The sequence below is a fragment of the Leucobacter sp. OH1287 genome (assembly GCF_003859945.1).
Taxonomy (GTDB): Bacteria; Actinomycetota; Actinomycetes; order Actinomycetales; family Microbacteriaceae; genus Canibacter.
In genome coordinates, this window is sequence record NZ_RQYM01000001.1 from 1 (window position 1) to 57,671 (window position 57,671).

General features: G+C 59.3%; 47 protein-coding genes and 1 pseudogene (1 of these 48 running past the window's edge). 31 read left to right on the forward strand and 17 right to left on the reverse strand.

Annotated features, from left to right (window positions below):
• From EII30_RS00005 to EII30_RS00015, 3 genes and pseudogenes are all read right to left on the reverse strand, one after another.
• Positions 1-675: pseudogene (locus EII30_RS00005) on the reverse strand (hypothetical protein); the annotation flags it as partial.
• 146 nt (positions 676-821) lie between these two features.
• A complete protein-coding gene (locus EII30_RS00010; protein ID WP_124885288.1) occupies positions 822-1,232 on the reverse strand; it encodes a hypothetical protein in 411 nt (136 codons plus the stop codon).
• Positions 1,225-2,529: a DNA repair protein gene (locus EII30_RS00015; RefSeq protein ID WP_124885289.1), complete on the reverse strand. Its 1,305-nt coding sequence runs from the start codon at positions 2,527-2,529 to the stop codon at positions 1,225-1,227. Before EII30_RS00015 ends, EII30_RS00010 begins: the two co-directional genes overlap by 8 nt.
• Before the next feature lie 233 nt (positions 2,530-2,762).
• On the opposite strand from EII30_RS00015, the gene EII30_RS00020 reads away from it, so the two are divergent.
• Entirely contained in the window at positions 2,763-3,323 is a 561-nt protein-coding gene (locus tag EII30_RS00020; protein ID WP_124885290.1) for a methylated-DNA--[protein]-cysteine S-methyltransferase, read from the forward strand.
• 22 nt (positions 3,324-3,345) lie between these two features.
• Here the strand turns inward: EII30_RS00020 and EII30_RS00025 are convergent, their stop codons facing one another.
• Positions 3,346-5,124, reverse strand: coding sequence for a bifunctional ADP-dependent NAD(P)H-hydrate dehydratase/NAD(P)H-hydrate epimerase (locus EII30_RS00025; protein WP_124885291.1), 1,779 nt, complete (start codon positions 5,122-5,124; stop codon positions 3,346-3,348).
• 119 nt (positions 5,125-5,243) lie between these two features.
• Here EII30_RS00025 and EII30_RS00030 point away from each other — a divergent pair, with 119 nt between their 5' ends.
• Positions 5,244-6,050, forward strand: coding sequence for a nitrilase-related carbon-nitrogen hydrolase (locus tag EII30_RS00030; RefSeq protein WP_124885292.1), 807 nt, complete (start codon positions 5,244-5,246; stop codon positions 6,048-6,050).
• 49 nt (positions 6,051-6,099) lie between these two features.
• Here the strand turns inward: EII30_RS00030 and EII30_RS00035 are convergent, their stop codons facing one another.
• From EII30_RS00035 to EII30_RS00065, 8 genes are all read right to left on the reverse strand, one after another.
• Positions 6,100-6,426 (reverse strand): cupin domain-containing protein, encoded by a 327-nt coding sequence (locus EII30_RS00035; RefSeq protein ID WP_124885293.1) that lies wholly within the window; start codon positions 6,424-6,426, stop codon positions 6,100-6,102.
• Between the two features lie 26 nt (positions 6,427-6,452).
• Positions 6,453-7,310 carry a class I SAM-dependent methyltransferase gene (locus EII30_RS00040; RefSeq protein WP_124885294.1) on the reverse strand — a complete coding sequence of 286 codons (858 nt, stop codon included), beginning with the start codon at positions 7,308-7,310 and terminating at the stop codon, positions 6,453-6,455.
• Positions 7,311-7,406: 96 nt separating this feature from the next.
• Positions 7,407-8,252: a hypothetical protein gene (locus EII30_RS00045; RefSeq protein WP_124885295.1), complete on the reverse strand. Its 846-nt coding sequence runs from the start codon at positions 8,250-8,252 to the stop codon at positions 7,407-7,409.
• Between the two features lie 6 nt (positions 8,253-8,258).
• A complete protein-coding gene (locus EII30_RS00050) occupies positions 8,259-9,038 on the reverse strand; it encodes a response regulator transcription factor (protein ID WP_124885296.1) in 780 nt (259 codons plus the stop codon).
• Positions 9,026-10,405: a sensor histidine kinase gene (locus EII30_RS00055; protein ID WP_233569212.1), complete on the reverse strand. Its 1,380-nt coding sequence runs from the start codon at positions 10,403-10,405 to the stop codon at positions 9,026-9,028. The genes EII30_RS00050 and EII30_RS00055 overlap by 13 nt, the downstream gene beginning before the upstream one ends.
• A 250-nt stretch (positions 10,406-10,655) precedes the next feature.
• Entirely contained in the window at positions 10,656-11,495 is an 840-nt protein-coding gene (locus tag EII30_RS00060) for an alpha/beta hydrolase (protein ID WP_158608617.1), read from the reverse strand.
• Positions 11,492-11,812 (reverse strand): hypothetical protein, encoded by a 321-nt coding sequence (locus tag EII30_RS08835; protein WP_158608618.1) that lies wholly within the window; start codon positions 11,810-11,812, stop codon positions 11,492-11,494. The genes EII30_RS00060 and EII30_RS08835 overlap by 4 nt, the downstream gene beginning before the upstream one ends.
• 195 nt (positions 11,813-12,007) lie before the next feature.
• Positions 12,008-13,243, reverse strand: a complete 1,236-nt coding sequence (locus tag EII30_RS00065; protein WP_158608619.1) for an alpha/beta fold hydrolase — start codon at positions 13,241-13,243, stop codon at positions 12,008-12,010.
• A gap of 157 nt (positions 13,244-13,400) precedes the next feature.
• On the opposite strand from EII30_RS00065, the gene EII30_RS00070 reads away from it, so the two are divergent.
• Together EII30_RS00070 and EII30_RS00075 are read left to right on the forward strand one after the other, a co-directional pair.
• On the forward strand, positions 13,401-16,118 hold the full coding sequence (locus EII30_RS00070) for an ABC transporter ATP-binding protein/permease (RefSeq protein WP_124885299.1): 2,718 nt from the start codon (positions 13,401-13,403) through the stop codon (positions 16,116-16,118).
• Positions 16,119-17,942 carry an ABC transporter ATP-binding protein gene (locus tag EII30_RS00075; RefSeq protein ID WP_124885300.1) on the forward strand — a complete coding sequence of 608 codons (1,824 nt, stop codon included), beginning with the start codon at positions 16,119-16,121 and terminating at the stop codon, positions 17,940-17,942. It begins immediately after the preceding gene.
• Between the two features lies 1 nt (position 17,943).
• On the opposite strand, the gene EII30_RS00080 is transcribed toward EII30_RS00075, so the two are convergent.
• Positions 17,944-19,389 (reverse strand): APC family permease, encoded by a 1,446-nt coding sequence (locus tag EII30_RS00080; RefSeq protein ID WP_370266744.1) that lies wholly within the window; start codon positions 19,387-19,389, stop codon positions 17,944-17,946.
• A gap of 199 nt (positions 19,390-19,588) precedes the next feature.
• Between EII30_RS00080 and EII30_RS00085 the strand changes: the two genes are divergently transcribed.
• On the forward strand, positions 19,589-21,370 hold the full coding sequence (locus tag EII30_RS00085) for an amidohydrolase (RefSeq protein WP_124885302.1): 1,782 nt from the start codon (positions 19,589-19,591) through the stop codon (positions 21,368-21,370).
• Positions 21,371-21,376: 6 nt separating this feature from the next.
• Here the strand turns inward: EII30_RS00085 and pdxY are convergent, their stop codons facing one another.
• Positions 21,377-22,228 carry a pyridoxal kinase PdxY gene (gene pdxY, locus EII30_RS00090; protein ID WP_124885303.1) on the reverse strand — a complete coding sequence of 284 codons (852 nt, stop codon included), beginning with the start codon at positions 22,226-22,228 and terminating at the stop codon, positions 21,377-21,379.
• Between the two features lie 49 nt (positions 22,229-22,277).
• Positions 22,278-23,210: a LysR substrate-binding domain-containing protein gene (locus tag EII30_RS00095; RefSeq protein ID WP_124885304.1), complete on the reverse strand. Its 933-nt coding sequence runs from the start codon at positions 23,208-23,210 to the stop codon at positions 22,278-22,280.
• Positions 23,211-23,380: 170 nt separating this feature from the next.
• Here EII30_RS00095 and EII30_RS00100 point away from each other — a divergent pair, with 170 nt between their 5' ends.
• Together EII30_RS00100 and EII30_RS00105 are read left to right on the forward strand one after the other, a co-directional pair.
• Positions 23,381-26,968 (forward strand): proline dehydrogenase family protein, encoded by a 3,588-nt coding sequence (locus EII30_RS00100; RefSeq protein WP_124885305.1) that lies wholly within the window; start codon positions 23,381-23,383, stop codon positions 26,966-26,968.
• Positions 26,969-27,138: 170 nt separating this feature from the next.
• Positions 27,139-27,396: a hypothetical protein gene (locus EII30_RS00105; RefSeq protein WP_124885306.1), complete on the forward strand. Its 258-nt coding sequence runs from the start codon at positions 27,139-27,141 to the stop codon at positions 27,394-27,396.
• Between the two features lie 99 nt (positions 27,397-27,495).
• Here the strand turns inward: EII30_RS00105 and nhaA are convergent, their stop codons facing one another.
• Positions 27,496-28,845, reverse strand: coding sequence for a Na+/H+ antiporter NhaA (nhaA, locus tag EII30_RS00110; RefSeq protein ID WP_124885307.1), 1,350 nt, complete (start codon positions 28,843-28,845; stop codon positions 27,496-27,498).
• Between the two features lie 18 nt (positions 28,846-28,863).
• Positions 28,864-29,103, reverse strand: a complete 240-nt coding sequence (locus tag EII30_RS00115; RefSeq protein ID WP_124885308.1) for a hypothetical protein — start codon at positions 29,101-29,103, stop codon at positions 28,864-28,866.
• Positions 29,104-29,334: 231 nt separating this feature from the next.
• Between EII30_RS00115 and ilvD the strand changes: the two genes are divergently transcribed.
• From ilvD to recA, 24 genes are all read left to right on the forward strand, one after another.
• Entirely contained in the window at positions 29,335-31,029 is a 1,695-nt protein-coding gene (ilvD, locus tag EII30_RS00120; protein WP_124885309.1) for a dihydroxy-acid dehydratase, read from the forward strand.
• A gap of 24 nt (positions 31,030-31,053) precedes the next feature.
• Positions 31,054-32,826: an acetolactate synthase large subunit gene (locus EII30_RS00125; protein WP_124885310.1), complete on the forward strand. Its 1,773-nt coding sequence runs from the start codon at positions 31,054-31,056 to the stop codon at positions 32,824-32,826.
• A gap of 2 nt (positions 32,827-32,828) precedes the next feature.
• Positions 32,829-33,335 carry an acetolactate synthase small subunit gene (gene ilvN, locus EII30_RS00130; protein WP_124885311.1) on the forward strand — a complete coding sequence of 169 codons (507 nt, stop codon included), beginning with the start codon at positions 32,829-32,831 and terminating at the stop codon, positions 33,333-33,335.
• Positions 33,336-33,433: 98 nt separating this feature from the next.
• Entirely contained in the window at positions 33,434-34,459 is a 1,026-nt protein-coding gene (ilvC, locus tag EII30_RS00135) for a ketol-acid reductoisomerase (RefSeq protein WP_124885312.1), read from the forward strand.
• A gap of 199 nt (positions 34,460-34,658) precedes the next feature.
• Positions 34,659-35,150: a hypothetical protein gene (locus EII30_RS00140; RefSeq protein ID WP_124885313.1), complete on the forward strand. Its 492-nt coding sequence runs from the start codon at positions 34,659-34,661 to the stop codon at positions 35,148-35,150.
• 17 nt (positions 35,151-35,167) lie between these two features.
• Positions 35,168-35,503 (forward strand): hypothetical protein, encoded by a 336-nt coding sequence (locus tag EII30_RS00145; RefSeq protein WP_124885314.1) that lies wholly within the window; start codon positions 35,168-35,170, stop codon positions 35,501-35,503.
• 65 nt (positions 35,504-35,568) lie between these two features.
• Positions 35,569-37,161 (forward strand): phosphoglycerate dehydrogenase, encoded by a 1,593-nt coding sequence (gene serA, locus EII30_RS00150; RefSeq protein ID WP_124885315.1) that lies wholly within the window; start codon positions 35,569-35,571, stop codon positions 37,159-37,161.
• Between the two features lie 293 nt (positions 37,162-37,454).
• Positions 37,455-39,716 (forward strand): polyribonucleotide nucleotidyltransferase, encoded by a 2,262-nt coding sequence (locus EII30_RS00155; RefSeq protein WP_124885316.1) that lies wholly within the window; start codon positions 37,455-37,457, stop codon positions 39,714-39,716.
• A 158-nt stretch (positions 39,717-39,874) separates the two neighbouring features.
• A complete protein-coding gene (locus EII30_RS00160) occupies positions 39,875-41,221 on the forward strand; it encodes a pitrilysin family protein (RefSeq protein ID WP_124885317.1) in 1,347 nt (448 codons plus the stop codon).
• Between the two features lie 113 nt (positions 41,222-41,334).
• The gene (gene dapB / locus EII30_RS00165) at positions 41,335-42,066 is read left to right on the forward strand and encodes a 4-hydroxy-tetrahydrodipicolinate reductase (protein ID WP_124885318.1); all 732 of its coding nucleotides are present in this window, start codon (positions 41,335-41,337) and stop codon (positions 42,064-42,066) included.
• Complete coding sequence (locus EII30_RS00170) at positions 42,063-42,533, forward strand: hypothetical protein (RefSeq protein ID WP_124885319.1); 471 nt, start codon at positions 42,063-42,065, stop codon at positions 42,531-42,533. Before dapB ends, EII30_RS00170 begins: the two co-directional genes overlap by 4 nt.
• Positions 42,534-42,755: 222 nt before the next feature.
• Positions 42,756-44,330, forward strand: coding sequence for an APC family permease (locus EII30_RS00175; protein WP_124885320.1), 1,575 nt, complete (start codon positions 42,756-42,758; stop codon positions 44,328-44,330).
• 125 nt (positions 44,331-44,455) lie between these two features.
• Entirely contained in the window at positions 44,456-45,262 is an 807-nt protein-coding gene (locus EII30_RS00180) for a thymidylate synthase (RefSeq protein ID WP_124885321.1), read from the forward strand.
• Between the two features lie 12 nt (positions 45,263-45,274).
• Complete coding sequence (locus tag EII30_RS00185; protein ID WP_124885322.1) at positions 45,275-45,832, forward strand: dihydrofolate reductase; 558 nt, start codon at positions 45,275-45,277, stop codon at positions 45,830-45,832.
• Positions 45,833-45,857: 25 nt separating this feature from the next.
• Entirely contained in the window at positions 45,858-46,835 is a 978-nt protein-coding gene (gene dapA / locus EII30_RS00190) for a 4-hydroxy-tetrahydrodipicolinate synthase (protein ID WP_124885467.1), read from the forward strand.
• 82 nt (positions 46,836-46,917) lie between these two features.
• Positions 46,918-48,594, forward strand: coding sequence for a ribonuclease J (locus EII30_RS00195; RefSeq protein WP_255409807.1), 1,677 nt, complete (start codon positions 46,918-46,920; stop codon positions 48,592-48,594).
• Between the two features lie 5 nt (positions 48,595-48,599).
• Entirely contained in the window at positions 48,600-50,207 is a 1,608-nt protein-coding gene (gene murJ / locus EII30_RS00200; protein WP_124885323.1) for a murein biosynthesis integral membrane protein MurJ, read from the forward strand.
• 8 nt (positions 50,208-50,215) lie between these two features.
• Positions 50,216-51,250 (forward strand): peptidoglycan bridge formation glycyltransferase FemA/FemB family protein, encoded by a 1,035-nt coding sequence (locus tag EII30_RS00205; protein ID WP_124885324.1) that lies wholly within the window; start codon positions 50,216-50,218, stop codon positions 51,248-51,250.
• Positions 51,251-51,335: 85 nt separating this feature from the next.
• Complete coding sequence (locus EII30_RS00210; protein ID WP_233569213.1) at positions 51,336-54,458, forward strand: DNA translocase FtsK; 3,123 nt, start codon at positions 51,336-51,338, stop codon at positions 54,456-54,458.
• 10 nt (positions 54,459-54,468) lie between these two features.
• Entirely contained in the window at positions 54,469-55,047 is a 579-nt protein-coding gene (pgsA, locus tag EII30_RS00215) for a CDP-diacylglycerol--glycerol-3-phosphate 3-phosphatidyltransferase (RefSeq protein WP_124885325.1), read from the forward strand.
• The gene (locus EII30_RS00220) at positions 55,031-55,633 is read left to right on the forward strand and encodes a CinA family protein (RefSeq protein WP_370266754.1); all 603 of its coding nucleotides are present in this window, start codon (positions 55,031-55,033) and stop codon (positions 55,631-55,633) included. Before pgsA ends, EII30_RS00220 begins: the two co-directional genes overlap by 17 nt.
• A gap of 169 nt (positions 55,634-55,802) precedes the next feature.
• Entirely contained in the window at positions 55,803-56,129 is a 327-nt protein-coding gene (locus EII30_RS00225; RefSeq protein ID WP_124885326.1) for a helix-turn-helix domain-containing protein, read from the forward strand.
• Positions 56,130-56,201: 72 nt separating this feature from the next.
• Positions 56,202-56,423 (forward strand): DUF3046 domain-containing protein, encoded by a 222-nt coding sequence (locus tag EII30_RS00230; RefSeq protein WP_124885327.1) that lies wholly within the window; start codon positions 56,202-56,204, stop codon positions 56,421-56,423.
• Positions 56,424-56,781: 358 nt separating this feature from the next.
• A protein-coding gene (gene recA / locus EII30_RS00235) for a recombinase RecA (protein WP_124885470.1) crosses the window boundary here: on the forward strand, positions 56,782-57,671 show its 5' portion. The gene runs 190 nt beyond the window's last position; 890 of the gene's 1,080 nt are visible here — the first part of the coding sequence; its start codon is at positions 56,782-56,784; the stop codon falls past the right edge of the window.

A 57,671-nucleotide genomic window follows, 5' to 3' on the forward strand; every position in this document is an offset into this window, starting at 1 on the left:
TGTTAGGAGGTTGTTTACTGCCTTGTTGTTTACACACGCTGCTGCTGTCAGCTCGAAGCTTGGAGCAGCTGGTGCTGGCTCGTAGGTTGGGGCAGCTGGGGTGCCGGTGCCGCCGGTGCTGCCACTGCCGGTGTCACCGGTTCCTGTGCCAGGGTTTGCAGGTTCTGTCGGAGTCGGAGTTGGTGTTGGCTCAGCTGGCTTGGTGCAGTCCAGTGACTTCGGATCTACCAGCTCAAACTTCTCTTTCTCCCCAAGCTTTACAGCTTTGGTTAGTGCTTCGCCAAGAACTAATTTAACCGTTGTCTGGTTGCTCTTGTATTTGTTGTCTTTATCGCGGTAGTAAGGCTGCAGTGAGTAGTCGCCTGGGTACTCAACGGAGCTGCCGCCGAGGCTTTCGGCTGTGAGGGTGCCTGCGTAGAGTTTATTGCGCTCAGCAGTGTTGAGCTGTTTCAGGGCACTGTCGCCTTTGTAGAGCACGAAGCGGTAGTTGGCTGTGTCGATACCTTCAGGGCCGACAAACTTTAGCGTGTTTGCCTTGGTTGTGCAGTTCGCCTTCTCAAGCACCACCAGCGGTGTCGCAGGCAGATCTGTTGCCTGTGCGCTGGTCACCGCAGCGGCTGAGAAACCAAGAGCAAGCGTCAGCGCAGTTAGCGCCGTTGCCAGTTTCTTTAGCATGGTTATCTTCCTTAAGTGAGATAGGGGGGGGGATCCGAAAGAGACGCAGATCAGTTAAGAGCTTAGCAAAGCATTACCATAAAATCAAAAGTCTATACATAGATAATATATATCTAAGGACCTGTTTCAGTGGGTGGTAACGCTGCCTAATTTTTCAGTATGATCGCGGTTATTTGCTCAAAAGCTAGCGTCATATTTTTTAGCCGCAAAATTTTCGCTGCGAGATCAACCCAGAGCACAGTATCGACTGTTTGCCGGTGACTATCTGCCTCAAAAAACTGCACCAAAACAGTATCGCCGCGCCTTAGCGTGCTGACGCGGTGCGAGAGAATAACCGCTTCAGCGGGGGTTAATTCGCACTGCTTCTCAGGGATCACCTCTTTTAGGTGAGCTGTCTCGCTGAAACCCTTGAGCGCCGCAAACGGTAGGAACTGTCGCGCCCGGTTCGGGTGAGGCCGCGCGTGGTGCTCGCCGCGCCTGGCGACTCGCAAACTAAGCTCCTTGCGGCGGATCCGCTGATATGCTGTCTCGCTACTGTGCGCTGTGCTGCTATGCACGGTGCCCTCCAATCTGCTGGTTGCGTTCTCGGCCGGTTGCGTCGGGGTGCATACTCAGTGCCTGAAAAACCGCGTTGGCTCCGAAGCGATTTTTGATGCCGCCGATGGTTTTCTGGATCAGCTGCTCCCGTTCAAGCGCCTCAACATCGTCCAACAGGGTTAGCGTTGTGTGGCTCGCTGGCAGCAAGCCATTCAGTGAGATGCTCAGTTTGCGTATCGGGGTATTCGGATCCGTCGTTTCATCATAGAGATCAAGCACCGCGGCAGTGAGCTGCGCTGCGGAGGATGTGCTGCCGGGCAGCTTCCGGCTGCCGCCGCTGCGTTTTCTTGGTGTGGTCGGGCCGTAGTCTAGTTCGGCGCTGCCGTTTTTCGCGTAGCTGACACCGAGGCTCACGCCGCTGCAAACCTGATCTCGCATCACCAGCTCCAGTGCGCTGCTCGCGATCATCTCGCGCAACACAATCCTGGCTGCGCTGAAACTGTAGTTGCGTGGCAGCACCTGCCCGTTGGACAGCGAGTGGGTTAGCGGCCGATAGTTGTGAATATCCGCTATCTGGCAGGGCTCTTGACCCCAGGCGTGGTCGATCAGATACTCGGAGTTCACTCCGAACTCACGCCGCAGCGTCGCGGGATCCAGCGCTGCAACACCGGCGAGATCGAGCACCCCGTATTTTTCTAGGCGGCGAGCAACCCCGGATCCGATCTGCCAAACATCGGTTATTGGGCGGTGGAACCAAATCTGTTCTTTGAAACTCTCCTCGTCTAAAATTCCGATGCCATCTGCGGACCGCTTCGCCATAATATCGAGCGCAACCTTCGCAAGAAACAGGTTTGTGCCAATCCCAACGGTCGCGCTGATGCCTGTGCGCCTAAGCACCTCACCGGTTAGTTTCTTGGCCAGTGAGAGAGCGTCTGTTTGATAGAGCCGCAAATAGCTGGTTGCGTCAATAAAGCACTCGTCGATTGAGTAGAGGTGGATGTCAGAGGGTGCGATGTGTTCAAGATAGATGCCGTAGATTTCAGCAGATACTTCTATGTAGCGTCTCATCCGCGGGGGAGCGGTAATAAATCCGAAGCGCTTGGGGATGTCTCTTAGTCGGCAGCGGGTCTTTACCCCGAGCCGTTTGAGCGGTGGTGTTATGGCGAGGCAGATCGACCCGGGGCCGCGGGTTGGATCCGCGACCGCGAGGTTTACCCTGAGTGGATCCAGCCCCCTGTCTACGCTCTCAACGCTCGCAAAAAAGGAGCGCAGGTCGATGCAGTAAAAAGTGCGGGATTCTCTGTTTCGGGTTGCCATAACACCTCCCCAGCCTGTATGCTCGAATAAATGTTCTATAAATATATGGGGGCTCGCAGTAAAAATCAAGTCGGTGGCGTGTTTGGTTAAGCTTGGTTTATTAGGCTTAGAGAGTAAAAGAGTTTGTTGTCTAGACTGTTTTCTGGGGCGATTGGTTTGGCGTTGGTTACAGCAGATTTACGCGACACCGCAGCGAGACAATCCCGTATATTTCACAACCAGGGAGGTCAGTTATGGTTACAACAGCAGATTACGAATCGCCGCTCGGGCGGATGCTCTTGGCGGCCGAGGCAGGGGAGCTGACGGGTGTCTGGTTTACCGGGCAGCAGCGTTTCGGTGCAGGTTTACCCGAGGCTGTTCTAGACAGTGTTGAGTCGGGTGGTTCGGGTTCAAACGATAACGGTTCACGGTCGAAAGACGGTGACGCAGAAAACAGTGCGGTGCTGGAGCGGGCATCTCGCTGGCTGGATATCTATTTCAGCGGCCAACAGCCTGATTTTATACCCCCGCTGCGACTGCGAGGAACAGAGTTTCAAAACCGAGTGTGGCAGATTCTGCGTGAGATTCCGTGGGGTCAGACCATGACCTACGGTGAGATTGCGGCGCTGCTTGAAAAACGTGCCGAGGGTTCCAGGGTTGCCGCGCAGGCGGTTGGCGGTGCTGTCGGTAGAAATGCTTTCACGCTGATGATTCCCTGCCACCGAGTGCTCGGGGCAGGCGATAAGATAACCGGTTACGCGGGAGGCGTAGACAAGAAGCTCGCACTGCTGCAACTGGAGGGGATAAACCTCTAGCGCAGTAGCTGTTTAACAGGGCTTAGCTGTGACTATCTGCTATCGCTGCCGGAATAGTTCGGGCAATATCGGACGCGGTAATCGGCGCAGCACCATAGGGTGTTTGTGCGGCAAGCCAGGCCGCCCTAGCGTGCACACTAACACCGGCCGCTACCGTCAGCTGCGGGTAAGGAGTTGTGTTTTGTGGGAAGAACACAGTCCCGGATACGTCAGCACCTGCGTCCTTAGCGAGCAACGCACCGAGCAGTCCGGCAAGCACATCACCGGATCCTGCAGTAGCAGCCCAGGAGTGACCCGCGTCAACACTCGTAACCTCACCCAGAGGAGAACAAACCAGCGTTTTCCGTCCCTTCAAAAGGACTGATGCGCCAAGCTGTTTCGCGAGTGAGCGGATTGCCGAAACCCGATCAGCTAACAGGTCAAAGCCGTGGGCATGGACGTCCTCATCAGGGTTGCTCTGTGTCAGGGCGCTCTCTACGAGGGAGTTCCCGTCAGCGGCAATGTCAGCAGCAAGGTCAGCAGAAACAGCAGCGTTAACCCGGTTAAACTCACCATCGTGCGGGGTTAAAAGGGTGACCGCGGCGCGTTGACGCAGCAGCTGTCGGAGATTCGTAGAGCCCGCGAGCAGAGTCAGTCCGTCAGCGTCAATCAGGAGTGGTCGCTCGCCACGCAAAAGCGCTGCCAGGGCTGCCTCTGATTCTGGTGTGACACCAACGCCCGGGCCAAACACCCACGCGGCAACCTGATCGGAAGTCTGCAACAGTGTTTCCGGGTCTGCTTTATCGTTAACGATCAACTCCGGCACAGCCCGCACAACCTCGGCGGCGCACTCACCAAAGTAGCGCACCAGCGACGGCGTGGTTTTAGCCGCGGCAAGCGACGATAAAACCGCCGCACCAGGGTATTTTCCACTCCCTGCAACAACACCAACAACACCGCCAGAGTATTTATGGTCGGTTGGTTTAGGTTCAAAACTCTGCAAAACATGTCGAGCAACCCTCGACAGCGGATCCTCCCAGGAGGTGTGATCAACAGCAACAAAACAATCAACACTATTAAGGAGCAGCGCAGCGCTTTCGTCAGCTGTCGCCGCTGAATCAGGGGCAGAGCGTGAGAGCGTCTCGGCAACAACAGCCTCAAAGAGTGACTCGCCGGCGGGGCCGTAGATATCGGCGAGCACAGTCTCACCACAGTCCGGGCTAACCGCGTGCGCCGTCCGCAGCGCACCAAAAGTGACCGTGTAATCAGCGCTAACATGGGCGGCAAGTTTCTGCCCGCTAGCGAGCGTGTGCGAGGAAGGAGCAGCGCCGGTGCTTGCGCAGACGCCGGTGGGGAGATCCACCGCGACAACCGCGGAAGCCTGGCCTGCAAGCCGAGCCCAGTCGGTGGCATCTTTCAGACTCAGTGGACTACTGCCGAGACCCTGAATAGCGTCCACCAGAATAAACCCGTCACCGGAAGACAGCGTCTCAGCCAGGGCATCCCTGATGTGCACGGCGCAGCCAGCCTGCCTGGCAGCCTGCGCGGCAGACTCGTGCAGTTTACCGCTCGGATGCCAGCAAATCGCCGAAACGCTGTAACCACTCTCAGCGAGATAGCCGCCAGCGTAGAGCCCGTCACCGCCGTTCCCGCCACCGCCAGCGACAACCACGACCCGTTGGCAACTATGTTTTTCAGCGACACAGCGGATCGCACTCGCGAGGTGTTTAGCAGCCTGCTGCATTAGCTGGTCGGGCGCGCCTGCTGCGATCATCGGGTTTTCTGCCGCGCGAATAATTGCTGGATCTACCGCGATAGTCATACCCTAATTATCTCGCAGAACCCCGGAAGGATCCTACAGAGTAGGCCGTGAGAGCGCCTGATTAGCCAAAACTCGTAAGTGTTAGAGTTGATAAACAGTCAAGAAAACAAGGAGCAGCCGTGATTGATATCAGAATCCTGCAGCTTGCAAGCCCCGACGGGGAGAGTGTCTCTGACCGCCTGGATCGAGCAAAACAGTTGCTCAGCGAACAGGCCGGCGCAGACCTGGTGGTGCTACCGGAGCTCTGGGCGACCGGCTTCTTCAACTTCGACAGTTACGAGAGCGACGCGGACGAGTGGGGCAGTGAACTAATCAAACTCGGCTGTGCAGCGGCCGCAGAGCTCAACAGCTTTGTGCACCTCGGCAGCATCGTCGAAAAAGACAGTGCGGGACAACTACGAAACAGTGCACTGCTGTTTAACCGTGCAGGACAGCTGGTTAAACGCTACAGCAAGGTGCACCCTTTCGGGTACGATTCGGGGGAGCGAGATTTGGTTGTTGGCGGATCCGCCCTCCCCGTGACAGCGCTAGATGACGCACGAGGCACCCGCGTAGGATCCGCAATCTGCTATGATCTGCGTTTTGCGGGGCTGTGGGACGAGCTGCGCCGACGCGGAGCCGAAATAATTGTGCTGCCGGCGGCGTGGCCAGCGTCCAGAGGAGAAGCGCGCGAGGTGCTGCTGCGTGCACGCGCCATTGAACAGCAGGCGTTTGTTGTGGCAGCGGCCTGCGCAGGAGCTCACGGTGGGGTGGAAATGAGCGGTCAGAGCATGATAGTTGGGCCGGACGGCAGCGTTATCGCCAGTGCAGACGGGAACACAGAACAGGTGGTTCGCGCGACTATCGACCCGGAGCAGGTGGAACTGCTGCGGCAGGAGTTCCCGGTTTATGGGGACCGGCTCGACGACTATCGCGTACTGCGTTAGTCGATCAGATGCGGTGCTTACAGGAACACCGTTAAACAGCGGTCTCTTACTAGCCGGTCAGCATAAACAGCAGCATCTTACTGGGGCTGAGCGCCCTAACCGCGTGCGGTAGGCGGGCAGTAAAGTGCACAAAACCACCCGGCTCCAGCGTCACCTCCCGACCGTCAGCGGTCACCAAAATACTGCCCTCCAGCGCCTGAATAATTACCGGGTGGGCGGCCGTGTGTTCAGCCAATCCCGCGTCGGTGTCGAACGCGAACAGTACAGTGTTTACACCCTCGCCGCGAAAAGCAGACTGCGCAACCCGGTCGCCGGGCTTGATCTCGACGGTGCTCGCGAGATCCGCAAAATCGCTCATACCACTTGGATTAAACATCGCTAACCTCGATTCACTGCTAAAAACTACTGTTCAGGGGAGGATTGCGAGTCACTGCCAGCTTGCTGTTCCGAACCCGACAGCTCGGGCACCCGGGCAACCAGGGCGACACCGGCAAGATTATCGCGGTACTCGTTAAAGGTTTTACGCATCGTCAGCACGCGCCTGCGCAAATCCCGATCCCGCAAAACATTACGCAGAATCCGTAAAACACCGAGCGGCCCCTCATCCCGCAGGTTCCGGCCGGGAGACAGCAGCGCCATCGGGGCGGTGCCAACCCACTCGACGGTGAAACCGGCGCCGGTCAAAAGATCACGCCACTCCGCTACGGTTAGCGGCCGAGCATTAACCCGGATCACCCTGGCGAGGGTTTTGCGCAGTGAGTCAGCGGATCCGCGATCAATATTATCGGGGGTGAGAGCGAGCTCGTGGATCGCGTACCTGCCGCCGGGACGCAGCACCCGAAACGCCTCAGCAACAATCGCCTGCTTAGCCTTCTCGCCCTGCATCGTCAGCATCGCCTCGCCAATAACAACATCAGCGCTTTCGGGATTAAGCCCTGTGTCCTGTGCGTCACGGTGCAGAACCGTTGCCTTAAATGGCCGGTCAGAGACGATAGAGGTGACGCGATCCGCTGCGGCGCTGTCCCGCTCAATACCGGTGTATGAGGTGATATCGGAGTCGATAATAATCGCGGCGGTGCGGCCCAGGCCGGGCGCGAACTCAACCACGTCAGCGCCCGCGAGACGGGCTCTGTCGAGCAGACGCTTCGTGAGTTTCAGCCCGCCCGGGCGTAAAACCCGTTTGCCGGCGCGCGCCAAAACCCAGTGGCCAGCCGCCTGTTCAACCGGCCTGTCAGACTGTGGAAGAGGTTGTTTAGCCATAATTCCACTCTACTCGCCGAGACCGAAAAAGGTAAGGGGACGGGTGAAAACAGCAAGGGCGCCCCGGCAAAACCTGGGCACCCTGAGCGTTTACTGTTAGCGGACCACGTTATACAGTTTCACCCCGCCAATGGACACGTTTACGGTGATCTTACCCACGTCACCGTCCACGCTGTCGCGCAGATCGTTGGTGACGGAGCCAACCCCGGTGTCAATGTCTGTTTGATAGTTGCCTTCCGGCAGCCCCAAATTGAGCTCGCCCGTCTGCACATCAGCGACAACATTGGTCGGGGTTTTACCCGTGAAATCTCCGCGCATAGCACCCGAGCCAACCCTAATGTCGGCGGTTTCAACATCCTGCAGTCGCATATCAATCTCGCCGGCACCGATTTGCGCGTCAACGTTTGCTGCCGCGCCCCTAACCTTCACAACACCCGTTTCAATGTGGGTTTCAAGCTGCTTAAAGTTTCCGGTTGCGTTGATAACCCCGGCACCCGCGTGGAGCACCGCGTCAAGACTCGCGGGTGTGTTGTTGTCGCAGTGCTTCGCGGGGATTGTCAGCTCAACAGGCCACGGGGAAGAAAACGGTCCGCTAAACGAGAGAGGCTCTACATCGTGGGTGAGATAGAGTGTGTCACCGCGCTGTTTAAGTGATGACTCAGTCAGCACCCGCTTCTGGGTGAGCACGAAATCGTCCGCCGAGTCACTGTCCGGATCTGCGCAATCGATAATCACATCGTAAACAGACACATCAACGTTCAGTTTCTTCACCCCCTCACCTGAGACGGTTACGTCCGGGTAGTCTTGCAGCCTGTTTTTGCTGCTGTTAAACGCTTGGAGCGCAAACAGAGCCAACAGTAAAATCGCGAGCACCGCACCGCACACCGCCAAGACTATAACCAGAGGTTTACGGTTTTTTTGTCCCGCTGTTGTCGTGTTCATGTTGTCTCACCTTTCCTGTGAAATATGCGCAAGCGCCGCAAGCACACGGCGGTTACTGCTCTGGTCATGGTCGATTTCGAGCTTCAAAAAGATAGCGCTGATGTGTTTTTCAATGCTGGCGTTCGAGAGGAACAGTGCGTTCGCGATCGCCTGGTTCGAATACCCCTCAGCGATCAGTCCCAAAACCTGTTTCTCGCGCTCGGTCAGCGCCGCAAACTTTCGGTTGGCCGCCTGCCGCACCAGCAGCTGCGCAACCACCTCCGGGTCAAACATATTGGTGCCGGCTGCGATCCGCTCAAGCGCGGTGAGGAACTCGGCAACATCCGTGACCCGATCCTTCAACAGGTAGCCAATCGCGGCCGGCTGCTGTGCGGGGTTTTTGGGGTTGGTGGATCCGGCCTGCCCGCCAGCTCCGGCAGCCCCACCAGCTGCGGCAGCTCCGCTGGCTCCGGCGCTGTGTACGGATCCACCCCGCCCGCCGCCACCGTTGCTGGTGCCGGCGAGCAGCTCGCCCGCGTAACGTTCCTCGACGTGCTGCGAGAGCACCAGGATCGCAATCTCGGGACGCTGTTTGTGCAGTGCCACGGCCGCCCGGATCCCCTCATCAAGATAGTTGGGAGGCAGTCGGACGTCGAGAATGCACAGCTCCGGATCCGTTTCGGCAACCGTTTGAAACAGCTCGCTCGCATCGGGCAGTGCCGCAACAATCTCGTGACCGGCGTCCTGCAGCAGTCGCACAAGCCCCTCGCGCAGCAGCACCGAGTCCTCGCAGATTAGGATTCGCACGGGATTCTCACCTCCAAAATAGTTGGCCCGCCAGCCGGGCTGGTCAGTCGGGCAGTCCCGCCGGCCGCGATCGCGCGCTGTGAGATGCCGTCGATCCCGCCGCCCGGGTTGTTTTGGGCTCCGCCCACGCCGTTGTCAATAACCGCGGCGACAATCATCTGTGCGGATCCGCCCGCTTCGGTACCCGGCCCGGTTGCTGCCGTATGCTGCGAACCGGCAGAGCTGGTCTCAGCCGACTCAACCGTAACGCTCACCGAGCAGGCGGTTGCCCGCGAGTGTTTCGCCACGTTCGTCAGCGCCTCCGCAACAATAAAGTAGACAGCCGCCTCCAGTTCACCGCGGCGCTGCGCGGGCAGAGAATTAAGCGCGGTCAGCTGCGTATTCAAGCGCACCGGGATGTGACTGTTTGACGCCAGCGCTGAGAGAGCAGCGTCGAGCCCGCGGTCGGTTAGCACAGCGGCGTGGATCCCTCTCGCCAACTGCCGCAGCTCCGTGATCGCCGTTTTCACCGAGGTGTGGGCGTCGTTGATCAGCTCGCTCGCCGCCGCCGGGTCACTGTTAAGTTTCTGTTTCGCAAGACCCAGATTCATGCCGATAGACACTAGCCGCGGTTGAACACCGTCGTGCAGGTCGCGTTCAATGCGGGTGCGTTCAACGCTCGCCGCCCGCACCGCGCCGCTGTGCTGCTCTTTACTCGACGCAATCGCGGCGGTTAGTGAGGCGCGGCTAGGTGTTGTAAACAGTTTCGTGGTCACCCAAACGCTGGCAAACACGAGCGCCGGAGCAAGCAGCAGCAGGAACAGTGCGAAAAGCGCGGTTGTAATCGCCAGCAGCGCAGAACCGTTGGTCGCGGTTATTTCATCTATCGCCCGAACGACGGCTAAAATACCGAACTGCAGTGACGCAACCATGAAAAGCCCAAACAGTGTGTTCAACAGAAAACTGCTGAGAGCTCGCCACATTTGCGGTTCAACAAACTGCTGCAGTTTACTCTTGGGGTAACTGATCAGCCGCGAGCGTCTAATGGATCCGTCAGCCACCGTGACCGGCTGCACCGGGTTAATCTTAGAAACCTGCAGATCATAGAGGGACGCTGCGCGGTACTGTTCAAACCTCGCAACCCTGAGCATCAGCGCTGTTAGCAGTGAGAAGATAATATACCCGGCTCCGAGCAGCAGTGCTGATAGCAGCGAGAGGATGAAAAAACCGACCCCGAGACCCGTAAGCAGCAGGCTGAGGAAGAAAAGGGTTATGAAAATCCCGAGGGTGAGTGTTCCAAAAAGCCAGTAGCAGAACAAATGCAAAGCGGTTAGCAGCAGTTTGGCTGCCGTAAATTGCTTTGTTGACTGGTTTATTTTTGCGGTCATAAGTTAATGCTATAGCTTACGCCGTTAAGCCTGAAGGCTGCTTACCCTACTGTATTTTCGGGTTTTCCCTACCTCCGGTGCGGTGCGGATCCGCCGCCATAACCGCCGCCGCATGTCTCACCACATCGTTCACATGTCCTGACACATCGTTCACATGTCTCACCACATCGTTCACAAAACAGCGGGGGTCCCAGCGAAACCGCTGGAACCCCCTTAGCTGTTAGCGACTGTTTAGCCGCTTATTAGCCGTTTAGCAACTGCGACGCTTGCGGGCAAGCGCGAGTGTTGCAGCGCCGGCGAGCATCACAACGGTTGCCACAAACAGCCCAGCTGTTGCGTCAGAACCGGTCCTTGCGAGGCTTGCTTTGGTCTGCTGCTTAGCTGTTGCAGACTTGTTGTCGTCTGCCTTATCGGCTGGCGGCACCGGCACCTTTGCGCCGTCGTCACTGCCCGTGCCAGGAGCGGCCGGTACGGTGATGGTCAGAACACCGGCAGCACGCACCTGCGGATCGTTTTGCTTCAGATCCGCTGGCAGCAGATTGAACGGCACATCGCCGGCCGCAGCTCCCGCAGGAACCTTCACCCGGAACACCGCGGTGCCCTCAACGGTTGAGGTGATGGCGCTCGCAGCCTGCTGGGTTGCCGGATCCACCAGCTCGTAACCTGCTGGCAGCTCGAGGGTGTACTGGGTGTTGCGAACCAGGCCGGTAGCAGCCACGTCCACTGTGTCACCGGCGTTAACCGCCTTCGACTCAACGGTTGTTACTGGGCGGAATGAGTCCACCCGGCACTGGTTACCGGTGATCACGTTGGAGTAGATATCCTTCGTCTCAACCCCGGCCTCACCGGTAATATCCGTTGGCACTACCAGGTCAACGTAGTAGCGGTTGGTGATCAGCTCGGTGCAGTCACCGGTTCCAGGGTAGTAGGAGGTGTGAACGTTACCCGCAACGGTCAGCACGGTTGTGCCGGTCGCGGCCGCTCCCACAATACCGTCCTGGTAAGGGGTTGCTGGATCGTAGGTGGTTGAGATGTAGAGAATGTTCGGCATCGCCTTCAAGGTCTGACCCTGTGGCAGGGTGCCCTTCACCTTGTAGTAGTGGCACCAGTCGTATGTTGGCTCGAGGCCACGCTGGGTGCCGTCTGGGTTCTTACCCTGGTCAGTGAAAGGTGCGACCTTGAAGTACTCGGCAGCTTTTTTACAGCAGCATCCTGATCGAATGGCTCAGAGGTGCCATTATCGGTGCACGAGATTGTCTGGAACGCTGAATCAGAGAAGGTGTACTTTCCTGCGCTGTCGCGTGAGTAGTAGTTGTCGGCGAGGGCCATAATGCCGTTACCGGTGTTGTTGTCACGCAGCTCAGCCAGTGCGTCATTCAGCTGTGGCCAGAAGAAGTCAGCGTACATCGCGAGGATTGTGCCGGTGTTAACGTCCGAGAAACTGACCGCGCGCGGGGTTGCCTCGGTTGTTGATTAGGTTGTTCCACCCCAGGCTTTCTGGGCGATCTTTTGGTATTCAGCGAGCAGGGTTGGCACGTCGTTTGAGTTGCCGAGCGCACACGGTTTACCGTTGAAGCCCTCAGCGGAACTCTGCTTCAGGAACTACTCGAAGGTGGACTGGAAGCCCTGGAGCTGAGACAGCTCACTGGACATTCCGCTGCCGGTATTGGCGGTGTACTGCTCGTACTTCTTTGCTTCTTCCTCGTTGTTCTCCAGCGGGTTTACCACGCCATCAAGCACGAGCGCCCTGATATTGTCTGGGAACTTCAGCGCGTACTGGTAGCCGATTGAGGTTCCGTATGAGAAGCCGAGATAGTTAAGTTTTGGATCACCGACTGCAGCGCGGGCGATGTCCAGGTCTCGCACAACATTCTCGGTGCCAACGTTTGCGATAAAGTTTTCGCCGTTAACGCCGAAGGCGACGCCGGTGTTCTTGTAGCACTCGTCGGTGTTGTGCTTCAGAATTTGATTCTGCTTGTCGGCGCTCAGGCCGTCAGAACCTTCACGCTGTGCGTCGAAGGCCGCAGATGACTTGCATCGGATCATCGGCAGTGAGCTCGAAACACCGCGCGGATCGAATCCGATGATGTCGAACTTGTCGCGTACCTCACCACCTGCACGGCTCATTCCCGCTGCGATTGAGACACCAGATCCGCCCGGTCCGCCCGGATCAACAAAGATAGTGCCGATCTTCTCTGCCTGGTTTTTAGCAGGAACCTTCAAAAGCGCGATTGCGGCGGTTGGGCCGCTCGGGTTCTTGTAGTCGATTGGGACGATCAGATAACCACACTCGACACCAGCACGATCGTACTTATTGCTGCCCTCAGGATCAAAATCTTTACAGGATCCCCAGGCGATTGACTGCTGGTAGAAATCTGCAAGGCCGTCAACCTGTGCTCCAGCAGCCGGGCCGCCAGCGGTTGGGCGGCCAATCTTGTAGCTGCCATCACCGGTTTTGAAGAGGTCAGCAGACGCTGGAATCAGGTAGTTTGCGGGATCCGCCGGCTGGCTACCAAAATCTAGCGGATCCGGCACATCTGCGGTTTTCACCGGCCCAGCAGGAAGCTGCGGGGCTGGCTCGGTTTGGTTTTGCTCGTTGGTCACCTGCTTCAGCAACTGCTCGGTTGCCTCAGCAAAATCTGGGTCATCGGGGGAATAAACCAGTGGTTCCTGGGACGGACCCAGTTGGTGTTCCGCAAGCACCTCAGACAGCTGCGATTGCTTATCTGTCTCGTCAGTGTTTGCGAGCGCCGCTGTTGCGGTGAGGGAGGAGAATGTTACGGAAAGCGCAGCGGTTGCGCCGATAAACGCGGCCGCTTTGCGTTTGCCTTGCCTCATATAGATGCCCTTCGTCTTTGAATTTGTAGTGGCGACGGTTTTGCCACCGCATCTACTATCTAACCACATTTTCTCTAGACAGTGATAACACCTTTTTGGTACGCTTTTCGCAGCTTTAGCTTTAAGTACAAGCCTTATTCAATGCGAGGTGGTATGAATGTCAAAGGGGTTTCAAGGGGCGGTCTTAAAAACGCTCGGTGCAAAGGAGCACACAATAACCGTCACCTCGCTCGAAAAGCGCGCACCGCACTTCTTGCGTGTTTGGTTTCAGGCTGATGGACTGTTAACCGAGGAACCCGCAACCCCCGGTGACTGGTTGCGTGTCTGGTTTCCGGATCCTGACGGGGGAGCGAAACAGTTTCAGCGCGGCTACACAATAATTGAGGCGGATAACAGCGCAGACACTTTTGCGCTCGACTTTGTGCTGCACACCCCGCTCGGTCCCGCATCATACTGGGCGGCGAACGCGGCTGCGGGGATGCAGCTGACGGCGATGCGCTACGGCGGTCACCCCTTCGCGCTGCAGGATCCGCCACCGGCCGGTTATTTACTGCTCGGCGATCTCGCTGCCCACCCCGCTATCTGCTCGCTTGCGGAGGCGATCCCTGGCAGCTCACCGGTTGTTATTTTCCTTGAAAAACACAATCAGGCGGATACGCTTTTGCCGCTGCCGGAGGGTGAGAATATCACTGCTCACTGGGTTGAGTCACTGCCGGACGGGCAGGCGCTCGCACAGGCGATTAGCGGCGGAGACTGGGCTGACTGGTATGTTTGGGTGACCGCGGAGACAGTCGCAACTAGGCGCGCAAAAACCCTGCTGATGCAAAACTTTGAGTTTAACCGCAGCAGCCTGCACGCGCAGGCTTACTGGGTGCGGGGGCGCGCGATGGGCAAGTCGCGGACGCTCGCCGCCGCCAACGAGTCGCTCGCCGCCGCCAACGAGTCGCTCACGCAGGCAGCGACGGAGCAGTCGGCACCGGATCAGGCGACGCCGGAGTTTGATTCGCGAGAGCAGAGCTTGCAGCGGCCAAAATCCCCGCGGCTCATGGCCCCGCAGTCCGAGACCCCGCAGTCAGAGACCTCGCAGTCCGAGACCCAGCGGCCCATGGATCCGCAAGCCGCGACCTCGGAACCCACGACCCCACAGCGGGTTTTGCGCCCCGCCCGCACCGCGCTGATCTGCGGCGGCATCGCGCAGGGGCTTTTAACGCTCGCCGGGATTGTGCCGTTTATTCTGTTTGCTGAGGTCGCGCGGCTGCTGCTCGACGGTGCGCCGCCCGCGCAGTTCATCACAACCGGGATTGTGGCGCTCGCGGTGCTCGGCGCGAGCAGCTTTGGAACCGCGCTGCTGCTGTTTGCGATGCACCTCTACGATGCTGGATTTGCCGCGCAACTGCGCACCCGGCTGGTGCGCAAGCTCGGCAGAACCCCGCTCGGTTGGTTTGCGGATCAGCAGTCAATCGGCGTGAAAAAACTCGTTGCCGACGATGTTAACGCGCTGCACTACCTGGTGACGCACGCGGTTTTGGATCTTGTTGCCGCCATCACCGCCCCGCTCGCGGCGCTTGTTTACCTGTTTACGGTGTCGTGGCAGTTGGCGCTTGTGCTGCTGCTGCCGATTGTCGTGTTCATTTTCGTGATGGCGCGGATCAGCGCCCGTGACCGGCAGAAGATTATGCTCGCGCAGCGCTACCAGAGCCTCACCGCGGCGCAGACGCAGACGCTTATCGCCAACGCCGAGCAGGCGAAAATCTTCGGCACAGACGCGATCGTAGACCTGCCAAAAACCCTTAACCGAGTCGGTGAGTTTATTGAGGACTGGCAGCTAACAACCGGTCCCGCAAAAATAATGGCGGTTATGATTAACCGTCCAATCACGGTGCTCGCGATTATTCTGCTCGCCTCCTGGCTGTTTTTAAGCGCGGGGTGGATCACCCCAGGGGCGGTGCTGCCGTTTTTGGTTTTGGGCACATCCTGCGGTGCAGGGCTGTTGGCGATTAGCGCCGGCACCAGTGCTTTAGTTGCCGGGATAAAAGCGCGAGACTCGCTTGAGCTGTTCCTCGGAATACCGGAGCTTGCGCCGCCAACGGGCAGAAGCGCAGCCGCCGGACATATCCGCTTTGCCGGTGTCGGTTTCGACTACGGCAACGGCCGCCGCGTGCTTAACAACTTTAACCTGACACTAAAACCTGGAACTGTTACCGCACTCGTTGGTCCGTCGGGAGCGGGAAAATCGACCGTTGCGGCCTTGCTTGCGAGGCTGTGGGATCCACAGCAGGGCGCGATCAGTATTGATGGCACTGATATTCGTGAGCTTTCCGCCGCTGAACTCTACAGTAGGGTGTCGGTGCTGCTGCAGGATGTGCAACTTGTTGAGGGCACAATCGCCGAGAATATTGCGCTGACAAAACCGGACGCTACCCCCGCCGAGATTAAAGCGGCGGCGCAGGCAGCCCAGATCGACGAAACCATTATGTCGCTGCCCGACAACTATCAGAGTACGGTTAACGACGCGCGGCTCTCGGGCGGTGAGCGGCAGCGGATCGGGATAGCCAGGGCGCTGCTTGCTGACACACCGATTGTGGTGCTGGACGAGGCAACCGCCGCAGCTGACCCGGACTCGGAGTGGGCGATCCGCCAAACCCTGAAACAGTTGCTGGCCGGTAAAACTGTGCTGATGATAGCGCACCGTCTGCACACTGTTCGGCACGCGGACGAGATACTGGTGCTCGCTGACGGCGAGATTATTGAGCGTGGCACACACGAGCAGCTCACCGCCGCACAGGGTAAATATTTTGGGCTGGTTAACGCGGAGCTTGCGGCGATCGGCGGTAGCGGCACTGCCGCCAGGGTGGATCACGGGGGTGAAGGCTAGATGTTAAAGGCAATCTATCAACTGGGTGCGGCCGAGGGTGGCTCGGGAACACGCCGCTTCTGGGGCTATCTGCTCCTCGCAACCCTCTCCGCGATTTTGCAGGCGGTTGCGGTGCTGCTGCTGTTCCCGCTGCTGGCGGCGCTGTTCACCGCAGACTATGCCGCTGCCGGGCTTTGGGTTCTCGCACTGGTTGGGGTTATTGCCCTGGTCTGGAGCGCCGATGTTGTGTGCGCGAGGTTCGGTTTGCGTCTCGGCATCGCGGTGATGTGGGCGATCTACCGGAAAACCCCGGAGGCGATTTTACGGCTGGAGTCATCCGCGTTCACCCCGGAGCGCATCGCCCAGCTGCGCTCGCTCGTCGCAAACCACGCGGTGTCTGCAACCTCGGGCATTATTTTGCTCGTCACCCCGGTTATTACCGCGACCGTTTTCACCGTCTCGCTCGGGATCGGTCTGCTCTGGGTTTATGTTCCCGAGGCGATTGTGACGCTGTTGTGTGGGCTTTTCACCGCCTTGGCGCTGTGGGCGAGCGCGAGATTAGAGAGCCGAGCCGCCGCGGTATACCAAAAAACCACCGAGGCGCTGGACAACAGGCTATTCGAGTTCGCTAAAAACCAGCCGTCACTGCGCACAGCTAAAGCCGCTGACGCGGGCGCACGGTTCGTGACCGCAGAGATTCAAAACACGCGCGGGCGGATCTTGAAACTGCTGCTCTGGCAGATCCCCGGCGAACTGCTGTTCAGCGTTGTGCTGCAGCTTGTGCTGCTCGGGTTCGCCGCAACCGCGATCACCGGATACCTCGGCGGTGGCCTCAGCGGTGTTGCCGCCGCAACCCTGGTTTTGGTGCTGCTGCGGGTGATTGAGCAGGTTAACGCGGTTGCGACGGCGAGCACGGGGCTCGCGATGATTAAGGAGACGCTGCGGGAGCTACAGCGGCTGGACATGCCCGCCACAGGTGCGCCCGTGAAAACCGCGCTGACCGAAACCGGCCATGCCGAAAGCGGATCCGCTGCCGTGCCCACCGAAAGCGGATCCGCTGCCGTGCCCACCGAAACCGGGCTCGGCGACAGCCTCGGCACGGTCGAACTGCGCGACATCTCATACACCTACCCGAGCGGTGCCGGTGTCAGCGACATCAACCTGACGCTGCAGCCCGGCACCGTCACCGTTATCGTTGGGCGCTCAGGCTCCGGCAAAACCACGCTGCTTCGCGCCATCGCCGGGTTGCTCACGCCCGCAGCGGGGGCGGTGTGGGCTCGCGGATCCACCGGGGAAGCTGGCCAGCAAACGGTCGCGGCCGAGACGCTGCGTGAGCACAGCAGCGTTGTGTTCCAGCAGACACAGCTGCCCGGCGGCACCCTCCGAGATACTATCACCGCGATTAACCCGAATCTCACCGGGGAAGAGCTGGACGAGATCGCCAGAAACGCGCAGCTTGACGGCCTACTCGCGAAACTGCCGCAGGGCTGGAACACCCCGGTTGGGGAGTTCGGCGGGATGCTCTCCGGCGGTGAACGTCAGCGGGTCGCGATTGCGCGGGCGCTCGCCAAGAACAGCGAGCTGCTGCTGATTGACGAGGCAACGTCCGCGCTCGATAACTCAAACGAGGCGGCGATTGTTGCGATGCTGGGGCGGATCCGTGCACAGCACACAACCGTAATCGTTACACACCGCCCGGCAATTCTCGGGGTTGCGGATCAGATCGTGGTGCTGGAGCGGGGCCGGATCGCTGAAATCGGCCGCCCCGCCGAACTGGAACGACGGGGCGGCAGATACAGCAGAATGCTCTTTGAGTGGCAGCAAAACTCCCGCTGGCAGCTGTGATTTAGCGGGCGTCGCGGAACGGGTAGTCCTCACCAACCTGGTCGATGTACCCGGTGCTTGGGCCAGCGGCTGCTGCGGCGTTATCGCTCGGATCCGCCTCGCTGAAGTCCATCTTCGGTGCCCTGCGGGTGAAACCGCGGGTAACAATCGCGAGGATCACAACACCAGCCGCCAGCCAGATCAGACCGACAACGAGCGTGTTGAGGCTCAGCGACGTCCACAGCCACGCGGTTGCGAGGGTGCCGATAATCGGGAACACCAGGTAGCGCAGCGCGCTCCTAAAATCGGTGACCGCGTGATCCCGGCGGAACGCGAAGGTGCGCAGCACAGCGAGGTTAACGATTGTGAACGCGGTTAGCGCGCCGAAGCTGATGACGTTAATCACCTCGGCGATCGGCAGGAAAATACCGCAGAGGGTCAGCACGGTGACCGTGGTTGTGGCGACAACCGGGGTACCGCGTTTCTTCCAGACACGGGCGAGTGGTTTCGGCAGCAGACCGTCCCTGCCCATCGCGAAGAGGATCCGCGAAACACCGACCTGACCGGTCATACCGGAGCCGATGCAACCTGCAACGTAGACGGCGACGAAGAAGTTCATCAGCAGTTCACCACCGGTTGTCTGCATCAAAAGGGTGCTCGCGGTGTCAAGCTCGGAGGTGCTCATTGCCGCCCAGTCTGGCTGGATCGCGAGGCTTCCTGCCCAGGAGACGAGGGTGAAGAGCAGACCACCGACGAGCGTTGTGATCAGGATTGCGCGTGGAATATTGCGTCTTGCGTCCTTTGTTTCCTCCGCGAGGGTTGAGACGGCGTCGAAGCCGAGGAAGGACAGCGCGAGCACAGCGGATCCAGCAAAAATACCGGTCCAGCCACTATCGCCAACTGTGAACGGCTCGAACAGGCCGGGGCCGCCACTGCTGCGCAGCCAGGTATTAAATGACAGCACAACAAACACCAGCGCGAGCAGCACACCGAGCGCGATAATCAGCACGTTGACGCGGCTAACCAGTGTCACCCCGAAAATATTGAGCAGGAACACGAGCGCGATTGCCGCGAGCGTGAAAATCCAGAACGGCACACCGGTGACGGACTCCAGGTATGCGCCGAGCAGCATAAAGTTGATCAGCGGCAGGAAGAGGTAGTCGAGCAGCGTCGCCCAGCCGGTGAGGAAACCGATCCCACCGCCGAATGCCTGCTGAGAATAGGTGTAGGCTGAGCCTGCGACCGGGAACTTTCGTGCCATCGTGCCGTAGCTGAGGGCGGTGAACGCCATTGTGATTGTGGTTATCACATAGGCGAGCGGCAGGCGGTTATCTGTTTCGGCGCTGACATAGCCGTAGGTTGTAAACACGGTCACGATTGTCATGTATGTAACGCCAAACAGCACCAGTTGCGGTAGCCCGAGTGAGCGTTTCAGAGCGGGTTGATTAGCTGTGCTCAACTTTGTCACCTTCTAATTCAAAACATCAAAAACCACACTGCCGGTTACGACAGCATGTGTAATAAACTAGCATTGATTCAAACCAAAACGCGAAAAAAACTTAGGCTCTGGGTGATTCCCCATAATTCCCGTGGAGCGTTTATTTTCGGCGGAGAAGTGCGGGTCATCACCATAAAGCGAGAAAGAGCATCGAAACCTAGGAGTGGAAATGGCAGAGACAGCCGCCAAAGTAGATTTGCTGATTAAAAACGCTGTTGTGTGGGACGGCACCGCACTCACCGGGGACAGCACCGTCGCGGTCGGTGACGGCAAAATCTTGGCGGTTGGTGGATCCGCCCTTGCCGCCGAATATCTAAGCGGCGATGTCACGGTAATCGACGCCGCGGGAGGGCTAATCACCCCGGGTTTTGCGGACGCGCACAACCACAATGCATTCGGCGGTATTGAACGTAACGCCTGTGACCTGACCGACTGCTCGAACGCCGCTGAGGCGCTCGCGAAGATTGCCGCCTACGCGGACGCGAACCCGGATGTTGAGTGGATTGTTGGCGGTGGCTGGCGGATGCCGTGGTTTGATGGCGGCACACCGCTGCGTGGCCAGCTCGACGAGATCGTGCCTGACCGGCCGGTTTACCTTTTGAACGCTGATCACCACGGCGCCTGGGCGAACACCAGGGCGCTTGAGATTGCCAGGATTACGGCGGAGACCCCGGATCCGCTAGACGGCCGAATCGAGCGGGAGACTGACGGTTACCCGGCGGGCACACTGCAGGAGGGTGCGACCGCGTACATTACACCGGTGCTGCCTGAGTACACCGCTGAGGTGATCCGCGCGGGCATTCTGGCCGGTGAAAAATACCTGTTTGAGTGTGGTGTTACCGCCTGGCAGGAGGCTATCCTCGGCGACTACGGCGGATACCCGGATGTCACCCCGGTTTACAGTGAGATGGCTGACAGGGGTGAGCTGACCGGCCGGGCAACCGGGGCACTGTGGGTTTCACGCGACTTCGACCAGATGAGCATCGCCGAGTATGTTGCCGACCTGAAAGCGCGCCGCAGCCGTTACGCGCGCGATAACTTCCAGCTCGACCACATCAAGATTATGGTCGACGGTGTGCAGGAGAACGGCACCGCGGCGCTCAGCGACCCGTACCTGGAGCTCGCGACCGGCGGAGACGGCGCGGCCGGTGCGGGGGAGACCGGGGGAGCCGGTGCGGGGGAGACCGGGGGAGCCGGTGCGGTCGAGGCCGGCGGTGCCAGCGCGGCCGGTAAATCGGGCGGATCCCACGACTGCGAGTGCGCGCCAAACACCGGACTTGCATACTTCAGCCGGGAAGACCTGATCGAGCTGGTGCCGCTTTTGAACGAGGCGGGTTTTGATGCGCACTTCCACGCGATCGGTGACCGCGCTGTGAAATACGCGCTTGACGCGCTCGCCGCCGTTCCCGCTGAGCTGCGCGATAAGCGCCAAAACCACATCGCCCACCTGCACGTTGTCGACCCGGTCGATATTCCACGCTTTAGCGAGCTCGGTGTGCGCGCCAACATTCAGAGCCTCTGGGCTTGCCAGGATGAGATGATGCGGGAGCTGACCTTCCCGACGCTCGGCAGTGAGCGGATCCGCTGGCAATACCCGTTTGGCGCGCTCGCTGAGGCTGGTGCAACCCTCGTTAGTGGATCCGACTGGCCGGTTTCAACCCCGGATCCGTGGCAGGCGATCCACGTCGCGGTAAACCGCACCGAGCCGGGAGAAGAGCCCGGTGAGCCGCTTAACCCTGAGCAGGCACTGACGCTAGAGCAGGCGTTGCGTGCCTACACTCACGAGTCAGCGAAACTGCTGCGGGTTAGCGGCGGCAGAATTGCTGTGGGGGAGCAGGCAGACCTCGCTCTGGCCGACACCAACCCCTTTGCCAACCCCGCCGAGAAACTGTGGCAGACAAAGAATGTGCTGACCGTTGTTAACGGCAGGGTGGTTTACCGGGCCGCCTAGCTCGGACTAGCTGATCCGCTTCGCCTCGAAGCGCTGCTTCGGAGCAACGTAAGCCTCCTGCGACTCAACGAGCAGCAGCTCACGTTTCTCGGCCGCGAAGGTGTTTGAGAGCAGCTCAAAAACGCTCGCGGTTGTTAGCTCCAGTGCCTCTTTTAATGACTTACCGGACGCAAAGTGTGACGAGAACAGTGCCGCGGTAACATCGCCTGAACCGCTTAGCTTGCCAGGCAGGCGCGGGGTGCGGATCAGGTACGCCTCATCACCGGATACTGCGAGCATCTCAATGGTGTCTGCTGGTGCTTCCGGTAGCAGCACACTGGTGACGAGCACGGTTTTTGGGCCGATCTCTTGCAGTTTCTTCACCGAGTCAAGCAGTGATGGTAGATCCTTTGGTTCGGTGTTGGTGAGGAAACCAAGCTCGAACTGGTTTGGGGTTGCGATATCGGCGTGCTGAATAACCCGGTCGCGGATCAGCTCCTGCACCTCCGGTGATACAAAGCAGCCGGAGAGGGCATTACCCAGTACCGGGTCGCAAGCGTAGAGTGCATTCGGGTTGTGTTTCTTGGTCTCAGCGACGGCCGCGAGAATAGCATCGCCTATGCTGGATCCGCCCTGGTAGCCGGAGAGCACCAGCTCGGTGTCATTAAGGCCGCCGCGCTCGGCGATCCCGGTGACAATTTCACGTACATCATCGCCGCTCATCAGAGGTCCGCGCCACGCGCCGTATCCAGTGTGGTTTGAGAAGCAGACGGTGTAGACCGGCATCACCTCGTGGCCGAGGCGTTGCAGGGGGAACACCGCTGCCGAGTTTCCAACGTGACCGTACGCTACTGCTGATTGGATAGATAAAATACGCATAGCTCAATTCTTGCACACCGCTCTTAACCGCCGCTAAACTCTCAAACTTTTAGGCGATCAAGTCGGTGTGGATCGCGAGTTCTGCTGCTTCGGCTGCGAGCACCTGGCGTAGCGCCCGCAGCGCCGGGTTTGCTCGGCTGGCAATGCGCGCTGCGGTAAACACGGTGCGGTGAGGTTGATCAGGTAACGGTAGTAAACGCACCCGCTGTGTCTGATTGCCGAGGTGCACAAGACCCGGCAGCAGGGACACCGCGTTACCGGAGGCGACCAGTTGCAGGTGTGCCTGCAGATCGGCGGTCACAAACCTGACATCCGGTTCGAACCCTGCAACCCGGCACGCCTGCTCCGCCCAGTGGCGGCTCGCGGCCCCGCGTGGCTCCATAACCCAGGGCAGCTCGGCTGTGTCGCTCAGTTGTTTTACTCGCTGAAGTTCCGCTGAGCTGTTGTCTTTTGCGGGCAGCGCCAGGTGGATCCGGTCGTGCAGCAGCGGTTTCCGGTCCAGTCCGCTAAAGTGCTCGGGCGCGTGACCGGGATACTGTTCGGCGATCACCAGGTCGAAGCCGCGTAGCCAGGTCTCGCGCATACCCGTCTCCGGCTCATACTGCATAATCTCAACCCTCACCTCGGGGTGCTGCTCACGCATCTTCTGGATCGCGCGGGGGATTAGCGACAGCATCGCCGTTTGAAACGAGGCAACCCGCAAGGTTCCGGTGAGGTGTGACTGCAGGCCGTTAACCGCGTGCTCCGCGTGCTCAATCGCCGCCAGGATTGTTTCGGTTTGCGCAACCAGCTCCAGTGCCGCGCCGCTCAGCTCCAGGCGGCGGCCGGATCTGGTAAACAGTGGCGTCCCAAGCTCCCGCTCTAGCAGTGTGAGCTGCTGCGAAACAGCCGATGAGCTGAAGTTTAGCGCCTTCGCAACGGCGCTGACGGTGCCCCGTCGTTCCAGCTCCCAGAGCAGTTTCAGTCTGCGCACATCAAGCATTTTTAACCCGCCGATTTAGTGGTGTTTTCAGGGGATTCTTGCAAACCCGCCAACAGTTAAGGAATACTTAATATTATCGCAAAGAAACACGCCATTTACTTAACTAATGCGGCTGTCTTAATCTTGCAATTATTAAGGAAGAGAACAACACTAAAAATTAAGGTGGATAAATGAGCGACAACAAGAACACCGCCGCCAGGCAGGTGCGTCCACAGGAGCTTGCCGAGGAGGCAGTAACACTCGTTCGCAAGTGGCTGCAGGAGGCAAGCGAGCATCCAGCGGATCCGGCAGCACAGCGCCTTGCCGGTGTGCTGCGCGACCCAAACGGCCTCGACTTCACGGTGGGCTTTGTTGACGGTGTTGTGCGCCCCGAGGACCAGGGCGCTGCGGCAAAGAAACTGAAAGAGCTAACCGCGATCACACCGAAGTTCCTGCCCGCCCATCTGCGCGGCGCGATCAACCTTGGCGGCACCCTCGCACAGCCACTGTCGGGTATTGTTGTGCCGGCTGCCCGCAAGGTGCTGCGCCAGATGGTGAGCCACCTGATTATTGACGCAACCGATGAGAAGCTGGGAGCTGCGATCCGCCACATTAAACAGGACGGTGTGCGGCTCAACATCAACCTGCTCGGTGAGGCGATCCTCGGCCAGGCAGAGGCTGAGCGGCGACTGGCGGGCACCCACAAACTGCTTGCCCGCGACGACGTCGACTATGTTTCAATCAAGGTTTCTGCGACCGTTGCGCCTCACAACCACTGGGCTTTTGACGAGGCTGTTGCCCATATTGAGGATCAGCTGGTGCCGCTGTTTCAGCGCGCCAATGAGGCAACTCCAAAGAAGTTCATTAACCTCGACATGGAGGAGTACAAGGATCTCGACCTGACACTCGCCGTGTTCAAGCGGATCCTGGAGCGCCCAGAGTTTAAGAACCTGGAGGCTGGAATCGTGCTGCAGGCGTACCTGCCTGACGCGCTCGGTGCCATGATCGACCTGCAAGAGTGGGCGGCGGATCGCGTTGCTGGCGGCGGTGCTCCGATCAAGGTGCGAATTGTGAAGGGCGCAAACCTGCCGATGGAGATCGTCGACGGCGCGATCCACGGCTGGGATGTTGCAACCTGGGACAGCAAACAGCAGTCAGACACCAGCTACAAGGCGGTTATTGACTACGCGTTAACCCCGGAGCGCACCAAGAACGTGCGCATCGGCGTTGCCGGTCACAACCTGTTCGATGTTGCCCTCGCGTGGCTGCTCGCAAAAGCGCGCGGTGCAAAGGATGGCATCGAGTTTGAGATGCTGCTCGGTATGGCAACCGGTCAGGCAGCCGCGGTTCGCCGCGAGGTTGGATCCCTGCTGCTCTACACCCCGGTTGTGCACCCGCAGGAGTTCGATGTTGCGATCGCCTACCTGATCCGCCGCCTCGAAGAGGGTGCAAGCCAGGAGAACTTCATGTCTGCGGTGTTTGAACTGCACGACAACGAGGGACTGTTTGCCCGGGAGAAGCAGCGCTTCCTTGACTCACTCGCCGACCTGGAGAAAATCACCGCGGACGGTGACCCGGCAAACTACAGCGTGCCAAAGCCGAAGCGGCAGCAGGATCGCCGCAACTACGACAGCGCCGGGGCAGCAGCCCGGGTGGCTGAGCGGGTTGCCGCGGGCGCGAAGGGTGAGTTCGATAACGTGCCAGACACCGACCCGGATCTGCCGGGCAACCGTGTCTGGGGCCGTGAGATCGCAAATAAGATGGTTAAGTCAGAGCTCGGCAAGAAGCTCGTTGCTGACTCACTAATCACCGACAAAAAGCAGCTGCAGGCGGCAATCGCGAAGGGCGTGACCGCGGCAGACACCTGGCAGTCACTGACCGCTGACGCGCGCGCCGAGATTCTGATGCGAGCCGGTGAAAAACTTGAGGAGCGCCGCGCTGAACTGCTTGAGGTGATGGGCTCCGAGTGCGGTAAAACCCTCGACCAGGGTGACCCGGAGATCTCTGAGGCGATCGACTTCGCCAACTACTACGCGATGCTCGGCCAGCAGCTTGAGCAGGTTTCCGGTGCAGAGTTTAAACCGAGCAAACTGATCGCGGTTATTCCGCCGTGGAACTTCCCGGTGGCGATCCCGGCCGGTGGCGTGTTTGCGGCGCTGGCATCCGGATCCGCCGTGATTATTAAAGCGGCAAGCAACGCCGCCCGCTCAGCAGCTGTGCTGGTTGAAGCAATGTGGGATGCGGGTGTGCCGCAGGATGTGCTGCAGTTTGTGCAGTTCAAGAATCGTGAGCTCGGCAGCGAACTGGTTGCCGATAAGCGGGTTGAGCGGGTGATCCTCACCGGCGCCTACGAGACCGCGGTGAAGTTCAGGGAGATCCGCCAGGACCTGCCAGTGCTCGCAGAAACCTCCGGTAAGAACGCAATTATTGTGACACCGAACGCGGATCTCGACCTCGCCGCCAAGGACGTTGCGCTGTCAGCATTCGGCCACGCCGGCCAGAAGTGCTCCGCAGCCTCGCTGGTGATCCTGGTCGGATCGGTGGCAAAGTCTGCTCGCTTCCGCAACCAGCTGCTCGACGCGGTTCGCTCACTGCGCGTTGGCACACCGGAGTCACTGGAAACCCAGGTTGGCCCGATTATTACCGCACCGAGCGGTAAACTGCTGCGCGGCCTGACAACCCTCGGCCCTGGCGAGAGCTGGCTGATCGAGCCAAAACCGCTAAACAACGGCAGCCCGCTCGCAAAAGACAGCGCCGGTGAGGTGAAACTGTGGCAGCCGGGTGTGCGCGACGGCGTAAAACGCGGCTCCGAATACCACCTGACCGAGTACTTCGGCCCAATCCTCGGCATTATGACCGCTGACAGCCTGACCGAGGCAATCGCGATCGTCAACGACATCGACTACGGTCTAACCAGCGGCCTCCACTCACTCGACCGGGCAGAGCTCGCCGAGTGGCTCGAAACCGTGCAGGCTGGTAACCTCTACGTCAACCGCGGCACAACCGGCGCGATTGTCCGCCGCCAGTCATTCGGTGGCTGGAAGAAATCCGCGGTCGGCGCCGGCACCAAAGCCGGTGGTCCAAACTACCTGTACGCTCTGGGCGAGTGGATCGACGCACCAACCGCCAAAGGCAAGGGCGACGAGGTTGGCTCCCCGGTAGCTGCAGCCGCGGGCATCACCAAGCTTGCCGAGCGCGCTGGCGTTGGCAGTGACGAACTGCTGTGGCTGCGCGACGCGCTAGCGACCGACGAGGCTGCTATCCGCGAGGAGTTCGGGATCGCCCGTGACGCCTCCCAGCTGCAGGTTGAGCGCAACATCCTGCGCTACCTGCCAGAGAGCGTGATTGTGCGCGTAGCCGACGACGCGAAACCGGTGCACGCCTTCCGCGTTGTTGCCGCGGCGCTCGCCGCCGGTGCGAAACCGATCCTCAGTGTCGGCGCTGCAGTGCCAGCGGGCGTGGTGGATCAGATCCGCACCCTCGGTTTGCGCGTCACCGTCGAGGATTCCCCGGCGTGGCAGTCACGCCTGCAGAAGCTCGCCGCCGAAACCGGCCCGAACGCCAGCTACCGTGTGCGCGTTGTTGCCGGTGACTCACACGAGCAGGAGGTTGCGGACGTGTTTGCGGCAACCGGCGGTAAACCAGATATCGCTGTTTACGGCGGCCCGGTAGTGACCGCTGGACGGGTTGAGATTCTGCCGCACCTGCGCGAGCAGGCGGTATCAATCACCGCACACCGCTTCGGAACCTTAAACGGTATCTCGGACGGGCTGATCTAGCGGTCGGTGAAACGCCTTCTGGGGCGGGGTCGAAAGCGTTTACGCTCGGCCCCGCCCCTTTGCGTTGCGCAACCGTTTACGCTCTGCCTAGCCACATGCTGTTTGGGCACATAGTTTTTGCTACTATCGGTTATTAAGAGCTCTAAAGCAACATCCAGGAGGTGTTCCAAATGACTCTGAAAACCGACTATTTCGTGTTCAACCGCCAAAGCCCCGGCATCTCGGCGGTCTGTCTGGCACTTGCGGCGGGCGCGCTGCTGCTGATCCTGCTCGGCTCACTGCTTGTCAGCACCATCTGGATGTGGAGCTGGGTGCTTGGCGTGGTGCTGTTAGGGCTGAGTGCCTGGAAGCGGATCTGGGGGCTGTTTGCTCTCGGGGTCTTGCTGTTTATCTTCCCGGGCGTTGTTATCCTGCTCCAGGGAATCTAGCCAGTCACTGGTTGCCACAACAGTAAGTGGGCCACAGCTTTTTTAGCTGTGACCCACTCCCGTATTGCTAGCTGATAGTTAGCAGCTTGCAGATTTAGGCTAGACCGTGTCGATTGACTCGGTGAACACCCGGTGACCGTCACGGCGACGCTTCGGTTCAAACAGCAGCACGGATCCAATCAGCACCGCAATCAGCGAGCCGCTCATCACCGCGAGAGAGGCGGTGTCGCGATCCGCCCCCTGGAATGTTAGCTCGGTAATCAGCAGTGAAACGGTGAAGCCGACGCCCGCGAGCGCTGCCATGCCAATGATCTGCTTCCACTTCACGGACGGGTCAATGCTCGCGTTGGTGAAGCGGGTGACAAGCCAGGTGGTCAGGGTGATGCCGATCGGTTTACCGAGCACAAGACCGGCGATAACACCGTAGGCGATCGGGTCGAACGGGAAGTTTGAGTCGCCGCCAACGGCAACGCCCGCGGAGAAGAACGCAAACACCGGCACAGCAAACCCGCTGGAGAGCGGCTGGAAACGGAACGCAAACGACTCGGCGACGTTGATGCGGCCCTTGCCGATTGCGTGCAGGTGCTCCTTACCGGGCATTTTTGCCTTAACCGGGACGGTGAACGCGAGCAGCACACCGGCGATGGTTGCGTGGATCCCAGACTCCAGGAACAGCGCCCAGGCAACAAAGCCGATCGGCAGCAGAATAACCCAGGCAGACCAGGCTTTTTTCGCGAAGAACGCCGGGAATTTTTGCGCGAGGAAACCAAACAGCGCAATCGGGATCAGCGACAGCAAAAGCGCGGTGAAGTTAACGCTTGTGGTGTAGAACAGCGCAATAATCGTGATCGCAATCAGGTCATCAACAACCGCGAGGGTGAGCAAAAACATCCTGATGGCGGGGTGGATCCTCGGCGCCACAAGGCCAAGAATCGCCACCGCGAAAGCAATATCTGTTGCGGTGGGGATCGCCCAGCCGTGGGAGGCTGAGGTGCCGGCGTTGAACCCGAAATAGATCAGTGCGGGGATTGCAACGCCGCCGAATGCGGCAGCAACCGGCACTATCGCGGTGCTCAGTTTGCTCAGTTCGCCCTTCACAAACTCGTGTTTCAGTTCCAGACCGACGACGAAGAAGAAGATCGCGAGCAGCCCGTCAGCTGCCCAGTGGCCGAGATCGAGGTTTAGGTGCAAACCGAAAATATCGGTTCCGAGCTTGGTTTCTCGCAGCGCAAAGAAGTTCTCGGCGAGCGGGGAGTTAGCGAGGATGAAGCCCAGCAGCGCGGCCGCGATGATAATAAAACCACCGATCAGCTCTCGACGCAGGAACCTGCTAACGCGTGAAATCTCGCGGCGACTGGCGAGCCTAAAGATTCTCCGGGTGCGCGGGCGCTGACTGCGTGCCCGTGGATGATGACCGGTGGTTGAGGGAGTTGGGTTGTTGCTGTTCATGTGCTCGCTGTTTCGATCCTAGGATTTTTTAGTGCGCTTTGCTTTTTTATCGAACTCTTTTTTCTGAGCGATAAACTCTTTATCCTCGTCCGCGAGCTTCACAGAGGCGATGGTTAAAACAACGCCGGCGAGCCAAACACCCCAAACAACATAGCGGCGCCAATCCTTTGGCATGTTCTTGGTCTGCTTTGAAACACCGATTGCTCCAGCCAGTGAACTCAAAATACCGAAGTTGGTGATGTACTTTCCGATTCTCAAAGTTCGCCTCTTTCGTGTAAAGTTGTAACGTTACCCTGTTAAGCCTACAAGCTCGCCCCCAGGGTAGGTCAAATATTCTGTGTGCGTCATCCGCCAACCGAATATCGGCACAGCAACCAGCTAGCGCCATTTAGATGTTGAATAATAACGAGCAAGGGTGACTTACGCGATCCGCTTTAGGCGCGGCATTGCGCGGATCCCCTGCGTGTTTTGCACGGTAGAATGAAAGATATGTCTGAAATAGATATCAAGCCACGCAGTCGCGACGTAACCGATGGAATTGAGCGCGCCGCCGCCCGCGGTATGCTGCGCGCCGTCGGTATGGGAGACGAAGACTGGGATAAACCTCAGATCGGTATTGCGAGCTCTTGGAACGAGATCACCCCCTGTAACCTCAGCCTTGACCGGCTCGCGCAGGGAGTGAAAGAGGGTGTGCACTCCGGCGGTGGTTATCCGCTGCAGTTTGGCACTATTTCTGTTTCTGACGGTATTTCAATGGGTCACGAGGGAATGCACTTCTCGCTCGTGTCTCGCGAGGTTATCGCCGACTCGGTTGAGACCGTTGTGATGGCTGAGCGGCTCGACGGCACCGTTGTGCTCGCCGGCTGCGACAAGTCACTGCCGGGAATGCTGATGTCGGCTGCGCGACTTAACCTGTCGTCTGTTTTCTTGTACGCCGGTTCAATCGCGCCGGGCTGGGTGAAACTCAGCGACGGCACCGAAAAAACCGTCACCATTATTGACGCCTTTGAGGCGGTTGGCGCGTGTAAGGCTGGCACGCTCAGCGAAGAAGACCTGAAGCGGGTTGAGTGCGCAATCGCCCCCGGTGAGGGTGCCTGCGGTGGTATGTACACAGCAAACACGATGGCGTGCATCGCCGAGGCTCTCGGCATGAGCCTGCCCGGATCCGCTGCGCCACCGAGCGCGGATCGCCGCCGCGACTACTACGCTCACCGCTCCGGTGAGGCAGTTGTTGAGCTGCTGCGCCGCGGCATCACCGCCCGCGATATTATGACCAAGGAGGCGTTCGAGAACGCGATCGCGGTTGCGATGGTGCTTGGTGGATCCACCAACGCGGTTCTGCACCTGCTCGCCATCGCGCGCGAGGCAGAGGTGGATCTGACACTCGACGACTTCAACCGGATCGGCGCGAAGGTGCCGCACCTGGCAGACATGAAACCGTTCGGTCAGTATGTTGCGCAGGACTTCGACCGTGTCGGTGGAATGCCGGTGATTATGAAGGCGCTGCTCGACCGTGGACTGCTCAACGGCGACGTGATGACCGTCACCGGTAAAACCATGCGTGAAAACCTGGAGGAGCTCGCCCCGGCCGCAATCGACGGCACCGTTGTGCGTGACTTCGACAACCCGCTGCACGCCAACGGCGGTTTGACAATTCTGAAGGGCAGCCTCGCACCGGAGGGCGCTGTTGTGAAAACAGCCGGTTTCACACTCGACAAGTTCACCGGTCCCGCCCGCGTGTTTGACCGTGAGCGTGCCGCGATGGACGCGCTGACCGAGGGGAAGATTACGCACGGCGATGTTGTTGTGATCCGCTACGAGGGTCCGAAGGGTGGCCCCGGTATGCGTGAGATGCTCGCGATCACCGCGGCGATTAAGGGCGCGGGCCTCGGTAAGGACGTGCTGCTTTTAACCGACGGCAGGTTCTCGGGCGGCACAACCGGTTTGTGCATCGGTCACGTTGCCCCGGAGGCGGTTGATGAGGGCCCGATCGCGTTTGTGCAGGAGGGTGACCTGATCCGCGTCGATATCGAGAATAAAACGCTTGATCTGCTGGTGGATCCGGAGGAGATCGCCGCCCGGAAGGCGGTTTGGGAGCCTCTGCCACCGCGCTACACCAAGGGTGTGCTCGCGAAATACTCGAAGCTGGTGCGGTCAGCATCAGAAGGCGCAGTAACCGGCTAGTCTCACACACAAGAAGGAACCAACATGACAACAGATACCTCTGCGCCACGGCGTATGACGGGTGCTGAGGCTGTTCTGCACAGCCTTGACGCGCTCGGTGTGAAGAATGTTTTTGGGTTGCCAGGTGGCGCGGTGCTGCCGCTGTATGATGAGCTGGCGACAACAGACGCAAAGGTTAGACACATTCTGGTGCGGCACGAGCAGGGTGCCGGGCACGCAGCCGAGGGCTACGCAGCAGCCTCGGGCGAGGTTGGTGTGTGTATCGCAACCTCCGGCCCGGGAGCAACCAACCTGGTGACCGCAATCGCTGACGCCTACATGGATTCGGTGCCGCTGATCGCCATCACCGGCCAGGTGTTTTCTACGCTGATCGGCACAGACGCCTTCCAGGAGGCGGATATTGCGGGCATCACAATGCCGATCACCAAGCACTCATTCCTGGTGAAAACCGCCGAGGATGTGCCGCACGCGATCGCCGCAGCCCACCACCTGGCAACAACCGGCCGCCCCGGCCCGGTGCTGGTTGACATCACCAAGGACGCCCAGCAGGGTGAAATCGACTTCAAGTGGGAGCCGGAGGTTAACCTCCCCGGCTACCGCCCGAACCTGAAACCGAACAGCAAACAGGTGCAGGCAGCCGCTGAGCTGATCTGCCAGGCTGAACGTCCGGTGCTCTATGTTGGCGGCGGTGTTAACCGCGCCCGCGCCTCACAGGAGCTGTTGCAGCTCGCCGAACTGACCGGCATCCCGGTTGTGACAACCCTGATGGCGCGCGGTGTGTTCCCAGACTCACACAAACAACACCTCGGCATGCCCGGTATGCACGGTTCTGTTCCAGCTGTTTTGGCGCTGCAAGAGGCGGATCTGTTGATCGCCCTCGGAACCCGCTTCGACGATCGAGTAACCGGCAAAGCAGAGTTCTTCGCCCCCGACGCGAAGGTTATTCACGCCGACATCGACCCGGCAGAGATCTCCAAGATCCGCTTCGCAGATGTACCAATCGTCGGTGATGCCCGCGAGGTTATTTCAGACCTGATTGTGGCGGTTAGCACCCAGCAGCGCGATGGTGGATCCGCCAGCATCGCCGCCTGGTGGCAGCGCCTCAACGTCTTGCTCACCAAGTATCCGCTCGGATACACCCCAACCTCTGACGGCCTGCTTGCTCCGCAGCACGTGATCAGCCGCATCGGCGAGCTGACCGGGCCGGAGGGAATCTTCGTTGCGGGTGTTGGACAGCACCAGATGTGGTCGTCACAGTTCATCAAGTATGAGCGGCCAAACTCCTGGCTGAACTCTGGCGGCGCGGGCACAATGGGCTACTCGGTGCCGGCGGCGATGGGCGCGAAGGTTGCCCAGCCGGAGCGGCAGGTGTGGGCGATTGACGGTGACGGCTGCTTCCAGATGACCAACCAGGAGCTTGCAACCTGCAGGCTCAACAACATTCCGATCAAGGTTGCGGTGATTAACAACTCCTCACTCGGTATGGTGCGGCAGTGGCAGACCCTGTTCTACGACGAGCGCTACTCGTACACGAACCTGGAGACCGGCCACGACACGGTTAATGTGCCCGATTTTGTGAAGCTCGCTGAAGCCTACGACTGCCTGGCGATCCGGGTTGAGCGGGAGGATCAGGTTGATGACGCGATTAAACTCGCGCTTGAAACCAACGACCGCCCGGTTGTGATTGATTTTGTGGTTAGCGCCGACGCGATGGTGTGGCCGATGGTGCCGCAGGGTGTCTCCAACAGTGAGGTGCAGTACGCGCGTGAAAACAGCCCAGAGTGGGAGGAAGAATAACGATGTCAAGGCACGTTTTAAGTCTCTTAGTTGAGGACAAACCCGGTATTCTCACCAGGGTTGCCGGCCTGTTTGCGAGGCGCGGCTTCAACATTGACTCACTCGCGGTGGGGCCAACCGAGGTTGAGGGTTTCTCACGCATCACAGTTGTTGCGGACCAGGATCCGCTGATTTTAGAGCAGCTCACCAAGCAGCTCAACAAGCTGGTTAACGTTGTCAAGATTGTTGAGCTTGAAAAAGCGCAGTCGGTGCAGCGCGAGCACATGCTAATCAAAGTGCGTGTTGATAACCACAGCAGATCTCATGTGCTGGAGGCAGTGAACCTGTTCCGCGCGCATGTGGTTGATGTATCAAGCGAGGCGCTGGTTATTGAAATAACCGGTGACAGCGGTAAAGTAAACGCTTTCCTGCGGATGCTTGAACCCTACGGCGTGAAAGAAATCGCGCAGTCCGGGCTGATCGCCATCGGCAGGGGTCCAAAATCTATTACGGAGCGGTCAATTAAATAATTTCTGCCGCAAAATCAGGTAGAGCGTTTAAAATTTAACCAAGACGAATACGACTTTAAGCTGCGCCCAGCGGCATGAACACTAGAAGGGGGCCTTAGATGGCTGAAATGTTTTACGATGACGATGCGGACCTGAGCCTGATCCAGGGCAAGAAGGTTGCGATCGTTGGATACGGTTCACAGGGCCACGCGCACGCAATGAACCTGCGCGACTCAGGCGTTGAGGTAGTGATTGCCCTGCGCCCTGACTCAAAGTCTGTTGCAAAAGCAAAAGAGGCAGGTTTTGAGGTTAAAACCGTAGCCGAGGCAACCCAGTGGGCTGACCTGATTATGATCCTCGCACCGGATCAGCACCAGCGCAGCATCTACGCTGACGAGATCAAACCACACCTGACCGCCGGTAAAACCCTCGCGTTCGCGCACGGTTTCAACATTCGCTTCGGTTACATTGAGGCGCCAGAGGGCGTTGACGTGATCCTCATCGCACCAAAGGCTCCCGGCCACACTGTGCGTCGCGAGTTCGAGGCAGGCCGTGGTATCCCAGATATTATCGCCGTTGAGCGTGACGCTTCAGGCCAGGCATGGGATGTTGCAAAGTCATACGCTAAAGCAATCGGTGGCACCCGCGCCGGTGTTATTAAAACCACCTTCACCGAGGAGACCGAAACTGACCTGTTCGGTGAGCAGGCAGTGCTCTGCGGCGGTGTTTCACAGCTCGTCCAGTACGGTTTTGAAACCCTCACCGAGGCAGGCTACCAGCCAGAGATCGCATACTTTGAGGTGCTGCACGAGCTGAAGTTGATCGTCGACCTGATGTGGGAGGGCGGCATCGCTAAACAGCGCTGGTCAGTATCAGACACTGCTGAGTACGGTGACTATGTTTCCGGTCCGCGCGTTATCGATCCGCGCGTAAAAGAGAACATGGCTCAGGTGCTCGCAGACATTCAGAGCGGCGCGTTTGCTAAGCGCTTCATCGACGACCAGGACGCTGGCGCTCCAGAGTTCAAGTCACTGCGTGAAAAGGGTGAGGCTCACCCAATCGAGAAAACCGGTGTTGAGCTGCGTAAACTGTTCGCTTGGCAGCAGCAGGACAGCGACTACACTGACGGTTCAGCAGCTCGCTAAACCGCGCAGCCTAGACCGTCGCTAGCGCGATAACACCAACGGTCGGGGTCACACGCGAACAGGTTCGTGTGCGGCCCCGATTTGGTTTAGGCTAGAGGTGTTTAGGCATACAGCCCGCTGTGGCAGTGGATGCCGCCGTAATCTGGCTTAAACCCGCACAGCACAGAAATTTTCGAAAACGACCAGATACCAGGTGCAGATGTCAAACCCAGAAGAACCGCAAGGAAACGGTTGGGAGATTGTTGAGCACGAGCCATACCCGACAGAAACCGGCGGGCGCGCAGGTGTGCGACGCCGGGCCGCAGAGGCAGCAGCGAATCAGAGAGCCGATCACGCTGCCGATCACGCTGTTGAGGGGGAGGCTGCGGCTGCCCCGCGGGAGCGGATCTCGGCGTTTGCGGTTTCACTGCTCGGACTCTTCGGGGGTATCTATCTGCTCTACAGCTGGGGCTGGTTTATGGTTGCGACCGCCTATGCGCAGCTGAACGCGCTAACCGCGGCTCCGAGCGGAGTTATCGGGGTCATGCTGCAGACCGTTCTGCACTGGCTGGCTCCCGCGGCGCCGGGCGCCTGGTTTATTCTGGTGCTGTTGCTCTGCAAGAAAACGGAGACGCTGAAGATGGTGCTCGGGCTGCTGCTCGGCACGCTGATTCTGATGCCGCTGCCACTGTTTTTGACGACGATATCGTAACCGGCAGGGGATAAAAAATGGAACAAAAGACTCTGTCACAGCAAATCTCTGAGTGGACGATTATCGTCCTCTCGCTGGTGCTATACTGCTACGCCACAATCACCGGCGTTGGCAACCTGATCGGGCTAAACCGGATCGCCGACAGCCTCGGCAGCTCAGTCTCGCCGCTCGGCTGGTTACTGCTGCTGGTGCGGGTGCTGCTGCCGGCGACCGTGCTGTTTGCGGTTTTGCTGCTCACCAGGAAAAAACGGCGGGTGCGCTGGGCAGCTATTTTCGCCGGAATAACCTTCGTAGCGGTGATTTTAATGCAGCTGAACTATCTGATCGGCGAGGGTGTTTACTTCAACGGTTAAAAGTTCTTAAAAACCCCGCGTTTCAGGGGGTAAACTAGAGAGGTCGGTCTTTGAAAGGAAAATTCGTGACTTCTTCAACAGTTGTAATCGCTGAACAACTCTCACCCGCCACAGTTGCAGCGCTGGGGCCAGACTTTAACATCGTTAACGTTGACGGAACCGACCGTGCCGCACTGCGTGAGGCGCTGTCGCAGGCAGACGCGATTCTGGTGCGATCCGCCACCCAGGTTGATGCTGAGGCGATTAGTTGGGCACCGCAGTTGAAGGTTATTGCACGAGCCGGAGTTGGTCTCGACAACGTCGACATTAACGCCGCAACCCAGGCGGGCGTAATGGTTGTGAACGCGCCAACCTCGAACGTGATTAGCGCGGCAGAGCTGACCGTTGCACACATCCTCGGCATTGCCCGCAGGCTGCAGCCGGCACACGCCTCGCTGTCAGCTGGCAAGTGGCAGCGCAGCTCCTTCACCGGTGTTGAGCTCTACGAAAAAACCGTTGGCATTATCGGTCTCGGCAGAATCGGTGGGCTCGTTGCCGAGCGGCTGCGCGCCTTCGGCGTTGAGCTGCTCGCATACGACCCCTACGTTACCGCTGCCCGCGCACAGCAGCTCGGTGCGAAGCTGGTTGAGCTTGACGAGCTGGTGAGGAAATCAGACTTTATTACAATCCACATGCCGCGCACCCCTGAAACGCTCGGCATGATCGGCGCAGAACAGCTGCGCGAGATGAAACCAACCAGCTACGTTGTTAACGTTGCCCGTGGTGGACTGATCGACGAGGAGGCGCTCGCCTCCGCACTGGACAGCGGCGAGATCGCCGGTGCCGCGCTTGACGTGTTCACCAGCGAGCCACCGGTTGACAACCCGCTGGTCGGTCACGAGAAGGTTTACCTGACACCGCACCTCGGTGCCTCAACCCTTGAGGCGCAGGAGAAAGCCGGTGTGTCCGTTGCCAAGTCCGTGCGACTGGCGCTCGCCGGTGAGCTTGTGCCTGACGCGGTTAACGTTGCCGGCGGTGTTATCGACGAGTATGTGCGTCCGGGCCTGCCGCTGACCGAGAAGCTGGGTCAGGTGTTTGCAGCGCTTGCTGGATCCGCCATCACCGCCCTCGACATCAGTGTTAACGGCGAGCTTGCTGAGCACCGCGCTGATGTGCTGCGTTTGGCCGCGCTGAAGGGTGTGCTCGCGAACATCGTTAGCGAACCGGTTTCTTACGTTAACGCGCCACTGCTCGCTGAGCAGCGCGGCATTGAGGTGAACTTTGTTGTGTCACCGGAGAGCGAGGAGTACCGCAACCTGATTAGCCTGTCCGGCACAACCTCTGACGGGCAGCAGTTCTCTGTTGCCGGAACCCTCACCGGTCCGAAACAGCAGGAGAAGATCGTCGGCATTAACGGCTACGATCTGGAGCTGCCGTTCACCGATCACCTGCTGGTGTTCAGCTACGAGGATCGCCCTGGCGTGGTCGCAACCTACGGTGTGATCCTTGGGGCGTCAGGGATCAACATTAAGGGTATGCAGATTGCCAGCAACGAGAAACAGGGCAAGGCGCTGTCGGTGCTCGCGGTTGATGCGCCGGTAACCCCGGAGCAGGTGTCACAGATTCAGGCGGGTATCCGCGCGGATCTGGTTCGCGCAATCGATATTGTTGAGCTGTAGCGTAGAAACAGCGGCGCTTTTGCCTTAAAAGCGTCAACAGCAGCCGGCGGCCTAAGGGGAGAATATCCCCGGGTCGCCGGTTTTGTTTTTGCCGGGTTTGTGCGTTAAAAGCCCGCCACCTGATAAGCTAGAAGCTGGTGACGAAAAATCGTCGCACTGATTTGAGCGCAAAAACGCCGGGGTGACGCTGGTCATCGGTGGTGGTTTGCTCTGCCAACTTTCTTTACAGAGCAGTCTTCTACTGAGGATCAGCCCCGACCGCTGGCGTGCGCTCGTGAACTAAGGAGTACCTTTTGGAGGGTCCAGAAATTAAATTTGCAGAGGCCGTGCTTGACAACGGCAAGTTCGGCAAGCGCACGGTTCGTTTTGAAACCGGTCGCCTGGCACAGCAGGCACAGGGTGCTGTTGCTGCCTACCTCGATGAGGAGACCATGCTGCTGAGCGCAACCAGCGTGTCAAAGCAGCCGAAGGAGCACTTCGACTTCTTCCCGCTGACCGTTGACGTTGAGGAGCGCTCATACGCCGCCGGTAAAATCCCCGGCTCATTCTTCCGTCGCGAGGGTCGCCCATCAACCGAGGCGATCCTGGTTTGCCGTCTGATCGACCGCCCGCTGCGCCCGTCATTCGTTGACGGCCTGCGCAACGAGGTGCAGATTGTGGTCACCGTGCTGTCAATCGCACCGGGTGAGTTCTATGACGCGCTGGCAATCAACGCCGCAAGCGCCTCAACCCAGATCTCAGGTCTGCCATTCTCCGGCCCAATCGGAGGTGTGCGTCTCGCGCTGATCGACGGCCAGTGGGTTGCGTTCCCGAACGTGCAGCAGCTTGAAAAGGCTGTTTTCGACCTGGTTGTTGCCGGTCGGGTAGTGACAGCGGCTGACGGATCCGAGGACGTCGCCATTATGATGGTTGAGGCCGAAGCAACCGAGGGCAGTTGGGATCTGATCCGCGCCGGAGCAAAAAAGCCGGACGAGGCTGTTGTTGCTGCCGGTCTTGAGGCCGCAAAGCCGTTTATTGCAGAGCTGTGCCGCGCACAGCAGGAGCTCGCAAAGCAGTCAGCGAAAGAGGCAGCGGAGTACCCAACCTTCGCGCCGTACACCCCGGAGCTGTTCGCGGTTGTTGACGAGCTGGCAGCGGCTGAGCTCGCTAAGGTTTACACAATCGCCGACAAACTGGAGCGTCAGGACGCCGACGATGAGCTGAAAGAGCGCGTGGTTGCCGCCGTTGCCGAGAAGATTGAGGCCGGTGAGCTGCCAGAGGAGGCAGAGGATCAGGTTTCTGCCGCATACAAGTCTGTGACCAAGCGGATCGTCCGCTCCCGCATCCTGAAGGAGGGTGTGCGCATCGACGGCCGTGGAGCCCGTGACATCCGCACCCTTGACGCAGAGGTGCAGGTGATTCCGCGCGTGCACGGATCCGCTCTGTTCCAGCGCGGTGAGACCCAGATTCTGGGCGTTACAACCCTCAACATGCTGAAGATGGAGCAGCAGATCGACTCGCTCGCGCCAGCGACCGCGAAACGCTACATGCACCACTACAACTTCCCGCCATACTCAACCGGTGAAACCGGTCGGGTGGGCAGCCCGAAGCGCCGTGAGATCGGTCACGGCTTCCTGGCAGAGCGCGCGCTTGTGCCGGTGCTGCCAAGCCGTGAGGAGTTCCCTTACGCAATCCGCCAGGTGTCTGAGGCACTCGGCTCAAACGGTTCAACCTCAATGGGCTCGGTTTGTGCGTCAACCCTGTCGCTGCTGAACGCTGGTGTGCCACTGCGCGCACCGGTTGCCGGTATCGCGATGGGTCTTGTCACCGATGAGATCGACGGTGAGACCAAGTACGCGGCGCTGACCGACATTCTGGGCGCTGAGGACGCGCTCGGCGACATGGACTTCAAGGTTGCCGGAACCAGCGAGTTTGTTACCGCGATCCAGCTCGACACCAAGCTCGACGGTATCCCGTCAGACGTGCTCGCCGGTGCGCTGTCACAGGCGAAAGAGGCACGCGAGGCGATCCTCAGCCTGATCAACGAGGCGATCCCAACCCCTGACGAGATGGCACCAACCGCTCCGCGCGTTATCAGCGTAACCATCCCTGTTGACAAGATCGGTGAGCTGATCGGTCCTAAGGGTAAAACCATTAACACCATCCAGGACGAGACCGGCGCCGACATCACCATTGAAGAGGACGGCACCGTCTACATTGGTGCGGTTGACGGACCGAGCGCGGACGCCGCTCGCGACCGGGTTAACGCAATCGCAAACCCGCAAAACCCAGAGGTTGGCGAACAGTACCTCGGAACCGTGGTTAACCTGCGCGAGGGCCTCGGCGCCTTCGTCTCACTGCTGCCCGGTAAGGACGGCCTGCTGCACATCTCAGAGGTGCGCAAGCTCAACGGCGGCAAGCGAGTAAACGACCTTGAGGACGTGCTCGGCATCGGTCAGAAACTGCTCGTGGAGATCAGCCGCATCGACGATCGCGGCAAGGTCTCACTCGTGCCGGTAATCGCCGGTGAGGAGCAGGCAGAGGACGCTGCAGAAGCAGCTGACGACGCAGCCTAAAAAGGCGGCTGACGAAACCGCCTAAAAGGCAGTTCACAACGCAGTCTAAATAAACCCTAAACCAGCGGCAGCTGGCTAGCTCAGCCGGGAAGTCACACCCTGACCTCCCGGCTGAACGCTATTTAACTGCCGGGTTTACCCAGTGTAAAGTTGAAGGCATGACAGAACCGATTAAGATCCCTTTCCTAGACGCAGAGTTTCAGTACGAACTTAACGGCTCGGTTATTAAGCGCACACTGCTTCCCAATGGTTTGCGGATCCTGACAGAGCAGCTCCCCGGCGCGCGCAGCGTCACAATCGGTTTCTGGGTTGGTGTGGGATCCCGGGATGAACAGGCGGTGAGCGCGGCAGCGCCGGCGAGCCTCGGATCCACCCACTTTTTAGAGCACCTGCTGTTTAAGGGAACAGCAACCCGCAGCGCCTACGAGATCGCCGAGGGCTTTGACCGTATCGGCGCCGACAATAACGCGCTGACCGCGAAAGAATACACCTGCTACCACGCCAAGGTGCGAGACAGTGACTTGCCGCAGGCTGTGAAGCTGTTAAGCGACATGGTTTACAGCAGCGTGATTGACGCGGGGGAGTTTGAGACAGAGCGGGGTGTGATCCTGGAGGAGTTGGCGATGGCGGCCGACGATCTCGCGGATGTTGCCCACGAACAGCTGTTCAGCGCCGTTTTGGGCGATCACCCGCTTGGCAGGCCGATCGGCGGCACACCCGAGTTGATTCGCGGTGCGCGGCGCGACGACGTCTGGCAGCACTACCAAAACCACTACGGCGCAAACTCGATTGTGATCACCGCGGCCGGGGGAGTGGCGCACGAGGAGCTTGTTGAGCTTGTCACCGAGGCGCTGAAAACAACCTCTGACAGGTGGGGTCTTGATTCGTCGGCGGATCCGGTGCCTCGCCGCACCGTCGGAACGGTCGCCGAGGTTACAACCGCCGAGCGCGCGGTTGTGCAGCGGGAGAGTGAGCAGGTGCACGTGCTGCTTGGCTCGCCGGGACTGATAATCGGCGATGAGAACCGGTTTAGTTTTGCGCTGATGAACTCGATTTTGGGCGGTGGCATGTCTAGCAGGCTGTTCCAGGAGATCCGGGAAAAACGCGGTCTCGCCTACAGCACCTACGCTTTTGGCACCAGCTATTCCGACAGCGGTGTTTTCGGCATGTACGCCGGTTGTGCGCCCGAGAAGGCAGAGCAGGTTGTGGGGCTGATGCGTGACGAGCTGGCGAAGCTCGCAACAACCGAGATCAGTGACGAGGAGCTGAGCCGCGCGCTCGGGCAGCTGGCGGGATCGTCCGCGCTCGCGCTGGAGGACTCGGAGACGCGGATGGCGAGGCTCGCGAGGGCGGAACTAACCCAGGGTGAACTCTGGGACATTGACGCTTCGCTGGAAAGGCTAGAAAAGGTCACCAAGGCCGATATTGTGGCGCTCGCGAGCGACCTTGTATCGCGCCCGCAGTCGCTCGTGGTGGTTGGCGCGGCGGCAAAAACCGGCCTCTGATCTGCGGCTGTTTTTGCAGCTCGCGGCGCGTTTTCGCGGACGCGCAGCTAAGATAGTGAGCATTAACGAGAATTAACGAGCATTAGCAAGCATTAAAAAAGGGGGATATCGGGATGGCTGTGAGGGTTGCTGTTGCGGGTGCTTCTGGCAGGCTCGGCGGGGTTGTCTGCGAGGTTGTTGAGGCGCTTGACGGCTTCGAACTAAGCGGCAGGCTCGGCAGCGCGAGCAGGCAGGACGAGTTTGCCGACTGCGATATTTTGGTTGATGTCACAACCCCGGAGGTTTCAGCCGGGCTGGTCGCCGATGCGGTTGGGCGCGGGCAGCGAGTGCTGGTTGGTACAAGTGGCTGGAGCGAGGATAAAATCGCTGGCCTCGCTAAACAGCTTGCTGGCGGGGCGGATCCGGCAGCCCGCGTGCTTATCGTCCCCAACTTCTCGCTGGCCTCGCAGTTTGCTACGCTGTTTGCAAAGCTCGCGGCGCCGTACTTCCAAACCGCCGAGATCATTGAGTCACACCACGCTGGAAAGATTGACTCCCCGTCCGGCACAGCGGTTCGCACCGCGGAGTTAATCGGTGAGGCAGCAACCTTCACCCCGCCGTTTGCTGAGCAGCGGGCCCGCGGCGAACAGCACGGGGGTGTGCAGATCCACTCACTGCGAAGCGCGGGGGTGGTTGCGCAGCAGGAGGTGCGTTTCGGCGGCGTCGGGGAGAGTCTGGAGATTGTGCACCGCACCCAGTCGGCTGACAGCTACCGCGCCGGGCTTGCTGCGGCGCTAGAATGGTTAGCGTCAACCGACGAACCGTTAACTGTTGGGCTTGAAAGAGTTTTAGGTTTCAAACTGTGAAGTATCCCAGACTGGCCGCGATCGGGGCGACGCTTTTAAGCGTTATCCTCGCGGTGTATATTGGCGCCGTTATCTACCGCGCCGTGTTCCTGTCTGCCAGCGGCGGCCCCGTCGGCGTGATTATGGCGCTGTCGCTGGTTGTGATCTCGTTGATCGCGGTTTGGGGTCTGGTGCGGGAGATGTGGTTTGGGTTCCAGGGAACCAAGCTCACCAACCGGCTCGCCGCCGAGGGGGAGCTGCCGAGCGGTCTGGTTTCAACGGACGCGAGCGGCCGGCCGAACCGCGCTGAGGTGCTGGAGGTGCTGCCGCAGTTCGAGGATGCTGTACACGCGGATCCTGAATCTTGGCGTGCCTGGCAGCGGCTGGGGATTATGCGCCGCGCCGCAGGAAACAACGCTGGGGCGAGAGCCGCGATCCGCCGCGCCATCAAACTGGCACAGCAGGAAGAAAAAGCGCAGAGCAGCTAGTGCCGTATTTAATTCGAATTTGCATGCTTGCGGGTGGTGAATCTTGAATATAATGCGGTATTTTAATCGCTTTTGTGGATCCGGCACCCATCTTTGCCGCTTCTCTCGATGAGCTCTTGACCACAGGCGTAATATAGTTATCGCTAGACCGCTGGGTGCACGGATGCGCCCTCGCCCAGGGGCTCTCCTGGGAAGCGATTTGTCCCAGATAGAAAGAGCTTTATGTCTAACATAAATCCTCCAACGCGAGCGCTGGATTCCGTAACCGGTATGAGCCGTAAAGGCCTCGGTAAGGGAACGATCGGTGTATTTGGCGCGATTGTGGTTGGTTTCTCTGTTTGTGCGCCCGCCTACACGCTGACGGCGGCTGTTGGGCCGGCAGCGAGCGAGGTGGGTTTGCAAACCCCGGCGATCTTCCTGATGGGCTTCATCCCGATGCTGCTGGTTGCGCTCGGCTACCGTGCCCTGAACGACGCAATGCCTGACTCCGGAACCTCCTTCACCTGGGCGACCCGCGCCTTTGGTCCGTGGATCGGCTGGATGACCGGCTGGGGTCTGATCGCGGCAACCGTGCTGGTGCTCTCAAACCTCGCGGGTATCGCCGTTGAGTTCCTCTTCCAGGTGATCGCGGAGATTGCCGGTAACGCCGAGATTGCGTCGCTGTCAGAGAACGTCTTTATTAACATTGCGGTGTGTCTCGGCTTTATGCTGCTCGCCACCTGGATCTCTTACCGCGGTATGACATCCACCAAGGTTTTCCAGTACGCAACCGTGATCTTCCAGTTCTTTGCGCTGGTGTGGTTCATCGTTGCCATGTTTATTGGATCCGCGAATCCAAACAACACCGAGGCTCTCACCCCTGAGCTGTCATGGTTCAACCCGTTCGAGGTTGACAGCTTCAGCGCCTTCGCCGCGGGTATCGCCGTTTCCATCTTCGTGTACTGGGGCTGGGACACCGTTTTGACAATGGGTGAGGAGACAAAAGAGTCACGCGGCCGCATGTCAACCGCGAGCAAGGCCTCGATTGTGCTGGTGCTGCTGATTGTCTGCCTCTACGTTCTGACCGCAACCGCAACCGTCGCGTTCGCCGGAATCGGTGACGGCCCAACCGGTCTTAACAACCCAGACATTCAGGAGAACGTGTTTGCGGCGCTTGCGCACCCGGTTATGGGACCGTTTGCGATTGTGCTGTTCGTTGCGATTCTGGTGTCGGCGATGGCGTCCATTAACTCAACCGCGATCTCACCGGCCCGTACCCTGCTGGCGATGTCCCACTACGGTGCGCTGCCGCAGAGCCTGAAGAAGATCCACCCGAAGTACAAGTCCCCTTATGTGGCACTGCTTGCCTCATCGATTGTTGCGTCAGTGTTCTACGCGATTATGCGCTTCATCAGCGAGGACGTGCTCTGGGACACCATCACCTCACTGGGTATTATGGTGTGCTTCTACTACGGTTTCACAGCGCTCTCAAGCGCCTGGTACTTCCGCACAACCGCGTTTAAGCAGGGCATTGGCGCTGCGCTCAACAAGGTTATTCTGCCGGGTATCGGCGGCGTTGTGCTGATTATTGTGTTCGTGCAGACCATCGTTGACAGCATCGACCCGGAGTTCGGCTCCGGCAGCCAGGTGTTCGGTGTTGGCCTCGTGTTCGTGCTCGGCCTGACCGTGATGCTGATCGGTGTTGTGCTGATGCTCGTGCAGGCGAAGGTTGCGCCGGGCTTCTTCCGCGGTCAAACGTTGAAGCGCGGTGACGACACCCAGACCGTAACCGTTTTCGATGACGGGCTTGAGGGGTAGGCGCCTAGCCGCTGACAAATCCCACTGACGCGACGGGGCACTCACTGCTGGGTGCCCCGTTGTCGTCTCTTAGCCAGCCCGCTCGCTGTGTTAACCCAGGTAATCCTGAGCTAGAATTAAATGCTATGACTGAATCAGTACCGACACCCTACGAAGATCTGCTGCGAGAGGTTTTAGAGACCGGAACCGCTAAAGACGATCGCACCGGGACGGGCACACGCAGTGTGTTTGGTCGCCAAATCCGCTTCAACCTCGCCGACAGTTTCCCGCTGATCACAACCAAGCGGGTGCACTTCAAATCCGTTGTCGCCGAGCTTTTGTGGTTCTTGCGCGGCGACTCAAACACCCGCTACCTCACCGAGAACGGTGTCACTATCTGGGATGAGTGGGCGGACGAAAACGGCGAGCTCGGTCCCGTCTACGGGGTGCAGTGGCGCAGCTGGCCAACACCGGACGGCGGCCACATCGACCAGATCAGTGAGCTGCTAAAAAACCTCAGGGCGGATCCGGATTCGCGCCGCCACATTGTCTCCGCCTGGAATGTTGCCGACCTCGGCAAAATGGCGCTCGCGCCCTGCCACGCCTTCTTCCAGTTTTATGTTGCCGACGGGAAACTCTCCTGCCAGCTCTATCAGCGCTCAGCGGATCTCTTTCTCGGTGTGCCGTTCAACATCGCGAGCTACTCACTGCTGACGCTGATGATCGCAAAACAGCTGGGGCTTGAGCCGGGCGAGTTTATTTGGACGGGCGGTGACTGCCACATCTACGACAACCACGTCGAACAGGTAAAGACGCAGCTGGAGCGGGATCCATACCCCTACCCGGGCATTGATATTGCAGACTGTGACTCGCTGTTTGACTACGAGATTACCGACTTCACGCTCGTTAACTACCAGCACCACCCCGGCATTAAAGCGCCCGTTGCTGTTTAAGCAGGTTTGCGGATGGTGCTTGATTTTCAAACAGAGCTTGAGTCGCTGCCCAGGCCCGCTCCCGCGAGGCTCGGCGTTATTTGGGCGCAGGGCAGCTGCGACGGGAGGCCCGGTGCGATCGGCTATCAGGGCCAGATGCCCTGGCACGTGCCCGAGGATCTGCGCTGGTTTCAACGGGTGACAAGCGGGATGCCGGTGATTATGGGGCGCCGCACCTGGGAGTCACTGCCGGTAAAGTTTCGTCCACTGCCAAATCGCACGAACCTGATTGTGTCACGGCAGCTGGCGGATCCGCCCCACCCCGATGCGAGGGTGTGCGGCTCACTGGCTGAGGCGCTGGCCGCCGTGGACGACACCCCGGTGTGGGTTATCGGCGGCGGGCAGCTGTATCGTGAGGCAGTGACGCACGCCGACACCGCGGTGATAACAGACTTTCAACTGGAAGTTGCAAACGCAGACACTTTTGCACCGCAGCTTCCGGAGAGTGCCTGGCAAAAAACCTGGCAGAGCAAACAATATAAGTCGCGCACTGGAGTGCCGTTCAGCTTCTCCAGCTGGCAGCGGCGGTAAGGTTGATACCGTGGGAACTACAGAACTGAGCAGCAAAGAAAACCCGTTCGGGCAGGTTCTTGTGGCGCTTGTGACACCGTTTGACAGCGCCGGAGAGGTTGACTGGGAGGCGACCGAGCGTCACATCGACAGGTGCATCTCAAACGGCGCAGACGGCATTGTTGTAACCGGCACAACCGGTGAAACCTCAACCCTCACCGACCCGGAGAAGCTCAAGCTTGTGTCGCTCGCGAAATCGGTTTCTGGCGGTCGGGCAAAGATTATCACCGGTGGCGGATCCAACGAGACCGCGCACGCGATTGAGCTCTACCGCGCCAGTGAGAAACTCGGCGCTGACGGTGTGATGATCGTCACCCCGTACTACAACAAACCAACCCAGGCTGGTCTGCTGACGCACTTTAGGCTTGTCGCTGACGCAACCGATCTGCCGGTTATTCTCTACGATATTCCGGGCAGGACCGGTGTGCCGATCGCCTACGAGACGATTATTCGGCTCGCGAAACACCCGAACATTCTCGCGGTGAAGGACGCGAAGGGTGATTTTAGTCAGGTCAGCCGGGTTTTGAACCAGACCGATCTGCTCTACTTCTCGGGCGATGACGCGAACGTGCTGCCGCACCTGTCAATCGGTGCCGCGGGCCTGATCGGTGTCACCGCTAACCTGGTTGCTGAGCCCTACCGTGTTATAGTTGATGCGGTGAACCGCGGTGACCTACACACCGCACAACAGATGCACCGCAAACTTGAACCGCTGGTGAGAGCCGTGATGACCCACGTTCCGGGCACGGTTTCAGCAAAGTATATTCTGCACGGTCTTGGCAGAATCTCAAGCCCTCGCGTCCGGCTGCCACTGGTTGGCCCGGAGGAGTGGGAGGCAGCAGCAATTGAGGCCGACCTTGACCTGGTAAAAGACCTTCCGGGCATTGATTTCTCAAACTTCCGGCCTGACCGTAACGCCGCAGCGGGCGGTGCCCTGCCGAAGATCGCAGGAACCACACGCTAGTTTTCCGGCGCTGCATAACTGCTTGCTGTGACACGAATTTTTAACATAGGAGGTGCCGTTGATCGGCGCAGAAACAGCAGATATTGAAACAGAGGTGCTGCCTCCGCAGCTAGCACCCGAAACACTTCGGATCACCCCGCTCGGTGGTCTCGGCGAGGTCGGCCGCAACATGACCGTTTTCGAGTATCAGGGTAAACTCCTGATCGTGGACTGTGGTGTGCTCTTCCCGGAGGTTGAGCAGCCCGGAGTTGACCTGATCCTCCCGGATATAACCCTGCTCGATGACCGACTGAACGACATTGTCGGCATTGTGTTAACCCACGGCCACGAGGATCATATCGGCGGTGTGCCATACCTGTTAAAGCGGCGCGCCAACATTCCGCTCTACGGCTCACAGCTGACGCTCGCGCTGGTTTCCGCGAAGTGTAAAGAGCACCGCATTAACCCGGTGCTGCACTTTGTGAGCGAGGGTGATCGCGTCCAGATTGACGAGTTCGACTGTGAGTTCGTTGCCGTTAACCACTCGATCCCTGACGCGCTGGCTGTCGCGATCCGCACCCGGGCTGGCCTGGTGCTTGCAACCGGTGATTTTAAGATGGATCAGCTGCCGCTTGACGGCAGAATCACCGACCTACGCACCTTCGCCCGGCTGGGTGAGGAGGGCGTTGACCTGTTTATGGCGGACAGCACCAACGCTGACGTGCCCGGATTCACCCCGCTCGAAAAGGATATCGGGCCGGTGATTGAGCAGGTGATTGCGCGCACCCGCGGAAAGGTGGTTGTTGCGAGCTTCTCAAGCCACGTACACCGGGTGCAGCAGGTGCTTGACGCGGCGGTTGCGAACGGCCGCAAGGTTGTGCTGCTGGGGCGCTCGATGGTCCGCAACATGGGTATTGCGGCGGAGCTTGGCTACCTGGATGTGCCGGACAATATCTTCGTCAGCCTGAAAGACGCGGCGAGCATCCCCGACCAGTACCTGGTTTACATGTCAACCGGTTCACAGGGTGAGCCGATGGCGGTGCTGTCGCGGATGGCGAAACGCAACCACCAGGTTGAGCTCGGCAAATCCGACACCGTGATTCTCGCGTCAAGCCTGATCCCGGGCAACGAGAACGCGGTTTTCCGTGTGATTGACGGGCTGATGCGGCTCGGCGCGAAGGTTGTGCACAAGGGTAACGCCAAGGTGCACGTCTCCGGTCACGCCGCCGCCGGTGAGCTGCTCTACTGCTACAACATTATTCAGCCGCGCAACGCGATGCCGATTCACGGCGAGTTCCGGCATCTGGTTGCAAACGCGAGCCTCGCGATTGAGACGGGTCTGCCAGCGGAGCGAACCATTATCGCCCACAACGGCACCGTTGTTGATCTGAAAGACGGTCTCGCCGAGATTGTTGGGCAGCTCGATGTTGGTTCACTCTACGTTGACGGCTCCAGTGTCGGCAAGGTCACAGACGACGACCTCTACGACAGGCGTGTGCTCGGCTCGGAGGGCTTCATCTCGGTTATCACCGTTGTCTCTAAACAGAGCGGCCAGATTGTTTCCGGCCCTGACGTGCACGCGAAGGGCGTTGCCGAGGACGATCACGTGTTTGACACAATCAAACCGAAGATCGCGTCGGCTGTGCAGGAGGCGCTGCTAAACGGCGAGCGCGACAAGGAGCGGCTGCAGAAGATTATGCGCCGCACCCTCGGTCGCTGGGTTGGCACGAAGCTGCGCCGCCGCGCAATGATTGTTCCGGTTATTGTTGAGGTTGACTAACCAGAATGGCTGGGGGACTGTTACGCGCTAGCACGGTTATGGCGTCCGGCACGATGGTGTCGCGCGTCCTCGGTGTTGTGAAAGCGGCGCTGCTCGCGGCCGCAATCGGCTCGGTCGGTGCCGAGTACGCTGACGCTTTCAACAACGCTAACCTGCTGCCGAACACGCTCTACACCCTGCTAATGGGTGGTATGTTAAACGCCGTGCTGGTGCCGCAGATTGTGAAGGCGATGCAAAACCGGGACGGTGGCCGCGGCTACATTAACAAGCTCGTCACCATGTGCTGCACGGTGCTGTTTATTGTCACCGCGATCGCGATGCTCGCCGCACCGTTCCTGGTGTGGATGACCGCGGTCACCTGGGACGCAGACAAGCTCGCGCTCGCAACCGCTTTCGCCTACTGGTGTCTGCCGCAGATTATTTTCTACGGCCTCTACACGGTGCTCGGCGAGGTTTTGAACGCGAAGAGCGTTTTCGGTCCGTTCACCTGGTCACCGGTTGTTAACAACATTGTCGCGATTATCGGCATTGTCGTGTTCATCGTGATTTTCGGGGCGGATCCGCAGGGTCAGCGCGATATTCACGATCTGAACCAGATGGCGGTCGCGGTGCTCGGTGGAACCGCAACCCTCGGCGTTGTGCTGCAGGCGCTGATCCTGTTCGTTTCTTGGCGGCGGGCGGGGATCCGCTTCACCCCCGATTTTGCGTGGCGCGGTATGGGGCTTGGCCAGACCGTCAGGATCGCGGGTTGGTCGCTGGCGACGATTGTGATTATGCAGATCGGCGGCTATTTCGGGTCGAACGTGGTGGCGCTCGGCAGCGGTGTCGGGCCGTCAAACAGCGCGATGAACAACGTCTGGCTGATCTTTATGATGCCGCACTCGGTTATCGCAATCTCCCTCGCAACCGCCTACTTTACAAGGCTTTCACACTTCGGGCAGAGCGGGCAGCTGCGCGAGTTCCGCAACGATTTTTCGGCGTCGGTGAGGCAGGTGTCGCTGATTATGGTGCTCGCCGCCGGGGCCGCTTTTGCCGGTGCTCCGTATGTTTCCAGGATTATCAATTTCGGCGCAACACAGCTGCAGGTTGAACAGTTCGCGCTCGTCTTAAAGGCGTACCTGATCTCGCTCGCCGCCTACAGTTTCCTGTCGATTGTGCAGCGCGCGTTCTATGCGCTGAGTGACACCCGCACCCCGTTTTTGTTCACCGCCGTGCAGATGGCGATTGTGATAGCGCTGTCACTGCTGCTGTTTAGTGCGCCGCCGGAGTATGTTGGCGCCCTGTTCGCGCTCGTCTGGTCGCTTGCAACGCTTGTGCAGACGGTGCTCGCAACGCTGCTTTTGCGGCGCAAAATCGGCTCAATCGACGGCACTCGCATCCTCCGAAGCGTTGCCCGCTACGTCATCGCTGCTGTCCCGGCCGCGGCCGTTGGGGTGTTAATTGCCCAGCTGCTTAGTCCGTGGCTTGGTGGATCCGCCCTGCCCGCGATTCTCGGGTTGCTGCTCGTGGGCGTTGTTGTCGCGGTTGTTTACCTGGCGCTGCTGGTGCTTTTGCGCTCGCCGGAGCTGAATGAGATTGTTGGTTTTATTAAGCAGAAAATCCGAAGGACCTAGGAAGATTCATGGTTTTAGACGAGCAGCGTTTCAGCGTCTCCGTTTGCCAGGACGCTAACGAGTGGGACCGGCTGGTTAACCAGCTTGGCGGGCATCCGCTGCAGCTGTGGGGCTGGGGTGAACTGAAACGGAAATACGGCTGGGGCGCAACCCGCCTAATCGTTAGCAGTGGCACCGGTGAAACCGTCGCGGTCTGCCAGCTTTTGCACAAGCCACTGCCCGGCCCCCTCGCCGACTATGTGTATGCGCCGCGCGGCCCGGTGTTTCTGCGCGACTGCGTCGACGCAGAGCAGCTCGCAGCGGATCCAACCCCCGCCGCCGTTGCTGACGCAATTGCCGAGTATGTTGTGAAGCAGCAGGGTGCGATCGCCGTCGCCTTCGAGCCTGACGAGGAGCAGGGCACGCTAACGCTGGGGCAGAAGTGGCGTCAAACCGCGCAGGCTGTGCTGCCACCGGAGACGCTCGTGCTGGATCTGCGAAACACCCCGGAGCAGCTGCTTGGTGAGATGAGTAAAAAACACCGGCAGTACATCCGCAAGTCGGAGCGGGAACCGGGTTTAACCGTTAGACCGGTGGAAACGCTGGAGGAGCTGCGACGCTGCCTGGAGATTTACCGGACCACGAGTGAGCGAGCGGGCTTTGATCTGCGCACCGACTCATACTACGAGGACGTGTTTACGCTGCTCGGTGACGGCGCACCCGTGTGGGCGAGCTACTACGAGGATGAACCGGTTGCGTTCCTGTTTATGGCGAAGTCGCGCCGCGTTGCCTTCGAACTCTACGGGGGCATGAACGAAACCGGTCAGCGGCTGCGCGCCAACTACGCGCTGAAGTGGCATGTGATTCAGTGGATGCGGGAGCAGGGCGTAACCCGTTACGACTTCGGCGGTCTGGTTGAAGGAGGTGTTACAACCTTTAAGAAGGGCTTTGCTAAGCACCTTAACCAGCTGGTTGGCACGTTCGACTACCCGGGCAGGGGATACCTGCTGTGGAGCAAGGGGCTGCCGCTGGCGAAGCGGGTTGCGAAGAAGCTTGGGCGGTAGCAAAACGGTTTAGTTTTTACTGAAAATCTCGGCGCACCGCCGCCCGCTGGAACAAAATGTCCGCCGCCTCGCGTAGCCTATATGTATGGCATCTTCTAGTTCGTCGCGCTCTAAAAAGGGCAGAAACGCAAAAACCGGCTCCCGGTCGCAGACTCGGGGCAGCGCTTCCGCGAGCGCAAAAACCACCAAGATGCCCGAGACCGGTGCGCACAGCGCACACTCCGGGGAGATTGCCTCAAACCTCTGGCTGAGTATGGCGCACGGCGTTGGTGCGGTTGCGCGCGCGTTTCGTGTTGAGAAGCTTGATAACGCCGATCGCCGGGATGGTTTCCCGTTCCTGCTGTTTCTGCTGGGTGTTGCGGGAATCGTTTTCGAGTGGTTCCTGCTGTCGCAGGACTGGGCTAGACAGGTTAGTGCCTGGAGCCTCGGCGGTATGTTCGGTAGGCTTTCGTTTGCGCTGCCGGTGCTGCTGATCGGCTTTGCGCTGTGGCTGTTTAACAAACCGTCAAGCCTGCACGATAATCGCCGCATCGCAATCGGTTTAACGCTGTTCCTGTTCTCAAGCGCCGGTATAGCGCACGTTCTCGGCGGTAGTCCGCAGCCGAAAGCGGGAATGCCGGAGCTTGCTCGCGCCGGCGGTTTGGTCGGCTGGGTGTTTGGTCAGCCGGTGACCCCGCTAACGGTCTGGGGTGCCATCCCAATCCTTAGCGTGCTCGTCTTTTTGGCGATTCTAATCACCACAAAAACCCCGCCGACCCGTATTTTTGCGCGCCTGAAAGAGGCGTGGGCGTGGCTGTTTGGGATGCCGTCACAGAGCGCAGACGCTGCCGCGGGCGACACAGCTGGCGGCGCAGTCGGTGAGCAGGCGGGCAGCGGTGACAAGCGTCGCGGCAGGGCAGACATCGGCGACACCCTGTTTGGTGACTTCGAAACAAGCGACTCCGGCGCGCTGTTCGGTGACGCCGATGACGCGGGCGGCAGGGGCCGAAAGAACCGCCGCCGCAAGGGCAAATCAACCGTGCTGTTTGACGCCGACGCCTTCGCCGACTCCGGTGCCATCCCAACCGACCAGCTGCCGTGGTGGCGCAAGGGCGGTGAACGGGAAGATACTCCTGACATGGTTGCGCCAGGCATCGACGGTGTGAATGAGCTGCTGCAACCAACCCCGACAGACTATGCAGGTGACCGGCCGTTTGATAACCCGCTAGCGGTTGAGGGCGAGGCTCCCGGATCCGCAGCGGGTGAGCTGGGTGGTGATATCACAGCGGATCTTGACCGCGCTGAGGCCGCCCTCGGGCGTTCAGCGGGTGGATCCGCGCTGCCCGCCGCCCCCGGTCTGCTCGACGACAGCGCCCCCGTGGGCCAGTTTGGTCCCGCCTCGCTCAACGACACCTCAACCGCGATCAGTGAGCCAGCGGGCGCTGACGATGTGGCGGTGCAGGCGGCGAGCTACACGCTGCCTGGCTCCCAGATTCTTGGAGCGGGTGAGCCAGCAAAAACCCACACGGCAGCAAACGACGAGATTATTGCGGCGATTGACGAGGTTTTCCAGCAGTTTAAGGTTGAGGCGAAGGTTATTGGTTTTTCGCGCGGCCCAACGGTTACCCAGTATGAAGTTGCGGTTGGCCCCGGCACCAAGGTAGAGAAGGTGACCGCGCTCGCGAAGAACATCTCCTACGCCGTTGCCTCAAACGAGGTTAGTATTCTCTCGCCGATCCCCGGCAAAAAAGCGATCGGTATTGAGATCCCGAACAAGGATCGCGAGAATGTTGCGCTCGGTGATGTGCTCCGCTCCGACAAGGCGCAGCACTCCGCGCACCCGCTGACAATCGGTGTCGGCAAAGACGTTGAGGGCGGTTTTGTTGTCGCCAACCTCGCGAAGATGCCGCACCTCTTGGTTGCCGGTTCAACCGGCTCCGGTAAATCAAGCTTCATCAACTCGATGATCACAAGCCTGCTGATGCGCGCAACCCCGGCAGAGGTGCGGATGGTGCTGGTGGATCCGAAGCGGGTTGAGCTCACCAACTACCAGGGTGTGCCGCACCTGATTACGCCGATCATCACCAACCCGAAGAAAGCCGCCGAGGCGCTGCAGTGGGTTGTGAAAGAAATGGACATGCGATACAACGACCTTGAAAGCTTCGGCTTCAAGCACGTTGACGACTTCAACAAGGCGGTACGCGAGGGCTCCATCCAGTTGCCACCGGGTAGTGAGCGCAAACTAAAACCGTACCCGTACCTGCTCACCGTAGTTGACGAGCTCGCCGACCTGATGATGGTCGCGCCACGCGATGTAGAAGACTCGATTGTGCGGATCACACAGCTCGCCCGCGCGGCCGGAATCCACCTGGTGCTCGCAACCCAGCGCCCATCCGTTGACGTTGTTACCGGCCTGATTAAAGCGAACGTGCCAAGCCGACTCGCCTTCGCGGTTGCATCGGTGACTGACTCGCGCGTGATCCTAGACCAGGCGGGGGCTGACAAGCTCATTGGCCAGGGTGACGGGCTGTTTTTGCCGATGGGAGCGAGCAACCCGATTCGCGTGCAGGGTGCCTGGGTAACCGAGGGTGAGATTAAACGTGTTGTTGAACACGTGAAAGCGCAGGCTCGCCCCGAGTACCGTAAGGATATTGAGCAGGTTGCGCAGAAGAAAGAGATCGACTCCGACATCGGGGACGACCTGGACGTGCTGCTCGCGGCGGTCGAGCTGGTGGTTAACTCACAGTTCGGCTCCACCTCAATGCTGCAGCGTAAACTGCGTGTCGGTTTCGCCAAGGCTGGTAGGCTAATGGACCTGATGGAGTCACGTGACATTGTTGGCCCGTCCGAGGGATCTAAGGCGCGTGACGTACTCGTCACACCCGAGCAGCTGCCGGAGATCCTCGCGAGACTGCGTGGTGAGGATCCGCCAGCCCCCGCCGCGCCACCGGCGCAGCCCGCAGCACCGCCCGCCGGTCTCTCACAGCAGGGATACGCTGCATCGCCGGCACCCGAGGCCGGCCTGCCACAGGCGCAGGCTCCCGCCGAGCAGTTTGCGCAGGGCGTCGATGCTGACCCGTTTGCGGTGACGGCTAAACACGACGACGGCTTTGGTGATCCGAGTTATGACGACCCGATCGCCCAGTATCAAAACAGTCTGCCCGAGGTTGAAGCTGAGGCCTCGGAGGACGCCTGGCAGCTAACCGGCAGAGACGATAACTCCTACTAGCGAGAACAAAATGTTTAACCGAGAAGCCCTAAACCTGCCAAACGCGATCACGATTGTGCGGATCCTCGCAACCCCCTTCGTGCTTTGGATGCTGATCGCAGACAACGGCCAGATGACCTGGCTGGGGTGGGCAGCGGCGATCCTGTTCACCCTGTTTATGGCAACCGACGCGCTCGATGGCTACCTCGCCAGGTCACGCGGCCTTATCACCGACCTTGGCAAACTGCTCGACCCGATCGCCGACAAGTTCCTCACCGGCGGGGCACTGGTTGCGCTCTCAATCCTCGGCGAGCTGCCCTGGTATGTCACCGTGATCGTGCTCGTGCGGGAGATCGGGATCACAGTTCACCGGCTTGTTGCCGCCCACCACACAGTGATTGCGGCAGCGATCCTGGGCAAACTAAAAACCGTTGCGCAGTCCATCGCGATTCCGCTCGCGGTAATTCCGCACCAGCAGATCCTCGGCGACTGGTCAAACTGGCTGAACATCATCACCATGACGGTTGCGGTTTTGCTGACCATCATCAGCGGCATCGACTACATAATCGGCTACGTTAGAGGCAGGCGCCAGAGTGACGGAACCGCCTAACACCCAAACCCCCGCTTTCTCGCAGTCAACCCAGCCTGAGCTCCCTGAGTCTGCTCCCGCTGTCGTCAGACCTGTCTCCGAGGTGGATCCCGCTGCCGCGAAACTGATCGCTGAGCTGACAGCCGCCGGGCACAGCCTCGCAACCGCGGAGTCCCTAACCGGCGGCCTGCTAGCTGCAACGCTGGTCTCTGTTCCCGGCGCATCCAGTGTTTTCGCCGGCGGTATTATCGCCTACGACACCCGCCTGAAAGAGCAGCTGCTCGGAGTCTCGGGGGAGCTGCTCGCAGCTGAGGGGCCGGTCGCAGAGCAGGTGGCGCTGCAGATGGCGAGCGGTGTGCGGATGCGCTGCGCCGTCACAGACACCCCCTGTGATATTGGTGTAGCAACAACCGGTGTTGCCGGACCCGACCCGGATCCACAAACCGGACAGCCTCCTGGAACCGTGTGGATAGCGGTCGACTACAGGGGACAGCGGGAGGCTAAACGGCTGCGACTATCGGGGGATCGGATGCGGATCCGCCAAGAAACCGTGGCGGCAGCCTTACAGCTTATTTCTGCTCAATACTCAGCTGATCCGCAGCTCTAACGCCACAATAACGCTAGAATTGATAATAACTTGAGTCGAGCAGACTCAAATTTTTCGGGTTTGTTTTGCTTCCCTGCATGACGGGGAATAAAATAATCCCGAAACTGTTTAATTGTTGGTGAGTGTGACGCTTAAGTTAAAGATGTGACGCCGCGAGAAGGAGAAACTCATGTTATTAATTCGTCAAGAGCTTGGCGACGTGCTGCGTGATTTTCGTCAGCAGCGTGGACACACCCTCCGCAAGGTTGCCGGAGACGCGAGTGTTGCGCTCGGCTACCTGAGCGAGGTTGAACGCGGTCAGAAAGAGGTTTCAAGCGAGATCCTCGGCTCGGTTGCTGAGGCGCTTGAGGTGCCGCTGTCCGTTATTATGGGTGAGCTGTCGCAGCGGCTAGCTGTTTTGGAGGGTGTTGAGTCGCAGCTTTCGCCAAAGGTGCCAGACACCGTGCCAACCGAGCTCGTTGCCGACTACGGTTCAGAGTACGCGCTGCGTGCTTAACTAAGGCACTGTGCGGCGGCGGGGCTGATCCGCGCCGCGCAGGCTTTGACTACTTGAAACGCAGAGTGTGGAGTGAAACACAGCGAGTTTAACAGGGCTGTCGCCGAGCAGTTTGGGGAGCGCTACGCAACTGTGCTGTTGCGAGACCACTGGCTCGTCAGGTTTTCTGCAACCCCCGCTGAGGCGCTCGCGAGCGGGGCGGATCCGTGCGAGGTGTGGCTGGCTCTCTGTGATGACTTCGATGTTCCCGCCGCCGACCGCTACGGCAGGGGGCTGTTGAATCCTGAACGCTAGCCGCTATTAGGCACGCTCCCAGGCGGGTTTTTAGCGCAACACTGTTTTCCCAATCAGCGTGTTGTTCGAAGATCTTTTCGAAGTGCTGTATTGTTGTTAACAGGCTGCTAGTGAGGGTGTGGTTTTCCACCGTTTGACGTAATTGGTACCAAAATGTCCCACGGTGTAACTAGATTCTAATTAGCGCCGATGCCCTGTCAGTGCAAACAATCAAATACTCGTTACGGAGCTGGTTTATCATCCCTCACGGTTAAACCCGGGAGGCTGAGTTTCTAAAAAGCGAGTGCTTGGTTGTTCCACTCGGACAGCCTGTGGGCGGCAACCTGTGATGCTCTGTGTCACCGATACGAAAGGATTAATCGTGAGCAACAAGAATCGCATTAAATCGCTTGAATCAGCGCTAGCTGAGATCGATAAAGAGTTCGGCAAGGGCGCAATTATGCGTCTTGGCGAGGAGAATCGGCCACCGGTTGAGGTTATTCCAACCGGTTCTATCACCCTTGACGCGGCGCTCGGAATTGGCGGCTTACCGCGCGGTCGTATTATTGAAATTTACGGGCCTGAATCATCGGGTAAAACAACCCTGACCCTGCACGCTATTGCGAACGCTCAGCGGGGAGGCGGAATCGCCGCGTTTATTGATGCAGAGCACGCGCTTGATCCTGTTTACGCGCAGAAGCTCGGGGTTAACATTGACGAGCTGCTTGTTTCACAGCCAGACACTGGTGAGCAGGCGCTTGAGATCGCAGATATGCTGATCCGTTCGGGAGCTGTTGACCTGGTGGTTATCGACTCGGTTGCGGCGCTTGTTCCCGCAGCCGAGCTTGAGGGTGACATGGGTGACTCACACGTTGGTTTGCAGGCGCGACTGATGTCACAGGCGCTGCGTAAACTAACCGGTGGGCTAAACAACACCAAAACCACCTGCATCTTCATTAACCAGCTGCGTGAAAAAGTCGGTGTGTTCTTCGGCAGCCCAGAGACAACCGCCGGCGGCAAGGCACTGAAGTTTTACGCATCTGTGCGACTCGATATTAGGCGGGTGCAAACCCTGAAAGACGGTCAGAACGCGGTTGGTAACAGAACCCGCGTGAAGGTTGTGAAAAACAAGATGGCGCCGCCTTTTAAGCAGGCAGAGTTTGACATCATCTACGGCGAGGGAATCTCACGTGAGGGATCACTGATCGACCTCGGAGTTGAAGAGGGAATTATTAAGAAGAGCGGTGCCTGGTTCACCTACAACGGAGA

Coding starts and splice junctions, on each gene's coding strand:
- pdxY (WP_124885303.1), bottom strand. CDS start 22,228: ATGCGTATTTTATCTATCCAATCAGCAGTAGCGTACGGTCACGTTGGA.
- pgsA (WP_124885325.1), top strand. CDS start 54,469: ATGTTTAACCGAGAAGCCCTAAACCTGCCAAACGCGATCACGATTGTG.
- EII30_RS00225 (WP_124885326.1), top strand. CDS start 55,803: ATGTTATTAATTCGTCAAGAGCTTGGCGACGTGCTGCGTGATTTTCGT.
- EII30_RS00100 (WP_124885305.1), top strand. CDS start 23,381: ATGAGCGACAACAAGAACACCGCCGCCAGGCAGGTGCGTCCACAGGAG.
- EII30_RS08835 (WP_158608618.1), bottom strand. CDS start 11,812: ATGTACGCTGACTTCTTCTGGCCACAGCTGAATGACGCACTGGCTGAG.
- EII30_RS00145 (WP_124885314.1), top strand. CDS start 35,168: ATGGAACAAAAGACTCTGTCACAGCAAATCTCTGAGTGGACGATTATC.
- EII30_RS00040 (WP_124885294.1), bottom strand. CDS start 7,310: ATGGCTAAACAACCTCTTCCACAGTCTGACAGGCCGGTTGAACAGGCG.
- EII30_RS00055 (WP_233569212.1), bottom strand. CDS start 10,405: ATGACCGCAAAAATAAACCAGTCAACAAAGCAATTTACGGCAGCCAAA.
- EII30_RS00125 (WP_124885310.1), top strand. CDS start 31,054: ATGACAACAGATACCTCTGCGCCACGGCGTATGACGGGTGCTGAGGCT.
- EII30_RS00075 (WP_124885300.1), top strand. CDS start 16,119: ATGTTAAAGGCAATCTATCAACTGGGTGCGGCCGAGGGTGGCTCGGGA.
- EII30_RS00095 (WP_124885304.1), bottom strand. CDS start 23,210: ATGCTTGATGTGCGCAGACTGAAACTGCTCTGGGAGCTGGAACGACGG.
- EII30_RS00045 (WP_124885295.1), bottom strand. CDS start 8,252: ATGAACACGACAACAGCGGGACAAAAAAACCGTAAACCTCTGGTTATA.
- ilvC (WP_124885312.1), top strand. CDS start 33,434: ATGGCTGAAATGTTTTACGATGACGATGCGGACCTGAGCCTGATCCAG.
- nhaA (WP_124885307.1), bottom strand. CDS start 28,845: ATGAACAGCAACAACCCAACTCCCTCAACCACCGGTCATCATCCACGG.
- murJ (WP_124885323.1), top strand. CDS start 48,600: ATGGCTGGGGGACTGTTACGCGCTAGCACGGTTATGGCGTCCGGCACG.
- EII30_RS00205 (WP_124885324.1), top strand. CDS start 50,216: ATGGTTTTAGACGAGCAGCGTTTCAGCGTCTCCGTTTGCCAGGACGCT.
- EII30_RS00065 (WP_158608619.1), bottom strand. CDS start 13,243: ATGAGGCAAGGCAAACGCAAAGCGGCCGCGTTTATCGGCGCAACCGCT.
- EII30_RS00160 (WP_124885317.1), top strand. CDS start 39,875: ATGACAGAACCGATTAAGATCCCTTTCCTAGACGCAGAGTTTCAGTAC.
- dapB (WP_124885318.1), top strand. CDS start 41,335: ATGGCTGTGAGGGTTGCTGTTGCGGGTGCTTCTGGCAGGCTCGGCGGG.
- EII30_RS00035 (WP_124885293.1), bottom strand. CDS start 6,426: ATGTTTAATCCAAGTGGTATGAGCGATTTTGCGGATCTCGCGAGCACC.
- ilvD (WP_124885309.1), top strand. CDS start 29,335: ATGTCTGAAATAGATATCAAGCCACGCAGTCGCGACGTAACCGATGGA.
- EII30_RS00180 (WP_124885321.1), top strand. CDS start 44,456: ATGACTGAATCAGTACCGACACCCTACGAAGATCTGCTGCGAGAGGTT.
- EII30_RS00185 (WP_124885322.1), top strand. CDS start 45,275: ATGGTGCTTGATTTTCAAACAGAGCTTGAGTCGCTGCCCAGGCCCGCT.
- EII30_RS00085 (WP_124885302.1), top strand. CDS start 19,589: ATGGCAGAGACAGCCGCCAAAGTAGATTTGCTGATTAAAAACGCTGTT.
- EII30_RS00105 (WP_124885306.1), top strand. CDS start 27,139: ATGACTCTGAAAACCGACTATTTCGTGTTCAACCGCCAAAGCCCCGGC.
- EII30_RS00015 (WP_124885289.1), bottom strand. CDS start 2,529: ATGGCAACCCGAAACAGAGAATCCCGCACTTTTTACTGCATCGACCTG.
- EII30_RS00210 (WP_233569213.1), top strand. CDS start 51,336: ATGGCATCTTCTAGTTCGTCGCGCTCTAAAAAGGGCAGAAACGCAAAA.
- EII30_RS00020 (WP_124885290.1), top strand. CDS start 2,763: ATGGTTACAACAGCAGATTACGAATCGCCGCTCGGGCGGATGCTCTTG.
- ilvN (WP_124885311.1), top strand. CDS start 32,829: ATGTCAAGGCACGTTTTAAGTCTCTTAGTTGAGGACAAACCCGGTATT.
- EII30_RS00175 (WP_124885320.1), top strand. CDS start 42,756: ATGTCTAACATAAATCCTCCAACGCGAGCGCTGGATTCCGTAACCGGT.
- EII30_RS00070 (WP_124885299.1), top strand. CDS start 13,401: ATGTCAAAGGGGTTTCAAGGGGCGGTCTTAAAAACGCTCGGTGCAAAG.
- EII30_RS00025 (WP_124885291.1), bottom strand. CDS start 5,124: ATGACTATCGCGGTAGATCCAGCAATTATTCGCGCGGCAGAAAACCCG.
- EII30_RS00140 (WP_124885313.1), top strand. CDS start 34,659: ATGTCAAACCCAGAAGAACCGCAAGGAAACGGTTGGGAGATTGTTGAG.